The following is a 57,671-nucleotide window of genomic DNA, read 5'->3' on the forward strand; positions in this document are numbered from 1 at the left end:
TCCGCTGCTGGAGCACTGCATCAAGACCCCGGGTGTGCACGTGATCGACTGCCCGGTCGATTACAGCGAGAACGACCGCATCCTCAACAGCGAGCTGCGTGAGCGCGCCCTGGCGGTGTAAGCCCTGACGACCTTATCGCTGTAAGCCGGCACCCACAGGTATCTCACGATCCTGTAGGTGCCGTCGGGTGGTGCATAGCAACCACTTTACGCCTCTCGCAATTGATCATTCTCAGGTTCTCTACTCATGGAGAACACGAGAACATGACTATTGGTTCAACACACAACCATCCTGCCGATCTGGCCATCGACCCATTACTGCCCACGCAGCCGTGGGCCGCGCGTTTCCCTAACCCCCCGGATCTCTGCTTCGACTACCGCCGGCTTCTCGAACAAGAGGGCGGCGTCGCACGTGCCACACAACCCGATCACCGCATTTGCATCGTCGGTGCCGGAGTTACCGGGCTGACTGCTGCCCGCGAGTTATTGCGCTGTGGTTTCAAACGTATCACCTTGATTGAGCAGTCCCGGCGTGTAGGCGGGCGACACCTGACGGTCGTGAACAGCTCAGCAAGCCACAAGCAACCTGCAACCCCTTTTGAAATGGGGGCGATGCGCATGCCGTTCTTCAATAGGACTGGAGAGGCGCCTAAAGAGGGTCGCTCGCTTATGGCCTATTACGCAAAGCTGTTCGAGCTGCGGATTTCTGACTTCCCTAACCCAGGTACACCTTGGGTGAATGCCACGGGGATTTATCTTCGCGAAGGTCAATTAGAAGGGGAAGGTGACCCGGGTCTTTTGATTTGGCGTAATCCGTCAGGCGAAACCCTACCTCCTTCGGCAATCTTGCAACAGGTCTACGAGAAATGGCGCAATTTTGCTCAGCAATTTGCTGAACATGTTGCCGCGGTTTACGGAACGTCAAGCTGGGAGTCGATATGGCGGGAAATCGTCGAACGCTATCATCGACTGTCGTTCAGGGATCTGGTGCATTTGCCCGCCCTTACTGCCTGGGACCCTGAAAACCCCGGGGACTTTGGCGGTTTGGGCATGAGCAGTGACGAGTCAGCCATTTTCTATGCAATCGGTATTGGCGATGGCAGCTGGGGAGCATTTTATGATGTTTGCTGCCTGTACCCGCTACGTACGGCAATCTTTGGTTTCAGCAGTCATTTGCAGTTGGTGCATGGCCGTGTGGATTCAAGAGGGGTGCCTTACACTGCGCCGCATCTTGAAGCAAACAATGTCCCTGATAGCAGGGGATTGCCGTTTCAAGGGCCAGCCTACCTCGGACTTGCGGCCCTCGACGAAAGCCTTTTGCACCTGGACGTCGGCATGGGTGGGATCTCGCTATATGAACATCTTCTGAAAACAAGTGATGGTCTACTGACAGATACGTCCGTGTGTGCGGTGCAGAAGCTGGAAGATGGCCGTATTCGGGTCGGGTACCGTTGGCGATGCAGTGATCCGTTACACGAGAGCACCGAATATGAAGACTTCGATAGCGTGATCATGACCACTCCGTCATGGCTGATCGAAACCAACATCAACCTCAGCGGCTTCACCCGCCAGATGTTGCCGCAGCCGATTATCGATGCCTGGAAGCATGCCCATTGGGAGACCAGTTGCAAGGTCTATGCACCGTTGAAGAAAAGTTTCCTCGACCACAAGCCGATGCCGCAAATTCTGATTACCGATAGCTTTGTGCACGATGTCTATGCCTATCGGTACAACGATAGCTATCCAGATGACTGCATTCTCCTCAGTTATACCTGGGAGGATGACGCGACCAAATTGGCAGCCTTCTCTGATGTGGAGTTGGCGAGCAAATGCCTGAAGGAGCTCGATCGGATCCTTCTACGCTGCACCAATGTGGGGGAGGCTATTTCGCCTTACGTCGATACTCGAAATATTTGCATACAGCGTTGGATCACAGACCGAAATGCGCTCGGGTGCGCGAAGTTGTATAGGGCAGGTACCTACTTTGATGCTGTAAACCTGATGAAATACAACCGAGACCTGAGTGCGCGCTCAGGGCTGTATCTGGCTGGCGAGTCCTTCTCCGTTGACGCTGGATGGACCGAGCCGTGTTTGCGCACGGCAATCGATACGGTCATCAACCTCTGCAACAACACGTCAGCCCAGTTCAATGGCGGTTTTACCCTCGAGTACTACCCCCACTATCAGGTTGGGAAATAACGGCGTACGGGCCATTTTGTAGGGGGAGTCCTACTGCCATTATGTGACTTTCCTCTGGTCCCATAGGACTCTCCTGACTGTCGCTCCCTGACCCAACATCGCTTTACTGGCGTCCTTCCAAAACAACCACAAAAAGGAAGCCGCCATGTCTGAATCCTGTTCCCCCGTCAGCCCCGTACGTATCGCTGTCATCCAGTACGACCCTCAGGTCGGTCTTGAGCACTGTGAGAGTAACGTGAGCAGAGGCCTGGCATTGGCCCGGCGCGCAGCACGCGAAGGTGCGAACCTGATCGTACTGCCTGAACTGGCCAACACGGGCTACACCTTCAACTCCCGTGCCGAAGCCTATTCCCATGCGCAGGTGCTGCAGGACGGCCCTTGCCTGAAAACCTGGGCGGACTTCGCCAGGCAATACCAGGTATACCTGGCTGCGGGGTTTGCTGAACGCGACGGGCTGAAGCTCTACGACAGTGCTGTCCTGTTTGGCCCCGAAGGCCTGCTTGGGCATTACCGCAAAGCGCACCTGTGGAACCAGGAAAAGCTCTGGTTCACCCCCGGTGACCTGGGGTTCCCGGTATTCGAGACGCCTATCGGCCGTATCGGCCTGCTGATCTGCTGGGACATCTGGTTCCCGGAAGTACCACGGGTGATGGCCGCGCAAGGTGCCGACATCATCTGCAGCCTCAACAACTGGGTATGGACCCCGCCGCCGTTGTTCGATGATGCAGGGCGCTGCATGGCCTCGTACCTGACCATGACGGCAGCGCATGTCAACAACGTTTATATCGCCGCCGCGAACCGTGTCGGCAGCGAGCGGGGCGGGCGCTTCCTGGGCTGCTCGCTGATCGCCGGTACCAATGGCTGGCCGATCGGCGAGGTGGGCAGTGCAGAAGCCGAGGAGATCATCTATGCCGATGTCGATTTGAGCAGTGCACGCTCGGCACCGATCTGGAACAGCCTCAACGACCTGCCAAGAGACCGGCGCACCGACCTCTACGATGCCACCCTTGGCTATCGCTTGCATGCACCTATGCCACGTTGAGGAGTTGCGAATGAACACGCTCTTCTTCTCACGACAGCAGTATTGGCTTGCGTTGATTTTCGGCTGCCTGCTGGTGTTTCTCGCTGCAAGCCTTGGCCATGGCCAATGGCTGGATTATGCACAGAGGGTGGCGACGCTCGATGAGCCGCTCAGCCGCTTGCGCTGGATTGTTGGTGATATCAGTGAAGTGGCTTTCTACAAGCACGAACTGCCCGCGCTGGGCTTGCTGCTGGGGGCTTGCCTGGCGCACTGGGCGCAGCTGCGAGGGTACCGCTGGCAGGGCTTTGCCATCTGTTATGGCAGCGGATTATGGCCATGGGTGTTTACCAGCTCGCTTTTGGGCTTGCTGCTCAGCCATGCGTTGTGGGGATGGACCTTGGCCAGTGGCATCTGGCAACCAACGTTCGTTGCCTTCGTGTCATTGCCGGCAGCCATGGTCTTGCTTTTTGGTGCGGGCTGGCGGGTGACGATCACAGGGGCGCTACTGGGGGCACTACTGGTAACACCGGCCAGCCTGCTGATGGTCAATTACCTGTGTTATCCCCTGCAGTTACCAGTGGTAGTGGGCAATGTGAGTGGCATGGCAGTGGCAAGCGTGGTGGCCTTCATCCTGTGCAAGCGCTTTCCTTCATGGGTACGCCAATGCGGTGAACCCACCGTCGTGGCGCCGGTTGTCAATCAGCCTGACTACGGTGTGGTCTGGACTTTGCGGCGCGTTCTGGCCGACTTCAGCGAAGCCCCATTCTTTGGTAATGAGCTCGCCAGCCTCGGGCTATTGCTGGGTGTGTTGCTGGCATACCTGTTGAGCCCGGCTGCACTGTCCTACGGTTCTATGCTGGTGATGCAGATAGTGGCCGGGCAGGCCCTGGCATCCCTGGTCGGGGTTCTACTCTGGCGTGGACAGTGGAAAGCCCGTGGGTGGTACCCTACCTACATTCCGATTGTGTCGATCGTCCCGGCCGCGGTGTTGACACATGGCGGCAGCTGGCAAGTGGTGGTGGCCAGTGCAGTGCTGGGTGCACTGGTGGCTCCGCCGCTGGCAGTGGCGATCACTCAGCGGTTGCCGGCCTATGTGCATGGCTACATCGGCAATGTGGTGTCGATGGCCATCTGCACGCTTGGCATCGTGCCGGTAGTCGGGTTGCTTGTGGGGGGAGAAGCATGAGCGAACATTCGAGCCTGCCCAGGCTGTCGATCGCTACTCTGGGCGGCACGGTCAGTATGCAGGCCTGTGCTGTCGGGGATGGTGTAACGCCAAGCCTGGATTGTGAGCGGCAATTGCTTCAGGTTCCACAGTTGCGCGAGATGGCGCAGTTGAACGTTGCTTCATTGTGCCTGCTCCCCAGTGCATCGCTGGGCTTCGCGACGTTGCTGCAGGTGCTGGCATGGGCCCGGGGCGAGGTGGAGCGCGGGGCTCAGGCCTTGGTATTGAGCCAAGGGACCGACAGCCTTGAGGAAACGGCCTATTTCCTGGATCTGCTCTGGCCATTCGATGTGCCATTGGTGATGACCGGTGCCATGCGCTCGGCGAGTCAGCCGGGCAATGATGGGCCGGCCAACTTGTTGGCTGCGGCTCAGGTTGCATTGGCACAAGACAGCCGTGGGCGAGGTGTGCTTGTGGTCATGAATGATCAGGTCCACTGCGCGGCAAGGGTTCGCAAGACGGCCAGCCTGGCGATGGCGGCATTCGAGTCGCCCGGATGTGGCCCGTTGGGCGACGTTGTGGAGGGTGTTGTGTTGTATCGCTATCCGCCCGGGCGACGGGAAGTGTTGCCGTTACCGTATCGCACCGACCAGCGCGTTGCCCTGCTGGAAGCCTGCCTGGACGCAGACACGGCGCTGCTGCGGGCTGTGGCCACCTTGGGTTATGAGGGGTTGGTCATCGCCGGTTTCGGTGCTGGGCATGTTTCCGCCAGTTGGTCCGAAGTGCTGGAACACCTGGCGCCCACCTTGCCGGTAATGGTTGCTACGCGCACAGGTAGGGGGCCTACAGCCCGGGCAACCTACGGGTTTGCTGGTGCAGAGATCGACCTGCAGAAAAAAGGCGTCTACATGGCTGGGCAACTCTGCCCGCGCAAATGCCGCATCTTGCTGTGGCTGCTGATAGGCACCGACCGGCAACATGAGCTGCAGGACTGGTTGCAGCCCTGAACCATCTGCCCGCGCAGTCGTTCGCGCGGGCAGCCCTTCCGGCGTTGCTGTGCTAGGGTGCACACACTTTTGCTCCCCAGGATTTTTACCCATGCTCCCCGTACTCAGCAAAAAAGAACTCGACCGCCTCGAAGACCTGCTGATCACCTATGGCAATGACTACTCGGTGCTGAACCTGGCCGAGCTCAATGGCTTTTTCGTCGCGCTGGCCAGTTCGCCGATCACTGTCATCCCGGAGCAATGGCTGCCCGCGGTGGCGGGTGGCAAGGTACCGAAGTTCAAGAAGCCCGCGCATGAGGAGGCCTACACGGCATTGATGCTGCGTTATGCCAGCCAGGTGGCAGAAGAACTCAGCAATGGTGTCGACCAGTTCGAGCCGCTGTTCGAGGAAAGCGAGGGCGAACAGGGCACTGTGATCGTGATGGAGGAGTGGTGTTTCGGCTACATGCGCGGTACCCAGATTGCCGGTTGGGGCGAGTTGCCACCGGAGCAGGACCTGCTGCTCAAGGCCATTTCGCTACATGGGCTGGAAGATAATTTCGAGCTGCTGGACCAGATGAGCGAAGAGGATATCCAGGCCTGTGTACCGCAGGTGGTCGAGGCTGCGCGTGGGCTGTACCGACATTTCAAAAAGCTGCACTGATCGGATCGTTGGCTAGCGCTCACCTGCAGGCGCCAGCGCAAGTGTTTGGAAACCATTATTCCGCCCTGCGAAATTATGGTTTCCCCTGCGCACTGATTCTGCTGCCAGCCGATCCAGTGCAGCATGTGCTCCATCAGCCCCATCCCGGCGCTGACCAGGAGCCAAGCCCATGTCGAACCCGATCAAGCTCTACAACTTCCCCAAGTCTGGCCATGCCCATCGCATCGAGTTGATGCTCTCGCTACTGAACCTGCCCACCGAGCTGGTGTTCGTCGACCTGGCCAAAGGCGCGCACAAGCAGCCGGACTTCCTCGCCCTCAACCCGTTCGGCCAGGTTCCAGTCATCGATGACAACGGCACCGTGATTGCCGACTCCAACGCCATCCTCGTCTACCTGGCCAAAAAGTATGACAACGGTGCCTGGCTGCCCGAAGAACCTGCCGCCGCCGCCCGGGTGCAACGCTGGCTATCAGTCGCTGCCGGCCCGCTGGCCTTTGGCCCGGCCGCCGCCCGCCTGGTCACGGTGTTCGGGGCTTCGTTCAATACCGACGAAGTGATTTCCCGCGCCCACACCTTGCTCAAGGTGATCGATGCCGAGTTGGCCAACACGCCATTCCTGACGGGTAGCACACCCACCATCGCGGACATTGCCAACTACTCGTACATCGCTCACGCCCCCGAAGGCAATGTGTCGCTGGAGCCCTATGCCAATGTGCGCAACTGGCTGGCGCGGATCGAGGCGCTGCCGCGTTTCGTCCCCATGCCGCGCACCGTGATCGGGCTGCAAACCCACGCCTGAAACCCCGCCATCGCGAGGAACGCCGCCATGCAACAATCTCCTGATCACCGCCCCTCGCCCTGGCATGCGGGTGAAAAGACCCTGCAGGAAAAGGTCGGTGTAGCAGAACGCATGGAGGCGTTCGGGCAAAAGGTCATTCGTGACCACATGCCCGACCAGCACCGGACGTTCTATCACCAGTTACCGTTCATGGTCGCCGCCAGTGTGGATGCCCAGGGTCGGCCTTGGGCCACGCTGCTGGAAGGGCCGGAAGGGTTCGTAAGCTCGCCTGACCCTCGTATGCTGACGATCCATACCACGTTGCCAGCAGATGACCCCGCCACCCCCGGGTTGGCAGCCGGGCAGGCGGTCGGCCTGCTGGGGATCGAACTGCACACCCGTCGGCGCAATCGCATCAACGGGCAGATCCGCCACGCTGCCCAAGGGCAACTGCAAGTGGCCGTAGAGCAGGCGTTTGGCAACTGCCCGCAGTACATCCAGTTGCGTGACTACACCCGCGTCACCGAACCCGCCCTCGGGCGCATCGATGCGACAACACTGGATACCTCAACCGTCAGCATGATCCAGGCGGCCGATACCTTCTTCGTCGCCAGCTATGTCGAGCATGCTGACGGCCAGCGCTCGGTGGATGTCTCCCACCGTGGTGGCCGGCCAGGGTTCATCAAGGTCGAAGGCAATCGGCTCACGATTCCCGACTATGCAGGCAATCTGCATTTCAACACCTTGGGCAACCTGGTGGTCAACCCGCGGGCCGGCTTGCTGTTCATCGACTTCAAAAATGGCAATGTGTTGCAACTGTACGGGCGTGCCGAGGTGCTGCTGGACAGCCCGGCCATCCAGGCCTTTGAAGGCGCTGAGCGGTTATGGACACTGCAGGTCGAGCAGGTGGTGTGGCGTCCGGCAGCCGTTGCCCTGCGCTGGGCTTTCAAGGAGTACGCGCCGACCAGTCTGATGACCAGTACCTGGGCCGAGGCCGATGCGCGCCTGGAGCAGCGGCAACAACAGCGCCAATGGCTGGCCTGGCGGGTGCTGCGGGTGGAGCAGGAAAGCCGCGACATCCGCTCGTTCTATCTCGAACCACCGGCAGGCTGCCGTGTGGCCTTTGCCCCTGGCCAGCATCTGCCTGTGCAGGTGACGCGTGATGGCGAGCCGGCGCTGATCCGCACCTACAGCCTTTCAAGTGCCCCCGACGATGGATTCTTGCGCATCAGCGTCAAAGCCCAGGGCCCGGCTTCGCGGTATTTGCATGAGCACGTTGTGGCCGGCGAGGTGTTGAATGTGCGGCCGCCGATGGGCAGCTTCACGCTTGACCAGCAAAGCACGCGCCCGTTGGTGCTGATCGGCGCGGGCGTGGGCATCACGCCGTTGCTGGCCATGCTGCGCCAGCAGTTGAGGACAGGGCAGGCCCGGCGCATTCATCTGTTCCATGGCGCACGCAGCCTGGCCGACTTGCCGTTCCAGCAGGAACTGGCGGCCTTGCGGCAACAGGCTGGCGATCTACTGCAGGTTCACCGCGCCCTGAGCCAGCCTGAAGGGCACGCGCAGGTCGGTCGTGATTACGAGTTTGCCGGCCGGTTGGGTATCGAACAGGTCAAGGCCACGCTGGCGTTGGACGACTACGATTTCTACCTGTGTGGGCCGGGCAGCTTCACCCAGCAGCTTTACGAAGGGCTGCGTGGGGTGCATGTGCCGGATGCGCGGATTCACGCCGAAGCGTTTTGCCCGTCGACGCTGCGGCGGCACACCGACGCAGATCAGCCAATCTTGCAACAGCCGCCTGCCGCCGACGAACCGGTGCCGGTGTATTTTGCTGCGTCGGCCAAGGAGGCTCGCTGGGTGCCCGGTAGCGGCACCTTGCTGGAACTGGCCGAGGCGCGTGGGCTGGCACCGGAGTTCAGTTGCCGGGGTGGTTCGTGTGGTACCTGCAAGACCCGGCTGGTGAGCGGCCAGGTGCATTATCCGAATCCGCCGGCAGAGTTGCCGGAGGCAGGGTCGGTGCTGATCTGTTGTGCTGTGCCAGCGAAGGGGGAGGAGGGTATGCAGGCGTTGGTGCTGGATGTCTGATTCAAGCCAGTCGCAGGTGCGGGCTTGCCCGCGAAGAGGCCGGCACAGCTAACACCACGCATCCAGATGAACGATAATCCGCACGCCCCATTACCCTCAGGAGCCTGCATGGACCAGATCCACCTGATGAAGGTATTCGTCGCCGTCGGCGAGCTGGAAAGCTTCGCCGCGGCTGCCCGCCGTCTGGACATTTCTGCGGCCGCCGTCACCCGCGCCGTCAGCGCCCTGGAAGAGCAGCTCGGGGTCAAACTGTTGCTGCGTACAACCCGCAGCGTGCGTCTGACCGAGGCCGGCGGCCGCTATCTGGAAGACACCCGGCACATCCTCGCCAGTATCCACGAGGCCAATGAAGCCGCTGCCGGCATCAACGCGACGCCCAGGGGCGACCTGGCGGTGACCGCGCCGATTTTGTTCGGCAAGAAGTTCGTCATGCCGTGCATCGTCCGTTACCTGCAGCAGTACCCGGAAGTCGACGTTTCCGCGTTTTTTCTCGACCGCGTGGTGAACATGGTCGAGGAGGGCATGGACGTGGCCGTGCGCATCGGGCCGTTGCCCGACTCCGGGTTGAAGGCGTTGCGGGTGGGCAGGGTGCGGCGCATGTTGTGTGCCTCGCCCGACTACCTGGCGCGCCATGGTGTGCCGAAGCACCCGTCGGACCTGGCCGGGCATGCGATAATCGGCACCACCAACCTGTCGCCGCGGGCGGGTTGGCGCTTCGGAGTGACCGACGAGCCGACCTTGGTGCGCATGAAGCCACGGCTGACGGTAACCAGCAATGACGGGGCAATCGCAGCTGCCAGCGGCGGGCTGGGGATTGCCCGGCTGCTGTCGTACCAGGTGGCAGACGAACTGGCCAGCGGGCAGTTGCAGGTGCTGCTGGCCGAGTACGAAGAGGCGCCCTGGCCCATTCATGTGCTGCACCGCGAAAGCAAGTACGGGTCGGCCAAGGTCAGGGCCTTTATCGACATGCTGGCGCAAGGATTGCGCGATCAGCAGCTGGATTAACGTCGTACAGCGGGTCGAAAAGGATGCCAGACAATGTTCGCTATCGTGGCGGCCCTTTTTCAGGCAACCTGCTCACAACGCCCGATACTGCATCCTGAACCCCAGGTTCATTGCCTCCCCCTGGTGCAGCAACCGCAATCCTGGTCGCCCTGGCAGGTGGTGCGCATTGATGGGGTGGCTAACCGGCTCAAAGCAGAAAAAGCCTTGCCCTTGCGGGCAAAACAGCAAGAAGTGCTCAGCCCCGCTGGCACTGCACGCCAGTCGATAACCCGCGCTGGGCTGTTCGATCACACACTCCCCTGGCCAGCCACTGAAGGCGTGATCAACCACCGTCTCGGGTAAACGCCCCATGGCATTGAAGCGCCATTGTTCGGGCACCTCGGCCTGGTACGATGGCAACCGCCCATCCTCTGCCAGCCATACTTTGCGTGCGGCTGCGTACAACTTGGTATCGGGATACCGCGGAAAGTAGGGGTGCAGCCCCAGCCCGCACCAGGTAGCTGGCTCATCCAGGTGCATCAGATGCAGGTCCAGGTTGAGGCAACCTTCATGCAGGTGCACATCCAGCGTGGCCTGGTAGGCGAACGGCACGGTACTGTCCAGCGTCAACCGAGCATGCTGTTCACTGTGGTGTTCTACCTGCCAGGCCTGCTGCCAGGCGCTGCCATGAATCGGGTAAGGGTCATGCCCGGTATTCGGTAGCAGCGCCTGCCACCCTTCGGGGCGCGCAAACCCACCCTCGGCAATACGGTTGGACCACGGCGCCAGCGGGTAGCAGGCCAGGCGTCGTGGCGTACCACTGGCCAGCGCGGCCGCGTCGGTATGGCGCAGCAGCGCCTGCCCGGTCGCCTTTACCTGCCAGTTGACCAGGCTGGCGCCGATTTCCGGGGCCAGGCTCAGGCGTGTCAGGCGGTCTTGCAGGTGCAGTTCGGTCACAGCCATGCAAGGCTCCTTTATGGAAGATCAATCAATTGGCCCGGCGGTAGGTGAGCAGCACGATGCCACACACCACCACCGCAGCGCCGACCAGTTGCACAGGGCTCAGGTGCTGGTCGAGCAAGGCCCAACCCAGCAACAACGTGGCGATGGGTTCAACGTTCATTACGGGTGCGTTCTGCGCCATGTTCAGGCGAGGGACACAGACGAACAGCAAGCTGAAGGCCAGGCCATACAGCATCACCAGGCTGGCCAGGGCCGCCCAGCCACTGCTGCTGCCCGGCAGTGACAAACCGGATGGCATCACGCCGCTTGCGCCTGCAACCAGCATGCTGGAGAAAACGATCAGCAAGGTCAGCAGGCTGCGTACAGGGCCGCGCACGGCAGCCAGTTTGTGGTCGGTGATCCACAAGGCACAGGCAAAGGCACAGGCCGCGCCGAAAGCCAGGCTCACCCCTATTGCCCAGTGCGGGTTGGCCGCAGCGCTGTCGGCCAGGCGTGCCGGCACATCCAGCGCCAGCACCAGGCCGCACAGGATCAGGCCCATGAACAGCACGGTGCGGCCCGTGGGGCGTGCACCGCCCAGTGCCCAGGTGAGCAGCGCCAGCAGCATCGGGAACGTGTTGCCCACCAGCAGCGCCAGGGCTACCGGAATGCGTGCTACCGCCGAGTACAGGCACAGGCTCTGGGTGGCGATCAGCAGGCCAAGCAACAGTTGCCAGTGCCGGGTACCGGCGGGCAGGCCTAGGGCCTGGCGTTGCCACAGCAGCAGGCAGGCAAGCACCAGCAAGGTGATACCTGAGCGGCAGAGAATGGCCAGCAGCACGCCGGTGCCGTCGTCGAATGCGATGCGAGCGGCGATGTGATTGCCGGCGAACGAACAGGCCAGCAGGGCCAGCAAGGCGATTGCCAGTTTGCGTGGGAATAGAGGTGCAGCCGAGGAGGGGACAGCCATGTGCAGGATCCGTTTGCAGGTAGGGTCAAGGGGGCTGCCTGGCAGCCCCTCGCAGCCCCGATTTTATTTACAACACCACACTGGGCAGCCACAGCGAGATGGCCGGAATGTAGGTTACCGCCATCAGGACCATGAACAGCGCCAGGTAGAACGGCAGCATCGCCTTCACCGTCGACTCGATGCTCACCTTGCCGATGGCCGAGCCGACGAACAGCACGGCGCCCACCGGTGGTGTGATCAGCCCGATCCCCAGGTTCACCAGCATGATCATGCCAAAGTGCACCGGGTCCACGCCGATACCGGTGATGACCGGCAACAGGATCGGCGTAAGGATCAGGATCAGCGGCGCCATGTCCATCACCGTGCCCAGCAGCAACAGCATGAAGTTGATGCACATCAGCACCACATAGCGGTTGTCCGAGAGGGTCAGGAACGCCGTGGTGATCTTCGACGGAATCTGCATCAGCGTCATCACGTAACCAAAACTGGCAGCAAAGCCGATGAGGATCATCACGATCGAGATGGTCCGTACCGTGCGGTGCATCAGCTTTGGCAGGTCGCGCCATTTGTAGTCGCGGTAGATGAACATGGTCACGAAGAACGACCACACCACCGCCACTGCTGCCGATTCGGTCGCGGTGAACATGCCCGACAGAATACCGCCCAGAATGATTACCATGGCCATCAGGCCCCACAGCGCTTCACCGGCAATCTTCAGCGCCTGGCGCATCGGAATCAGCTCACCCTTGGGGTAGTTGCGCTTCCTGGCAAAGATCAGGCACAGGCCCATCATCACGGCGCTCAGCAGCAACCCGGGCATCACACCTGCGATGAACAGCGAGCCAATGGAAACCGTACCGCCCGCCGCCAACGAGTACAGCACCGAGTTGTGGCTGGGCGGCGTCAGCAGCGCCTGTACCGAGCCGCTGACGGTGACGGCGGTGGAGAACTCGCGCGGGTAGCCCTTGCGCTCCATTTCCGGGATAAGCACCGAGCCCACCGATGCGGTGTCCGCCACCGACGAGCCGGAAATCGCGCCGAAGAAGGTCGAGGCCATGATGTTGACCAGCGACAGCCCGCCACGCACGAAGCCCACCAGTACCCCGGCAAACGCCACCAGCCGCCGCGACATACCGCCTTCGGCCATGATCGCGCCGGCCAGCACGAAGAACGGAATCGCCAGCAGCGAGAATTTGTTAACCCCACTGGCCACCTGGATCATCATCGCCTGCAGCGGGATGTCGATCCACCAGGCGCCAATCAACGCCGACAGCCCCAGGGCGTAGGCCACTGGCATGCCCAGCAGAATAAGCGCAATGAAGCTGCCCAACAGAATGAACGCATCCATTTATGCCGCTCCTTCGTTTTCTTCCAGGTGGTCGAAGCGCATGACATTGCGGTGGCTCTGATCGCCCAGCAGGAGCCTTTCCAGCACAAAGACCAGGGTCAGCACGCCACCGATCGGGATCGGCGCATAGGTCATGCCCACCCGCACACCCGGCAGTGACGCCAGAAACTGGTTCCAGGTGGTGATGCACAGCTTCGTGCCGTAGTAGGTCATGAACACGCACACCAGAATCATCAGTACTTGCACCAGTAGCGCGGCCAGGCTGCGCTGCAGCGGTGGCAGGCGGTCGGTGATCATCGTCACCGCCATGTGTGCCCCGGCCCGGTAGCTTGCGGCGGCACCGACGAAGGTGAACACCACCATCAGCAGGATCGCCACCGGCTCCGGCCAGCTGGCGCCGGTGCCGAGCACGTAGCGGGCGAAAATGCCCCACGGAATGATCAGCGACATGGTCAGGATCGACAGGCCGGCAACCCAGGTGCAGGTGCAGTACAGCGTGTCATTCACACGCAGGAACAGGTTTTTCATGGGCATCACCAAAGCGGCAGTGCGACGGGCGCCGCGCTGCCGAGGTCGTTCAGAAAGGGGCGCGGTTACTGGACAGCGTCGATACGCTTCATCAAGTCGGCGTACTGCGCGCCGTATTTTTCGCGTACCGAAGCGGTGGCGTCGTAGAACGGCTTCTTGTCGACGGTAATGAACTCGACACCGGCGGCCTTGAGCTTCTCTTCGCTGGCGGCGGACTTGGCGTCCCACAGCGCGCGCTCTTCCATCTGTGCTTCACGCGCAACCTTCTTCACCAACGCCTGCTGCTCGGGACTGAGCTTGTTCCAGGTGGTCTTGGACATCACTACCGGCTCCGGGAGGATCAGGTGACCCGTGAGTGTGTAGTACTTGGCGCTCTGGAAGTGGTTGTGCTCAAGCAGCGTGGGCGGGTTGTTCTCGGCGCCATCGATCACGCCAGTCTGCAGGGCGCTGAAGATTTCTCCGGTGTCCATGGCGATGCCGTTGCCGCCCATGGCGTTCATCATGTCGATGAACAGCGGGTTGCCCTGTACGCGAATCTTCATGCCTTTGAGGTCTTCCAGGCTGCGCACCGGCTTTTTCGTGTAGATGCTGCGCGAGCCGCCATCCATCCAGGCCAGGGCCACCAGGTTGAAATCGGAATTGGTGATCTTGTCGAGGATTTCCTGGCCGATCTCGCCGTCGATAATCTTGCGCATGTGATCATGGTCGCGGAACACGAACGGCATGTTGAATACGTTCACATCCGGCACCACCGGGCCGACGATCCCCAAGCTGACACGGGTCATCTGCACGGCACCGATCTGTGCCTGTTCGATCACTTCCTTCTCAGAACCCAGAACGCCGCCGGCGAACATCTTGAAGGTGATTTCGCCATTGCTGGCGTCTTCCAGCTTTTTACCCATGTTCTGTTCGGCGACTACGGTCGGGTACCCGGCCGGGTGAATCTCGGCGAACTTGATGTCCAGTGCCGAGGCGGGCATGGCCACGCTGAAGGCGAACGGGAGTACGGCAAGAAGCAGCTTGCGTTTGAACGTCATGGTGAAACTCCGTGGTTTTTATTATCCGGTTTCGGGCGTGCAAGTGTGGGTGTGGCAGTGGGGCTCAGCCCCGGTAGGCAGGTTCCTCCAGGCCCTTGGTGCCAGGGTTGAGGGCAAATACCCCGCCAGCCAGTGGCTGGTCGCCGAGGTCGATGCCCGCGGGGCGAATCGAGGTGACGTACAGGGTGTCGAGGTTGGCGCCACCAAAGGCGCACATGGCCGGCTTTTTCACCGGCACGCTGAGCGAGCGGTCGAGGCGCCCGTCAGGAGTGAAGCGGTGAACCTGCCCGGCGTCGTTGCCGCAGATCCAGTAGCAGCCATCCTGGTCGATCGCGGCGCCGTCGGGGCGCCCTGGGTAGCCGCGCATGTCGACGAACAGCCGCTTGTTGTGCGGCGTGCCGCTGTCGGTGTCGTAGTCGAAGGCCCACACCTTCTGCACGTTGGGGTGCGAGTCGGACAGGTACATGCGCTTGCCGTCGGGGCTGAACGCCAGGCCATTGGGCACGATCATGCCGTCCTGCTGCAGGTGCAGGTGGCCTTCGCCGTCATGCCGGTACAGCGCGCCCACGTGGGCACCTTGCTGCATGTCCAGCAGCATGGTCCCGGCCCAGAAGCGGCCCTGACGGTCGCAGCGGCCATCGTTGAAACGCATGCCGGTCTGGGCGTGCTGCACGTTGCTGAGCAGCCGGCTGTCCAGGCTGCCGTCCGCCTTCGCCTGGAGCTGGAAGATGCCGCTTTCCATACCCGCAACCCAGCCCTGACCGCTGCGGGCGATGCAGGCCAGCATCTCGTCGCCTTGCCAGAACTGGTGTTTGCCATCGGCCGCTTGCCAGCGATGCAATTGGCGAGCGGGAATGTCTACCCAGTACAGGGCCTGTTCACCGGGGTGCCACACAGGGCTTTCGCCGGTACCGTTACGGACGTCGACGATCAGTTCGCAGTTCATGGCCGTGCCTCCTGGCGTGGGGTCAGTTGAACGGGCCGGCCACGGCGAAAGCGCCGCCCTGGTAGACCATGCTCGGGTCATCGGCGGCGGGTGCCGGTTGGGCCTCCACGGCTGCGCGGAAGGCTTCCGAGCTGTCCTTGGGCACATAGCCCAGGTGCGCGGCATGGCGGTTGTCCCACCACACGGTGCGATTGTCGGAGGCGCCGTAGACGATGGTATGGCCAACGTCGGGCGTCGATAGCCCACGTTCGATCAGTTGCACCAAGTCGTCATAGCTCAGCCAGGTGCAGAGCATGCGCGGGTTTTGTGGCTGCGGGAACGAAGAGCCGATGCGAATGCTGACGGTCTCGATGCCGTAGCGGTCAAAGTAGAAGCTGGCCACATCTTCGCCGTAGCACTTGGACAGCCCGTAATAGCTGTCGGGACGGCGCGGCGCGTGAGCGTCGATGCGCTCATCCTGGCGATAGAAACCGATGGTGTGGTTGGAGCTGGCGAAGATGATGCGCTTGACCCCGTGCTTGCGCGCCGCCTCGTACACGTGGAACACGCCGCAGATATTGGGGCCGAGAATCTCTTCGAAGGCGTGTTCGGTAGAAACCCCGCCAAAGTGGATGATGGCGTCTACGCCCTCGACCAGGGCATGCACCGCAGCCTTGTCGGCCAGGTCACAGGTAATGACTTCTTCATGCGGGCCCGCGGCCGGGGCCATGGGGCTGATGTCAGACAGGCGCAGGACCTCGGCGTAGCCTTGCAGGCGTTCGCGAAGGACCTTGCCCAGGCCGCCTGCGGCTCCGGTGAGCAGCAGGCGATTGAAGGGGGTAGTGGTCATGGCCGGCTCTTGTTGTTAGTTGTTGTAGGTTGTCGTATGACTTGGGTGATTATTGGCGGTGGTTCTGTGTGTTGTCAATGAGGCTTGGGCGGCTTTTGCCGGCCTTTTTGCGGGTAAAAAATGCGAAAGGCCTGCGCGGTCGCCCGTAGGAGCGGGTTTACCCGCGAAGAGGCCGGCCCCTGCTGGCCAATCTCCACCCGCCGTTCACCGTCTCCGCCGCCACCGCATTCGCGGGTAAACCCGCTCCTACACACATCGGTGGTTGGGCACGGGCCGCCGTAGGAGCGGGTTTACCCGCGAAAGGGCCGGCCCTGCTGGCCAATCCCCACCCGCCATTCACCGTCGCAGCCACCACCGTATTCGCGGGTAAACCCGCTCCTACACCTGATCAATGGTGGACACACATCGGAGGTTGGACTGAGGCCGCTGTAGGAGCGGGTTTACCCGCGAAAGGGCCGGCCCTGCTGGCCAATCCCCACCCGCCATTCACCGTCGCCGCCGCCACCGTATTCCCGGGTAAACCCGCATTTCTTGATCAGAGCAACGACAGCGGATAGTTGAAGATCAACCGGTTCTCATCAAACTCGTTATTGCTGTAATCCCGGCGAATCGACGAGTTACGCCATTTCACGCTCAAATCCTTGAACGCCCCGCTCTGGATCACATACGCAAGCTCCGTTTCACGCACCCACTCCTTGCCATCGGTCACGCCCCCGCTGTGCACATCGTGCCCGCTGATGTAGCGGTTCATCAGGGTCAGCCCCGGTACCCCGACGGTGACGAAGTTGAAGTCATGGCGCACCTGCCACGAACGCTCGTTGGCATTGTCGAAGCTGGAGTTGTAACTGTCGTTGGCCAAGGTCCCGCCACTGGTGCCGTTCACCCGCATCCAGGTATCACCATCGACTTTCTGCAGCCCCACCCAGAAGGTGCTGCCGCCGTACTTGGCCGAGAACATCCCCGAGTAGGTCTTGTTATCCAGTTCACCAGCGCGCCTGGAGCCGTCGTCATCGCCATGGAAGTAGCCGAGGTTCGCACCCAGGGTCCAGTCACCCACCGGCTGGCTGTGGCTCAGTTGCAGGTATTGCTGCTGGTACACGTCCTTCAGCACCGCATTCCACAGCCCCACCAGCGTGCGGTCCTGGTTGAACTTGTACTCGCCGCCGACGAAGTTGAAACGGTCCGACACGCCGCCGCCGTAGCTCATGTCTTCCATGCTCGCGTCGTTACGCGGGCTGTTGCCGCGGAACTGGCCGCCGTACAGGGTCAGCCCTGCGATTTCGTTGGAGGTCACCTGCCCGCCACGAAATGTTTGCGGCAACGAACGCCCGTCGTCCGAACGCAGAATCGGCAGCACCGGCATCCATTCACCGATCTTCAGTTCGGTCTTGGAAATACGCGCCTTGCCCGCCACTGCCAGGCGCCCGTAATCGTCGGCTGGCCGGCCATCGTCATGGCGAGGCAGCAACGCCGTACCATAAGTGCCGCCACCACCGTCGAGCTTGACCGACCACATCCCCAGCACATCCACGCCGAAGCCGATTGGCCCTTCTGTGAACCCCGAGCGGGCGTCGAGGATGAAGCTTTGCGTCCACTCCTCGGCCTTGCTTTGCGGGTTGCTGGGGTTGGTGAAGTTGCGGTTGATGTAGAAGTTGCGCAACCCGAGGGTGGCCTTGCTGTCTTCGACAAATCCCGCAGCCAGGCTGGTGCCCGGCAGGCCGGCGATAACCCCGGCGCCAAGCAGGGCGAAGGGCAGGGTGTGGCAGATTTTCATTATTGTTGTGCTCCCTAAGGGTGTGGCAGCCCGTCCACCGGGCACGCGCAAGCGGCCTGCGGCAGGGGCGGGTAGATAACGGGCCGGTCAGGGCCAGGGGTGAATGCGCGGTAACCGGGCGCTACGTACTGGCTGGTGTACGCGAGCTGGCCGGGGGAAGAGGGGTGTGCAACAGGTGCGGGTGCAGCGGGATGGGTGTCGACATGGGTTCGTCCACGGATTGTTGTTTTTGTTATGTGTTGTCGTACAACTATGGGCGATTATTAGCAAGGGGAAGGTGGGCTGTCAACGGCTGATAGCTGAGTAATAAGGATCCAAGGACGCGAAATCCGGGCTGCAGAAGCTCTACCGTGGACTCTGTACAGACATACTACGACTGGGGCTCTCGCGCCGTACGCGATCCTCTGTGCGGGCATGCCCCCATTGCCTGCCTCGCACCTCAAACCGGGGACATGGTTTACAAATCAAATCGAATCAGCAGTGGTCCCATCCGCGAGCATGCGCTATCTTCAGATCTGGCCTCGCCCTCGACCACTCAGACTGGCATGTCCAGTCCCGGCATCCTCGTTGGTGCCGTACCCCTCCTGTCGGCGTGGGCGAGGCCTCTTCCTTTTCCGCAACGCTTCCCGGCTAAGATCGAGCGCTCCCTGGCGCCACGGCCGCCAGTTATCTTGGCAAATCTCCCGTGCTACGCGATTCCCTGGGTGGCCTTGTGCCGCGAAAGGGCCGCACAGCGGCCCCGGCAAACAATCCATCATTGCAGAATCACCAAGATCAGTGCGCTGTAATGACAGTCGTCTTTACATGAGGGCCAAGCCATGGCTTCCATCAACATCCGCGTCGACGATGATCTCAAAGCCCGCGCCTACAAAGAGCTCGAGCGCCTCGGTGTAACCCCCTCCGAGCTCATGCGGCAGGCTCTGCAATATGTCGCTGAGCGGGGCAAGCTACCCTTCAGGCCAGTCCTTATGACCGAGGAAGATGAAGACCTCATTGCGACCGTACAAGAGCGTCTTGGTTCTCCGCAGCGCGTGAGGGTCCAGCTGGATGACCTATAGCCTCGACTTCGATGCCCGCGCATTGAAGGAGTGGAAGAAGCTGGGCGATACCGTGCGTCAGCAGTTCAAGAAGAAACTGGCAGAGGTCCTGCTGAAATCTCGAATCGAGGCAAACCGCCTTCACTCGCTGCCAGATTGCTACAAAATAAAGCTTCGCAGCAGTGGGTACAGGCTGGTCTATCAGGTCATTGACCAAGAGATCGTGGTTCTTGTCGTCGCTGTCGATCGTCGTGAGCGGGACCAAGCTCACAAAAAGGCTGCTGAGCGACTTGAGTGGGCCTATAGGGTTTGGCAGCCCCAGGCCAAAATCTCAAGGTAAAACACCGCCTCAAAGCTAGAGCTGTGCTTCGGTGGGAGCGGGCGTGCCCGCGAAGAATCCGACTCGGTGAATGGCACCGGCTTCGCCGGTGTTCGCGACGGTTCAACGCCTCGATGAACCCACACAGGTCCCCCATCAGCCCAGAGGGCTCATTGCCAAGTCAGGCAGACCAGCTTGCTAGGTAACGCCGGCAAACTGCGATCTCTGTAGGAGCGGGTTTGAACCCGCGAAGAGGCCAGCACAGGCAACACAATGCCCGCTAAACCCCATGCATCCGCAGCGCCCGCTGCGCACACTCCCGCCAACTCAACTTGCGCTTCTCCACCGGCCCCTGCAGCTCCACTTCCCCAGCCAGCACCACCGGCATATCCCGCATCTTCACCCAAGGCTCACTCTGCCAATACAACAACGTAGCGCTGCGTCCACCAGGCCAGCACATCCGCCCCAGCCTCGGCGCATCGTCCGCCCCATCTGCCTGAATATCACGCAGTACCGCTACCACTTCATGTGTCAGCCACCGGCGCAAATGGCGGTTCTCCGGCACATGATGATGAGCTAACAAGGTATAGGCCCCGGACTCGCTGACCATGGTGGTCTCCTGGTACTTGCCATAGCGCAGCAGTTACACCGTGCGGTACTGATCCGGGTCGAGCTTGCGCATGCAGTGTTCGTCGAAGAAATGACCGCTCAGCCGGCCGAGTTCGTGGGCGCAGAACCAGGCTTGGGATTCGAGCCAGAGGGTGTGGAGAGGACATGGTTTACAAATTCAATCCAATCGCCTGTGGACCGGCCGCAACCCTGCGCTATTTTCAGATCTGGCCTCGCCCTCGACCACGTAGACTGGCATGTCCAGTCCCGGCACCTCGTTGTGCCGTACCCCTCTTGTCGGCGTGGGCGGGGCCTCTTTTTTGCGGAGCGACTGACCGGATGAGATCGAGCGCTCCCTAGCTCCAGCAGTTCATGCAAGAAAGCAGAAGCTGTGCCGTCGCACTCCTCTTGCCTTCAGCCAGTTCATCAAGATTCCCAAACCCGGCTCAGGTAGGCGTTGATGAACCAATCTGGCATGTCGTCCTGATGAAACTCCAGCGTGGCGCCATCAGTAATCTCTGCAAGAAAGACAGACTCATCTCCGGAGTTATCGAAAATATAAGCCCGATTTGCTGCGGAAATGGCCTCTGGAAGCAGTGAGAGTGTTCGAGCATAGCGCTGGGTAATTTTGTCTCTCGGGACGTCATGCCCGCCATCATCGACCCGGTTTGCTACCCGAAGAATATTGATCTGCGGTGAATCGGTGGCTACGAAATACAGGTAGGTCCGGTAGCCCATCTGCTGAGCCGTTTCCATGAATCGAACCTTCTCCGAAGAGGACATCACTGTCTCGAACGTGAAGCTGATTCTGCGTTCGAGCAATTGATGGCGGATGAGGTCTGCAATGACTGCAGCGTGGTAGGAATTTACATCCACGCCTCGGAATTCGATTTTTGGCCTACGAGTGTTAGCCGGCCTGCGCTCTCCTGCAGTCCTGCCCTTATGATCAATGGATGCTGGGTGAGATAGGTCCGTAATGCCTGCTCGGTGAGCTCAAGACCATAATCACTCAGGTCGATGAACCCTGTCGTTTTGGCAGACTTTTCAAGTTCATCAGCATTGACGTAAAGGTTGACCAGCCGAGCTGGAATCTGGTCCTTGATGGTGCTTTTGCCAGACCCATTAGGGCCGGCAAAAACGCGAAGCTTAGGCGCGCCCACTGAGCTTGCGCACGGTGAAGCGCTGTCCGGTCTTCACCTTCAGGCTCGGTTTGGTTTCTGCAAGCACTTCAACATGGCCATCAGCGTGGGTTGCGATGATGTGGTTGTTGTCGACAGTGACAACCGTATGCCCCGCTGCAACAGCCCGGAAATACGCAAGGCGTGTAGCAGCTGCAGCCATCTCTGGGATCTGGTTCTCCAGATTCTCGATAGCCTCGTCGCTAAGCTGGTTTTCGCGCAAGGTTGCCATAGCTTTTCCTGGTTCGATCACACGCGTAGATTGATTGCTCATCAGTGTAATAGCCCTGGCAGATAACCAGAAGGCCGCGAGTGTGGTTTTTGCGGGCAGTGTTGAATCAAAATCCTACAAAAGCAGCATAGCTTGCCCAAAAAGGGCCGCAAAACGGCCCCGATTGGCTCACTGACTGGCAGTAGACTGATCCCGCTCCCACTGGTTCTGCAATAGCCGGAACCGCGTATTAGCAGAGCACGCAAACGCTGTTTAGGCTAACGGAATCAGTCCAGGCATCCGAGTTCGGTGTGGGAGCGGGTTCACCCGCGAAAGGGTCAGAACAGACAAAAATCGCCCGCTAAACCCCATGCATCCGCAGCGCCCGCTGCGCACACTCGCGCCAACTCAATTTGCGCTTCTCCACCGGCCCCGGCAGCTCAACTTCCCCAGCCAGCACCACCGGCATATCCCGCATCCTCACCCAAGGCTCACTCTGCCAATAAAGCAACGTCGCACTCCGCCCACCAGGCCAGCACATCTGCCCCAGCCGGGGCGCATCGCCTGCCCCGTCAGCCTGAGCATCACGCAGCACCGCCACCACCTCATGCGTCAGCCACCAGCGCAAATGGCGGTTCTCTGGCACATGGTGATGCGCCAACAAGGTATAGGCCCCGGACTCACTGACCATGGTGGTCTCCTGGTATTTGCCATAGCGCACTAGCGGCACAGTGCGGTACTGGTCCGGGTCGAGCTTGCGCATGCAGTGTTCGTCGAAGAAGTGACCGCTCAGCCTGCCGAGTTCGTGGGCGCAGAACCAGGCTTGGGATTCGAGCCAGAGGGTGTGGAGAGGGCGGTTGTGGCGGATGAAGAGAGAGGGTTTTTGAAGGTCAGTCATGGCTGGCCTCCGTGGTCCTTTGAGCATGGCACAGGCGAGACGCATGTGCGAAAAGCCTGTAACTATCGGATTTGACGGGCATTTCCATTACCTCTACGTGATTACAGCTTTCTTAGGGCTGGGTGTCGGGAGCTAAGAAATCCCACGTAGCGGACCGGACGTATTCCCCTTGCGGGTCTTGTATTAGTCCGCTCCCGACATAACACGTTTTCTGCGCGCAGGATTAAACCACAGGCAAAAAAAAGGTTCTTCACGGATTGCCGGGAAAGTCATTCTTGATCTTCATGAAAAAGAATTCGCTGTCCCGGTAACCGTAAGCCATCCGCTTGATCACCTTGATCCGGTTGTTGATGCCTTCCAGCTGGCCCGTATGCATCGGCCATCGCACCCTGCTCAAGATGCCGCGCCAGTATCCCTTCAGGCGTTTAGCAAACTGCTTCAGTGCCGGTATCGCGCTTTCATCAGCCAGACGCAGCCACTGCTTCCAGGCTGATCGCCAACCCCAGGCGGTGGTGGGCGACCACAGCGCTTTTAACTCTGCTTTCATCAGATAAACCGTCATCAGCGATTGGTTAGCCGACAGCAGATCCCTCAGGTGCACCTGTTGATCTTTTCGCTTGAGATTTTCCGGATTACGCAGCAGTAGCCAGCGTGCTTGCTTGATCACCCTGCGCGCGGGTTTGTCATGGCGCAGACGGTTGGCTTCGTCGACCCGTACCCGGTCAATCACCTCGCGCCCATACTTGGCGACTACATGAAACAGGTCGTAGACCACGCGTGCCTGAGGGCAGTGTTGGCGTACCTCCAGGTCAAATGCGGTGTTCATGTCCATCGCCACTGCTTCGATCCGCGCACAGCCTTCTGGCCCCAACTCCTCAAAGAAGGGCCTGACAGCCGCTCTGCTACGTCCTTCGCCAATCCACAGAACCCGGCGGGTATCGGCGTCCAGCACCACGCTGGCGTAGCGATGGCCTTTGAACAGGGCGAACTCGTCCATCACCAGGCGCCTGGGCTGGGCCTTTGGTAGCTTCTCTAGAGCGGCTTGTAGAGCTCGTCGCTCCAGCAAGCGCACACTGTCCCAATGCAAGTCAAACAGCTCAGCGACGTGCAGGGTAGGCAGCCGCTGGCAAGCCTGGATCACGGCCTCGGCCAAGCGCTGGGTCATACGCGAATAGCGATCAAGCCAGCTGACTGACTCCATCCGCTTGCCGCATGCGCGACACCCAACGCGCCGCAGTTCCACATTCAACCGTACCGCATGGCCAAGAATGGGGAGATCACGGATCGAACGCTGGCAGTATTCGTGGATGGCGGTGCTGGGCTGATGGCAGCCGCTGCAGGTGGGGAACCTAGTGGGCTGCGGAATCAGGTCGATCAGCAGATCGTCGCCGTCAGGCCTGATGGCAATGACAGAAAAGCCCTCCCAAAAGGGCAGAAACGTATTAATATCGTGCACAAGAACGCCGGTTTGTTGATGTGTTTGCTCGCACGAACATCATCCATCAAACCGGCGTTCTTGTTTCTGTCTTTCCCGGGATTCCGTGAAGAACCAAAAAAAAGCCGCATCTGTCGGGGCGGATTGACCGCTACGTGAGGCGTTTCTTAGGCGCCGATAAAAAAGGTAATTCCATCAGGCGAAGCCGTCAAACAAAAAAGCTGTAGTCCATGTCTGAAATTGTCTCATCGATACCTATTTTTCGGTTTGGTTTTGATCGCTTCGATAGCAGTGGATAAGCTTAGGACTCAGTTTCTAAATTTGAACTGGATGAGCGCTCAATCAACGTGCCTGATTTTCCATAGGTGACAAATTCAAAGTTTGCGGTTCCAATCGCCTTGATTTCTGTTTTTGCTCGCTTGTCAAGATCTTGCTTGACTAGGGAGTTTACTTTTTCAATCTCGGCTTCAGTCTCGTCTATCGTTTTTCTTAAGGCTTCAAAAGCACTGCCTAAAACAGGAATTTTCCCCAGTTCTACCCATAGATAGTTGTTCAAGAAACTGGTTAAGAACGCCCAGGCACCGTTGACTGAAAAGTAGGAGCCGCTGCTGCATTTCTTAATTGTAGATATGACCTTTGCGAGAGCCTCAATCATACTGAGGCTGTCAACATCCCCGCTATCCTTTATGCTTTCCAGTATTTTTACTATTTCTGAGAATAGCTCGGGCAGTCTGCTTTCTTTTCTGTAAAGTTCGAAGACACCGTCGAAGTCTATAGCTGAGCTTTTGTTGTCGTTAATGTTCCAAGTGTGTTCATTGAGAGAAGGAAGTGTCGGGATTAAGCTTTGTAGTAGTACAGAGCTTCTCCAATTCGGTCTAACTGGCCACTGATATAGTGTATTATGCTATGTAACCAGTTTGGTACATCAGTAGAGGGAATTACGAGCTTCAGGTTTTCGGCCGCGGAAAGTGCTTCTTGAGCGGCTTTCTTTTTGGTGCCTAAATCCTCGCTTGCCAATGCTTTAAGGAGGTGGGCTACCTTGCTTTTAAGTTCATTGTGCCTTTCATTGAGTAGCTTTAAAAATAGATCGATCATGCTGTTCGACAATTTTGGCCTCGATTTATTTTCTCAACAAAAAAGGCTGCCTTTCGGCAGCCCTTTGCCTCATTTTTCACTGAGCGTCGAATAAAACCCTTTAATGAATAGAGGTTTTATCAGCAAGAAACGAACGAAAGAATCAAGAAAACTGAACCGGATGATAACTTTTCACTAACGATCGAATGACGTTGGCAAAAAATATGGTGATTACAGGTAGGGCATCCGCTCAGTGACCGGGAAGGCAGCTAGAATTGCTAGCTTGCATCGTACGTTTAAATAGGAAGCAAGTATTTGATCACTCTTCTATTGGTAGAATGGCCGAATAATGCTAGATGAGCGTAATAGTATAAATTGGCTGCATGAGCGAACATTTACTTTTGTGTTGAAATTTTTTGCGGGCTGAGCTGATATGTTGCTGTTAGAAATCATCGGAGCGGTGAGGGTTGATTTTTTTCATGTGGTGAGAAACATCACTTTGCTTGATGAGCTGCTTTCCTGATAACTCTGGAGGGAGACCGCTTGCAATGCGTATTTCACCTTTTGCTAACAATTCCCTGAAGTAATATTTTAAACCTATGCGCGCATCAGCCATGCCAACAGTACAAACCACTTTCAAAAGTCCTCTTAGTTTCTTGTAGTCCTCTGGGCTTACCCAGCGTCTTTTTTGTGCATGAATTATTTTTATGTAACCAGTTTTGATGAAGTTTCTGGTTAAAGCACATGATGATATATTTAGCTTTATACATACTTCACGAGTCGATATTAGGGTTTTTAGGTAAGTTTTTTTTGTTTTCGCTTTTGATAAAACGAACCCTATGCAGGTTAAGTCGCGAACTCTGTAAATAGTTTCAGAAGCGACCCCTTGTTTTTCATGAACCGGGAAAATATTTTTCTGTGCCAAGAAGCTTCCTATTTTCGTAGTAGGTATGCCACACCATCTCGAAATCGTTATGCCGTTAACGTGGGTCGTTGCAAAATTTGTAGCTTTTGATTTGCTGATGAAAAGAGAGCTTTGTCCCCCATCGCAGTCAGAAGAGAGGTCATGAGTTTTTAAAAGAGATATTATGGTCTTTGCTGTAAGTTTTAGATATTTACTTGCCTCGAGGATTGTCATGCTTTCCTCTGTGGAGCTAGTGTTGTGAGATATTAAACTATCTATATCTTTTCTTAGGAATATGTGTGTGCTGCTACCATCCCGAAGCGGTCCTGTGATCGGTTTTATTCCTAAGCTGATTACCAAGTTGGTTGCGATAGGGACGCTTGTGCCAATCATCTTGGAGTAATCAGTAGCTTTCAAAAAATTATGTTTGGCAAATATTACTTCTGTAATTAAAAGGTAGATCGCCGTCGACCCTCCGCTACGCTTTCGGTGGGGAGTAAACCAACCATTTTTAATGAGAGCCGCTATGGAACTGTCTGTGAAGCCTAATAATTTGGATGCTTCATTAAAGGTGCAGTAAGCATCAAGGTTTTGCTCATCAACAAGCTTTAAATGATCCCCGGTTGCGGAGTTGCGTCTATGATATGGTTTATGTCCTTCTAGGTAATGAATAATGCTTTCGGTATCATGGCGATGTATTAATGTCAGGTATTTAAATGTAATAGGGGTATAGGGCGAAATATTCAAAGTATGCATGGCTAATCTTATAGCTCTTTTTGTCCGGTTTGTTCTCTCGGAGAGGTGGTCTAAGGTTTCGTACTTCTCTGTGAAGCTGTGAAGTTGAGCTTCTGACATTCCAATATTGTGATGGTTCGATAGGGTGGTTGTATCAAGCAAGTTCTCCCTAATTAATCGTTTAATTGTGTTTAAGGGTACTCTCAGTCTCTGTGCGACGACGTCTAGAGTCATGTTTTTTTCTGGTTCAATATTAGGGGTGAGATTTCGCCCCTTCAATTCTTCAGCTGCCTCAAGAAGCTGCAAAATAAGGTTCTCAGAGAATAGGTGTCCAGAGCCAACACTTCTCCATAAAGATTGTTGTTCTCTGAGAAAAATTAGCCATAATTTTTCTGGCAGTCCTATTAACTTTTTCAGCTGGAAACGTGATAACGAAAGTGGTTGCTTTTGCAGGGGTGTGAGCGCGGAGATTGAGATGGGCGAGAGTGAAAGGGGGGGCGCGTCGGATTCTAAAAAGGTAAGTACGGCACTTCTTGCTGCTTCCGTTTTCACTCGACTGAGTGCTGCTGATATCACCCTTCGCTCCAAGTGCGGGTGATGATAATGTAGCGTAAAGAGGTAGTTTTCCAGCGCTTTTTTGTCGCCTTCAACTATAGCTATGGCAGCAATCAATGTGTATCTGTTCTCGTCATGGCCTAAAACCGGAAATTTGTAGTTAAGTAAGAGCAGAGCACGTTCGAAATAATCGATATTTTCTTGTTTCGACTCTCGAAACCAGTTCAGCAGGGTCTGTTCTGGTTCAGCTTCTTTGGGATTGCAGGGAGGGGAGGTGATTTCGTTTTGGCATACTCTGCATTGAAGTGTCAGTGTGTTAAGCCAGTGTAAGCGTAGTTTACATGTTGGGCAGGTGAATAAGTAAGTTCTGTCATGTAAAGGGCAGTGCATGCATACTCTGAAATCTTTAATGAAATGCTCTTTTCCCGTCCTCCAGCATTCTGAACAAAAGCCTGTGCCTGACCAACGTAGCATTCTGTCCTTGACGGTGACTCCATTTACAATGTGATATTTCGAGCCTGCTATAACTGTTGGCGTGTAAAAGCCAGATAAAAAGCGATCTCCATGAACACCGGCTATTTTGGCGATCCAAGCTGGTACATTCCCTAGACTACTAAGTTGCTGGGCATTCGCATTTGAGGGTGGAGCCCCTAGGCTATGAAACTGCGTGGGCGAAACGCACCCGTGTTTAATAACCAATCGTTTAATTAGACTAGTTGGGCTTTCTTCTGGAAAGGGGAAAGGCACAAAAAAGAATTCGTTCATGGCGTTATCCTAAACTCCTGGATTTTTGATTGAACATCTTTGCTATATAAAAATTTAAAGCTGTTCATCGGATCTAATGAGAACGGATTGCCAGGAGTTAGCCTCGTGTCTAGGCTGAGCAGTTCACAAGCATAGTGAAAGTCGGCCAGTTTTAAGCCTTTACCGTCATCGCGCAGTAGGCATCGCTTCAGCGCAACGAAAAGTACCTTCCTCAGCCAACCCAGATTCCCGGCTGTTGCCAAGTAAAGATTTAATGCAATCGCTGGGTCATGTATATTTATTTCACCATTAAGCTTGGTGATTGTGGATATGGCCTCATCAAGTTTTTGTAGTGTGCGAATGTACTCCGAACTCGGATCTTCACTGTAGCTAAAAAACTCCATGTTGACTTGGTAGGGGAATCTTGTAGCAAAAGAGTCAAGATGCCGTCGAATGTCAACGCATTCTTCAGTGCCGCTAATTATTACTGGTTTGCCCAATGCATTAATGAAAGAAGCTATCCAACCAAGAGTCTGAGGGCGGATTTTCTTAGCAGTACCAACACACAAACGGTTAATTTCGTCTAAGAAAACTAGCTCAACACGCCTTTGCTTAAGTAAGTGAATAAGTTGTTGCGTCATTTCCTCGGTACTACCTTTGGGATTTTCGATGCCCAGTGCAATCAGCATTTTTCGCGGCATGCCTTTGATAGTAACTTCGCTAGGTACTTCAAAGTAGATTACGGAAGCGCATAAGTCGACGCCGCCTTCGACTTCTGCCGAATATTTTTCTTTGAATTGGCCCATTACTTGGAAGCAAAGTGTTGTTTTCCCGACTCCAGATTTGGCACATAATATAGCGCCGTAAGGTTCGCCAGACGTGTTGGTGTCCTCAATCGCATTGAGTAGTATAGAATGGGCAGCATTGAAGCGTGGGAAGTGAACAATGCAGTTTCTAAATTTGTTTAGCAGAGAGCTAATTTCATCGACTTTCAAATTAGTCATCTCCAAGTGTTATGGTGAAATCTCCAGGGGTATCACTGTTGTACTCATCGCAAGCCAGTGCGAGAGATAGCGCACGTGTTTGTGGCTCTGAGGACTCCGTGGGCTGTTGCAGATTTTGGTCTCCATTTTCCAAGGCTGCCATAAGTGGTTGGTAGCCTTTTTTATTGGCTTTAGCGATTTTCCAGAGAAGTTGCGTTCGTGCTTCTTCAGCCCTGCAATAACAATGGGTTTGCCTTACTGCTTTTTGCTGTGCTCGTATCATGTGATGGAAGTTTAATGTCAAGCCGTTTTGATATGCAGGATGTAGAGCGTTCAATGGCTGGATATCATCAGGGTGGCTAGGGTGGCAGATCCACGCTTTACCAACATCGCCAGCATCAAAATAAAGAACCAGCTTCTTGGCCTTGGGCTGTTTTGTCCTGAAATAGCTAACGGCGGGGCCCCACCAATGTAAGTTGTCGTGACGCACTCGTCCGCTTGCCGTACCGGTGACTTCCGCAGACCGCCAAAAGCAGCGCCGCAAATCGTCTCCAGAGAACCGATGTGGCTGAAACTGCGTGCTCAAGCCTATTGTCCAGGCTTCGTTAGGAGACATTTCCAGTGAGCTGTGCTTGGCTGCATGATAGGTGTCGAGCCACGCGGCGAAGATGCTCCTGGCTTGTTCGAGCGTGTACATTGCCTGCTCTTCCGAATTGTAATCACCCCTTGCTTCAATACTCCCTTTGGTTGTTCCTCGCAGTTGATGCTCAATCTCACAGGCCCACGTCTCGAAGAATCTCTCTACATGTGGCTTTTGGTTCGGTTCGCCTGGCTCGCAAAAGGTAACTTCAGCACCCATCAGCCACAGAACCTTTCTCAACGATTTGGCGATGAACTCTGAGCCGTTATCGAAAATGTACAGCTCTGACAAACCACTATGCGGGTTATCGGCGTTCAATGAATCTCGCAATACGAGAATGGTAGTGTCTAAAGAGGCAGGATTAAATGAAAGGTGCCATGCAATTATGAACCGAGTTTTAATCTCAATAAATACGGTAAGTACTGGTTTGCCTAGTGGCTTTCCGTGTTTATCCACTAATATTAAGTCCAAGGGGCGCGAGTCGGCTTCTACACGCTCGAACAGACGCTCAGGCTCAGGAATTGTTGCACCCCAGTAATGAGCTCTCTTCGCGGCCTTTCGACCGCGTTGATGGAGGGTGGTTTCGTGAGCGTCGATCTCATTAATTATCCTATAAAGTGTGGATATTGATGGGATACGAAATTGCTCAGTGGTGCGGCGCCGACTATTAAGCGCATCCAGCTTTAACCTGATGCTGCTGATTAATGCTGTCTTGGTAAATGGCGTCGTTGTCCAATAGAAACTGGCGATGTCGGATTTTATTAAGTTTTGGACCTCGAATGGTTGGTGCGAAATGTGTTTGTTTATGGGTCTGAAGGTATTTGGTATGAGAGAGGTAAAGTTTCTTCCTGCATCAAGGAATGTCCTTTTCCACTCCCATAAAGTGGTGAAGCTAGGCGCTTTATGTGGGCCTATTCTGTTAGTCATGATCTCAATGAACTCGGCATAAGTTCGTCTTGTTACCCAGGTGTATTCTTCCAATAATGCTCTGACGTAAGCGACCCGCGTTTCCAGAGTGCGAGCTGCCTTTTTAGGCAGCCGGGCAATGATTAAATTAGGGTCGGTCTGTATAGGGGCTTCTTGTATCTTCAGCATTTTACCTTGGTCAACAGCTCGCCGAAGAGCGGAGAGATACTGATATAAAACTTGGGGAGGCCCGTAGACCGAGCGTAATTGCACGCGCTCGCCGTCCATCTCCATGACTTGGTAATCTCTACCGCAATAGTGATAGCGTTCTCCAGCTCGAAATTCAGTCAACGCACGCATGTTAAGAATTCCGCACGCGGGAATCGAGATTGAAGGGTTGGCTAAGATTGACGGAGGTCATCTTGTAAAAAATTGAATAGGCAATGTCTTCAGGCAGATAGCCGCTGCTCAGTAGATGCCGGACTGATAATTCATCAGAACCTGAATCAGTGATTGTACCAACTACCCGATGTGCGCCTTCTGACGTGCCATGCAGGGCGTGATGGTAAAGAAGCTTAAGATTATCAGTTTTTGGGGATTGGCTAATGCTGGCGAGAGTGATTATTTCCAGAGTTAGCCCCGCTTCACCAAAGAGTTCGCGGAGCCCGCTCTGCCTATCTTTCTCTACTTGAAGGATGACAGATGCAGGCTTCAACAGTTCGTAGAAGACCATATGGCCTTCTTCGAACAAGGCGCAGAAGTCAGGGCTGTAGCACTGATTACTGCTTTCGAAGCGAATTTTTCCGGGCCGGCTGCAGTAGCCTGTGACCCTGGGGTCATATTCTAAATGAATACAAAAATCCGAATGCTGAAGCACCGCGCAGCCCACAGCGGACTTGTTTTTATTCGATGGGAAGTGGGTGACTCGCCTATGGTGTTGACCAGTCGTTAATTCAGCACGCGCTGTGATCGTAACTGTGCTTGGCAGATGGCGTTTCAGATCAAGTTCCATAAAGTCTCCGTATAGACGGGCTATGGGCTCTCTAATCAAAATTTTGATCTTCCCCTGCCTCAGGCTCTGACTGTGGGCTTGACGCGGGTCAGCGGGGAAGACATCCGCGTTGACTCCATTCTCACCCAGCTCGGCACACCTTGACAGACCATCATATAAATCAAATCTATCGTTCTGACGTAGGCAATTTTTCGAAAAATCAATAGGTTAACAAATGCGAAAACTTCTGCATTTGTGAATAGGGACGGCAATGACCGCTCCTTGTAGTGCCGCAAGTCCGTCATGTAGTGGTAAGGCTTGATGTGTAGTGCTGCTACATTTTTTGTTGCGACACTACATTCAGATGCAATCCGTTTCCTCCTTATGGGTTAAGGCGACACTGCAAAGGAGTAGTTATATGAGGGACAGCCGGTTGGATTTGCCCGAGCTCAGACGTGCTCGTGGGATTGCTTTTTCCGTTTCGGTGGCTGAATGCTACAGGTGTCAAGACAGTGCTGCAGCGGTAGCAGCCTGTGAGGCAGCCCACGACATAACCGTCCTTCCACGAACGGGAACACCTCTAGAACTGCTCAAGCTTTGGCGACGCCGATTCAAAGGCGCCGTTGCTTCTGAGCCAGCTCGAGTGATTTTGTATGAGCGCTTTCCCGACCTCCGTGGCGTTTTCGATTCCTCCTTGTGGAGCTTGCTTAAGCCAGATTTGTTGTCCACACGCGTTGAAGAATTAGCGCGATCGTTGCGCTTGAATGGCAAGCAGTTGGTGGGCTTCAGCCCGAAGTCATTGGAAATACTTTCCGACTGCCCTCATTGGCAGCGGCTCGCTCCGCTTCTCGCGATCCTTCGTTCGAAATCGAGCGCGTTCCTCATGCAGCGCCGCTGGTTGAGTAAGTCCTTTGCAGCTTTTTGCTGCTTGATGTGTGTGCGACCAGGTCATAGAAAACTGGCTGTACCGCTTTGGAAGGCAATTGATTCATTAGAGGACCAGGGTAAGCTGGGTGACATAGCGTTTTGGCCGGCGGACGGGGCGTCGTTCGAGCGCCTCGTGATGAAGCAGATCAAACTGGGTGATCGGCTGATTAGTCGCGGATGGGTCGATGGTTGGGACGATGAATGTCTGCATTGGCTTTGGTCATTGGCTGAACCACAACACACTGGGTTAGTGGAAACGCTACTATCCACGGATGTAGTCCCGCACGTCATGAAACCGCCCGCGGTAGCCATTGAAGTGCAACGGGCATTAGTCAAAAGGGCACGATTTGTTGTCACGCTGTCGATGTGAAGAGGGATCAGACCCTCCAGATCACTCAATGTCCTCCGAGCGATAGGCCCAGGTCGGTAAAGGTTTGCTTGCTATGGTACCGGTCGAGTAGCAATACCCTGCCGATGTTCACGCTTGCTCCGGCGTTGATCACATCAAACGGGTGAGTCAGATTGTCATCTACCCCAGACGACAAAGCTCAACGTCACGGTGTTGAGTACATTTGTACTCTAGACGGAATGTCAGGATGATAATCTCATGCCGACACCTACAGAGAATTCCTTGACTGGACGGTGTGGGAGAACCGCTTGTAGCCCCTGGTGAGGCATCGTCACTAGTATCAAAATCCGCAGTTGGCTCAACAGGTTTGCACATTTTTCTGCATAAGTTCCTGTCCACCCTGAATCAGGTGACGCGGGCCTTTCATCGCTTTTCCACTGGTTGAACATGGCTGTTATCTACACATTCTTTTGCAGGTATTTTTGGACTGATCTACGCGTACTACCGCGGCAGCCGATCCGGACCAACGGGCCGGCCAGCCTATAGCGGCAGCGAGGCACCTAACCGGTCCCGCCTGACAGGTCAATGGCCGGCCTCCCTAGTGATGACGGGCTGGCCTTGGGGTGAATCTTATCGCTCATTGAAAGGCTGGCCGAGGGGCAACTTCACTGAGTCCAGGATGCCCCGGGGCTGGACGGATTTTCTCCAGTCTGGATACTTCCGTCACTGTCATCAATGCCGACATGCTTCGAGTCAATCGCTCACCACTTTGTGTCTTCATTGCCGTAGCTGCTTAACGATCTCATAGGGAATGCAAGATTAGCGATCAAATACTTTCTCAGAGCTCCCCTAGCGCAAAGCTCGTTTTTCACTCTTGTTATGCAACGGTGCTCAGAGCAGCTGATGCCCGTTACGATGTCCGTGGCTACGTGTTATTCAGATGGGCTGGGCTTGGCCTGGATCATACCCATTGACAGCTGCGGACTCCTGAATGACAACTGTCCACATTCCATGAAATGTGGACAGTTGATTTATCAAGATTTCACGATAGTCAAGGTATCCGTCCGGCCAACACACCTTCCTGACGCCTCCGCCGAAGGTGGGTTGGCCGGACGGATACCGAGAGCCAACCGCTAGCCCAGCAGGCCGTGGATACCTTGAGACGTTACCTTGCAGCCTTGGTCGCTGGTATCCCAGAATAGGACGTTGTGTCGTCACTGCGTTAGCTGTTCAATGGAATTATAGGTGTTTAGAGATTAGCGATCGAAATTTGCCCCAGAGCTCCCGTGATGCAACGCTCGTTTACCACTTTTGTTATGCAACTGTGCTCAAAGCGGCGGATGTGCGATACGACGTCCGTGGCTATCTATTATCGGAGTTAGTCAGCCTTTGCTTAGGCAATCGCGCAACCGTGCCTCTGGCCTATCGCGCCCGTTACGAACGCTACGTGCAAAGCGAGGCTATTGCGTTTGTGGAATCGTTCACCGGTCAGTTGCTATTTGGCTCGGGGCGATTCTCTCCTCATGAATACAGATACAGGGTAGAAGGACCGGTAGCTCCTAGAAGGCATCACCATCACCAATCAGACCTTCCCGACGCAGTTCGGGCTCACCAACGGGGCGTTGTGCAACATGACGGTATTTAGAATCCTCGTACTCAGCTCCCAATTTCCTGACAGGTGTTGGAGCCTAAAGCATCGCTGCTTCATGAGACGCCGTGAACAAATTTTGATGACAGCTGAGCAAGTGTTGGGCAAATCTGAGCTGGCTGAAGCATGGCTCACCAAGCAGGCGATTGGACTTAGCCGGCGTCTGCCGTGCATGCTCTTGGAAACTGATCAGGGGTACATGGAGATTGTGGATTTCCTGACACGGCTCGATTACGGTGTCTATTGATCGCGACGTATACTCTAGGTACCAGTTGCTGCCTGCCCCGATGCTGCCCCATTCGAGTACGAGACGACTAAGCGCTTGGGCAGTGTCGCTGAGCGTAATACTATCCACCTAAATTTCATGACACGCGGGGTGCCCATGAAGCAGATCAAACACGAACCCAAGCCTCTGATGATCGCCCGTTTTCAAGCAGAAGCACGCCAAGCACTGCCCAAGCGCAGTAACCAAAGTCGCTTTCTCGACATTGCTGCCTCCAAAGACCGTAGTTGGGAGCCTGTAGGGCGTCTGGCAGGTTAAGTCTACCTGCGAAAAAGCACTTTTCCGGGTCCAGCGCTAAGCCTGTTGTGTCAGCTTTCTACTCGCTTACGGTGGTAACGTATCGTGATTTGGTATGTCTACGACTTTGGCCAAGCCTAGGCAAATGTTGAGGCAACCCATCAACCCTGTAGCGCCCCGTACGCCTCACTTCGGGCGGCATCCAGTACCCGCGCCGGGTCTTCCACCATCGCATCCTTCGGCATCTGCCCCCCCAAGTAGCTATTGGATGAGCCGAACCAGAGCGCCACAGCCCAGTCTGGCTTGCTGGAACCGAGCGCCGCGATGATGGCCGCCAATGACGAAAATGGTCGGAAGTTGGAAGCGGGGTCAAAGGCATAGAGGGGAAAGTATTCCTTGTCCTCATGAGCCAGCGAGAAGATGTTGCCCGCGCGTTTCCACTTCTTGAGTTCAGCTCTGGATTGCTCTGTGCTCAGCTGAGCCAGCACTGCAAACGCATCGACAGTCAAGAAGTCACCGCTTCTCAGGAGGCGTGCTTTGCCCTTTTCCAGCATGGCCGTTTCACGGGAAAGGGTAGGGCGCATAGACATGGATATCCGTCTGGTGATCAGTGGCCGCCTACCACCCAATTTAATGATATGTGGTCAGTAAGCTCACAATCTAGCCTGTACGGGCGACCCAGGGTCGTGAGTAGGAACCTCCAGGTCGCTGTGGCGGGCTAGCCTAGTGCTGAAGGGTTATGAGGCTATCCGGGAATTTTCTGTTCATAAAGACTGGAACGTCAGCTTTTTCTTAAGCGGCCCATGAAAATCTTAATTTCTGGAGTTTTTCTGCATTTTTTCTTAACTTTCCTGCCCGCATGCGCTGACGCACACAGCGACGCTCGTGTGTGGAGCGACGACTCCGCGCCAGGCTCAATTCGTCATTGAATTGGGCTGTCGGATGATCCCGGCTCGACCAAGCCTTGCAGGCGTGCCAGTTGTTGCGCCTGCGCACGTAGGAGGCGCTGGTCATGTCGGTGGGCTAAGAGGTAAGACCTGGACTTCTCGCGTAGCAAGGTGATCTCGCCCGCCATTATTTCTTCCTGCTGATGCGCCTGGTTCATGAGCCGCTTCTCGGCCGCCAAGTGCTGCTGCGCGGCGTTCAACTCACGCTCGAGCTGACGGAGCTGTTGCTGCTGGAAGCCCTGTGCGCCGGTCGAACGCTCAAGATCACGGTAGAGTTGAGTCAGTTCTTCCTGGCGGACAGCGAGTTGTTCACGTAATCCCCGCACCTCGGCTTGTAACTGACTCAACTGCTGATCATGCCGTTGCAGTTCTTCCTGGCGTTGTAACTGATGCTGTTGGCGAAAGTGCTCCAGCGATTCACGCGCCTGTTGGTGTTTGGTCTCGAGCGAGTGGATCGTCGCCGCACGCTCCTCGAGGAGCTGGAGCTGCTGTCGGCACGCCTCCTCAAGACGCCGTCGCTCACCTTCGGCCAGCTGCAGTTGGCCCGTGAGCTGCACTTCACGCAGACGCAACTGCCGATGGGCCTCCATCTCTGCGGTGTGTGCCACTTGCAACTGCTCGAACCGCGCGACCTCCACCGCACGCTGCTGCTGATAGGCCGCTTGTTGCCGTTCCAGGCGGGCACGATCGACGGCGACCGTGGCCTGCGCTTCGTTGGCCAAACGCTCAGCTAGACTCTGCAGCAGCGCCTGCAATTCTTCCGACAGATTCACCTGTGGCGGGTGGGGTTCTGCCACGTCCAGTTCACGCAGGTAGCGAAGGATGGTGGTCTTCGAGCCCGTGTGGCCGAGTTCTGCACGCACGGCCTCGATACTGGGTGACAGACCACGGGCGAGGAGGGCATCCCGGGCGCGCTGCACGAGCGCTTTGTTGATTCCGGCGCGGGCCATGCTGTTGCTCCCACTTTTTCGTACTGTTCAAACAGTATGGAAGTACACGTGTACAGGCGCCTGATCCGATCCGAATAATCGGACAGACTGACGTTTGAGAAGCCAAGTTTCTCGAACGTGATGAGCCTTCTAGCGGTGTTTTTCTGCGTGCGGGGGTACAGATGGAGGCGGTGGTGGACACTTCGCCCGAGCGTTATCTCCAGGCCGCGCGTCGAGCCAGTACCGAGCGACGCTACGCCCAGGCCCTCGCGCACTTCGAAGCGGAATGGGGCGGCTTGCTGCCTGCCTCCAGCGAAAGTGTCGTGCGCTACCTCACGTATTACGGCGACCAACTGACAGCCCGTACGCTGCGCGTGCACCTGGCCGCTTTGGCGCGCTGGCATCAGCAGTTGGGCTTTACCGATCCCACCAAATCCTCTCGGGTGCGCGATACGCTGAAGGGGATTCAGGCGTTGCATCCGCAGCCGGTGAAGCAGGCCGAAGCCCTGGCGCTTAAAGAGTTGGAAGCCTGCATCGCCCAATTAGCTAAGGAGCTTGCGGATACGCTGCCCGCGGTGAGGCTGCGCGCTGCGCGTGATCAGGCGCTCATCCTGCTTGGCTTTTGGCGGGCATTTCGCAGCGATGAGTTGAGCCGGTTGCGCATTGAGCACATTCAGTTGCGCCAAGCGCAGGGGTTGGAGGTGTTCTTGCCGAGTAGTAAAACCGATCGGAGCAATCGCGGCCGCGTGATGAAGGTCCCAGCACTCAAGCGTTTGTGCCCGGTCGCGGCTTATGAGATTTGGTTGAATGAAAGTGGGATCACCGAAGGCGCACTGTTTCGCTCAATCGATCGCTGGGGACACATAGAGGAGCATGCACTCCACCCCAACAGCCTCTCCCGTTTGTTACGTCAGATTTTTCTGCGCAGCGGGGTCGATCCGGAAGGATACTCGGCACACTCGCTGCGCAGAGGATTTGCCACCTGGGCGAGTGCAAACCAATGGAGCAGTAAAGCGCTGATGGACTATGTCGGGTGGCGCGATGTCCAGACGGCCACGCGTTATATCGATGGTGACGCGCCGTTTGGTGAATGGGCGCGCTGATCGCTCACGTAGCCTTTTAATTACCCGTTGCCGATCATTAGCGGCCATGGTCAGGATCTATGCAGGGCGTCGGCTATCGACAATCTTCAAAAGATGCGACGCCATAATGATCATTTCCCTCGCCTCTGAGGCATCCAGGCCTACATGACGATGACTTTGCGGGTTTTTGTAGCTACCGATTGCACCACACATGAGGCTCATCAACGCTTGCCGCTCACCAGCTTCAGCGGCTGAGTCAGTCAGTGGACCGCTCTCTGGATTGAAAGCACGGGCTGCGAGCTTGGTTCCCAGCCACTCGTCACCGAGACCGGCCGCTTGGCGAATGGACACTTCAAGTAATTTAAACGCTTCGAAGACTGCTGTATCAAACAGCTCCTGTTTGTACAGCCGAAGTGCCATCGGCTGTAGCGCGGGATGAATCATTTCCTCGGGAAGTAGTCGATCTGCCATCCAGTTTTTGAGCGGAATCGCCTTCTCATAATGGCGTTTTCCCAAGCGCGTCAGGGAAATCCACTGAGCCTCATGATTCGGGTGTTGGCAGATGAAACCGTTGGAGTACAGCCAGCTCCAAGCTTCCGAGCACGCTAACAAGGCCTGCTCACAGCCATCATAATCGGCCTGTACGCTGAGGAAAAAATTGTGGGCGCATTCGCTGTCGTGTGGGCGCTGTAGCTTGCTTCCCAGCACTTGAAGCACATGCTGACTCAATTCCAATAGGGGAGCTTCATATAACTGGGCAGCCGTCGTATAGAAATCCTTTAGATTTGCCATGTTCGTGCTCCAATAAGTAACCACCCAGATCGTTAGCTTAGATTGATTTGGGAAGAAGTGATCCCATTGTAGGGCGATCTTTCAAAGAATAGCGCAGGGTCCAGCGGTGCCTTTCATGAAGAGATGGTTTCCATCCAAGGCCCCGGCAAAGCTGGAACACTAGGATAGATAGCTCAATCGAACCGGACGGGCTTTACTCTTAAAACACGGAGGTCTGCGGGAAGACCTCACATCGTAAATGTAGTCACGTCCTCGGTGCGCTCAGTACTTTGCTAGCTGGAATGGAGTGATGGGTCATAATAATGATGGGTCATATTATGACCGCAGATGTTCAAAAACTTTGAAGTCTTCGTCATTGGCGTTATTACGTTTTTGGTTGTCGGATCGGCCGACCCAAAACTCAGGATTATCTGCTATGGCAGACCGTGCCTTCATGAGACTGAGTATTCCCTTCCTCAAATGTTCGATCCACGTTTAAGCTTTGGGTGTGTATATCGGCGCGGGCTGTAGGCAGCAAAAACGTCGCGCTTGTGAAGTCTATATCGTGGTAACACCCTCACTAAACTTCCATTCTGTAGCGCGGATGCGGCTACAAAGTCTGGGATTAGGCAAATGCCAAAACCTTTCGTGGAGAGTGCCATGACTGCCTCGGACATATTCGCCCGCGACGACCAGCATACGTTATGCGTGCTGGGCTGCGGACTAAATCACACCTTGGCTTGCCAGCAGCCTTCCTAGGCGCGTCACGCGTTATGGCGAACAACCCTACGCCAGCGGATTTCAGCGTTGACTGCGCGTCTACGGGAGAGGTATTGACTGGTGTTACCGAGCACTAAGATATCTCCCGCAAGTTTCACCGTTCGCGGCTGCACCTGGCCAACCCAATTCGGGAACAACGACACTGCGATGGTGTGCGTGAGCTCGCCCGAGTGCTCGTCTATATGAAAGGGGCCGCTGTATGAGATGTACGTCATCCCTTGATCGCGGTACTCCGCATCGGTGCCCTCAAACCAGTCACCCGAGGAAAACAATGCCCGACGGGGCATGCTCAGCTGAGCCGACATATAGCCATCTGCCGTGTAGATAATGAACCCTTCAGGTTTGTCACCGAAGGGTTGCACTGGCGCAGAGCCGTCCACTGGGAATTCCGTGTAGGTGACGAGCGCCCAGGTTCCAACTAGCTTTTCACGCGTACTCATGGTCAAACCTCACATTGTCTGCTGCATGTCATTGTCGATCGGCAAAAGTTGTCCAGAAATGGACTTGCCTGCGTCCGATGCCAGGAAGACTGCCAGTTCTGCAATGTCTTTCGGGTCCACCAGGCGCTGTAGCGATTGAACAGAAAACGCCTTGGTACGTTCTTCCTCCACGGAGTTGCCGCTCAGGTTGGCTCTGCCTTTAAGCACGCTGTCGAAACGTTCCCCTTCGACAGCCCCGGGCAAAATGGCGTTGACACGAATTCCAAACACGCCGAGTTCACGAGAGAGGCTTTTGGTGAAACCAATCAATCCCCATTTGCTGGTTGAATAGGGGGATCGATCGGGATATCCCAGTCGCCCCGCAACTGAAGACATGTGGATGATTGAGGGATGGGAAGAGCGCTTGAGGGCAGGAATGGCCAGGCGCGTCACGTTGAAGGTCCCATTCAAGTTAATCCGCATGACGTTGTCCCACTCATCCGGGTCAAGCTGATCTACGGGAGCAGTGGGGCCGGATACCCCAGCATTGTTGACGAGCACATCTAGACCCCCCATGGCTTCGATGAGGCCTGGAATGGCGTGTTCAAGGCTGTTGCGCTCGGCTACATCGCACACCGCGGTGCGAATACTGGGCTGCTCCAATTGAAGACGGTTCAAGCCTTCGGAGTCGATGTCTACGACTGTGACATCCGCGCCGCGGCTGTTGAACGCCAGCGCGATCGCGTACCCGATACCAGATGCTCCGGCTGTAATCAGTACTCTTTGCTTGCTCATGGTCAATTTCCAATTGCGTAGGTCTGGCTGAACAATAAATTCACGCGAAGGTATCCATGAAATTGTTTATCGTTATGCGACCTATCATTTGGGTGGATTGGTTATGGACCTGTCGCGTATTGATCTCAACCTTTTGGTTTCACTGGACACGCTCCTGGCTGAGTTGAACGTGACCAAGGCGGCTTCACGCCTTCACATCAGCCAGCCGGCAATGTCTGCACAGCTTTCACGCTTGCGCGAGCTAATGGGCGACCCGTTGTTGGTCCCGATACAAAAAGGCCGGAGCATGACCCCCACCGCCCGGGCGTTGGCGCTGCGGCGCCCGCTGCGCTCGGCGTTGAAGACGCTTGGCTCGGTCATACAGAGTGAGTTGGGATTTAATCCCTGGAGCGACAAGAGGGTCTTTCGGATCGCCGCCTGTGACACAGCTTTGAGTACTATCTGTGAGCCGTTGATCGCCTCAATCACGAAGCACGCAGGCTCCCAGATCCAGGTGTCCATCAACGCCGTTGACCCCGAACTCATAGGTCGGCAAATGGAGGAGGGTGGGTTTGACCTATTGATCGACTCGAGCCGCGGTATTCCGCCGGGGATGAAATACACGGCACTGGGGACTGATCAGTTCGTCATGGCACAGCGCAAAGGGCACCCTCGTGGACACAAGCCTCTTACTTTGGATGGGTACTGTGAACTCAATCATCTTGTCGTTTCGCCAGAACGGGAAAGCTTCAAAGGCTACATGGATGACTATTTGCGCTCCGCGGGTATGAGTCGAAGGATTTACCTTACGGTGCCCACCGCGGTGATGGTTCCAGGCGTACTGATGTTGACAGACTTGGTTTGTACGATGCCTCGCATGCTCATTCAGTCCCGCCACGAAGCCATCGAAACGGTTGAGTTGCCGTTTGAAAGCGAGCCTTTCCAGCTCATGTTGGCTTGGCATCCTAGGGATGATGCTGACGCGGCTATTCTCTGGCTGCGTCAGTTGGCTCAAAATCTGCCCGCACCATTTCAAACCTGACCGAGCGGTGCCAAATAATTTCGTTATCTGGATAGCGGCTACTGGGCCTGGATAGTCATGTTCGAGGTCCGGAGGATAATTGGAGCTGTGGTCGATTTGTTGGCCATACCTCAACGGCTTTCAAAAGCCTCACAGCCCTGACAACGAAAAAAAGAGGGTTTGCTTCATGCCAGGTACGATGTTGGCTGCTCGCCTCCACGAAGTTGGTGGCAAATTTACCGTCGACGAAATTCCGCTTCCTGATGTTGGCGAGCATGACGTCCTGATCAAAACTGCCGCCTGCGGTGTTATCCCAAATCTGCGTAACGTAGTCACAAATTTCCCTGAGTGGTACCCGTTCCTACCTCTGCCGGAGCTGCCTGCTGTGTTCGGGTTGGATGCCGCAGGTACTGTGGTATCGGTTGGCCGCTCTGTGAAAGATTTCAAAGAAGGTGACCGGGTCTATGTCAATCCAGGACTGAGTTGCGGCAACTGTAAGCAGTGTCTGGCTGGCCTTCCGACGCGGTGCGCTAGCTACACCTTCATGGGCTATTTCGGATTCAGCCCGTCTTCGAGTGACGTATTTCGCGAGTATCGCCATGCCGGGTACGCCCAGTATCTTCGAGCGCCTGCGCGTAACCTGATCACCTTGGCTGACGAACTGCCATTCGAGGTTGCCACACGCCTTGGATACTTGGGCACAGCTTACTCTGCGTTGAAAAAGCTTGAACTCACGCCCGGTCAGAGCTTGCTAGTACTGGGGGCTTCAGGAACCTTGGGTATCGGAGCCACGCTTGCTGCATTAGCGATGGGCGCGACGGATATCATCGTGGCAGCGCGAGATAGGAGTGCACTCGAACGACTTCGCCAATTGGCCCCAAAACGCATTCGCTCCCTACAGATCACGAGTACCGACTTGCACGCAAGCATTCGTGACATGGCTCCGGGAGGAGTCCACGCGATAGTTGATACGCTTGGCGCGAAAGCTCCAGCAGAGCTTTCTGTTTCGGCTATGAACGCCGTCACGTCGGGAGGAAAGATCGTACAGATCGGCGGCGTAAGCGGACCTATTCCGATCGATCCTCACCCTTTCATGTGTACCCAGCTTCATTACATCGGCTCACTGTGGTTTACCACAGCAGAAGCGCAGGAGCTGATGGCGTTGATCAGAGCGGGATTACTCGACACCAATCAGTGGGCACCCCGTCCTTACACACTGGACCAGCTCAACCAAGCCCTCGAAGATATCCAAACCGATGCCAGCGGCTTCTTGAACTATCACATCGTGCACGCATAACGGCGAAGCAAGGCGACGACACAGATCGTCGCCTTGACGTTGTTCTCAGCTCTCTTATGTTGGTAGGTTGCTGGTATAAGTCATCGCCGTTTTGGAGGGCTTTCCATGGCCTGGCCCAACGTCTCCCCATTTATACCCTCTGATCAGGTACTCGCGGATTTCAGCGTATGCGAGTCGTCCGACCTAGAGGAGGCGGTGCTATGCGGTGAGCGGATGTTCTGCAAGAACCGGCTTGAAAAAAAGGGAATCGACTTCAAGGCTCGATTTTTTCATCGATCGGCCGGCGAGGCTGGGGTTGCCAGAATGTCCTTTGGGGGAGAGGTAGCGATCAACCCTGGGAAGCTGGATGACATCGTGCTGGTCCAGTCGGTCCTTACTGGACATGAGCACGCGATCAGTGATCAGTTGCGCCTCAACTGCAACCCCGGACATGCTACGGTTTTCAACTACCATCGACACTCCTTCTTCAATCATTTCCCTGGCACTGACAAGCTGCTCGTCTGCATTGATCAAACGCTCTTGGAAACCATGCTTCAACGTCAGCTGGGAAGAAGTATTAAGCAAGACATCTACTTTCAGCCTCATCTGCCCACGGATACGTCAGCAGGCCTGAATTGGCTACAGACAATGGGGTGGGCATACAGTCAGTTATCGTCCAAGTCATTAGTTTCATCGCATCTACAAAGTCAAATTGGGGAGGTGCTGGCCTCTTCTTTGCTCGACTTTCATGTAAGTAATTACAGCCAGGCGCTGCGAGAGTCGGCCGAAAAAAGGGTGGTCCCTGCGGTTGTTCGGATGATTGAGGAATTCATGGAAGAGCATGCTCAGGAGCCTCTCACGATCTCGCAAATTGCAAGGCACGCCGGCGTGACTGCTCGTACGGTTCAACTCAGTTTTCAACGATTCCGTGGGCTATCACCGATGCAGTTCTTGAAGGAGATTCGCCTGCGGCGCGTTCGTGCAGAGCTCGAAACCCAGCAGCATCCAGACGTTCAGGTCTCGTCCACGGCACTAAAATGGGGTTTTACCCATCTTGGTCGGTTTTCGTCTGACTACAAGCAGCGATTCGGAGAATCACCTTCCATGACCATCAAACGGCGAGGAGCTTAGATGGGCGTCACCTAATGTTGATGGCGAGAGCTAGGAATGATTGGATTAGAGCAGTGTTGAACGTAAAGGGTGAGAAGTCTATTAATAGTGACTATCAGCGTGTTTGATTTTGTCAGCGCTAGTTTTTCCATTACTTTGTTTTTCAATGAAGCGAGGCGCGGTACCCCTCCTTGTACCAACCGAGTGTCCTTCATTGCCCTTGGTGTTGCCGCTTGCCTGCAGGCGGCTTTTTTACCAAAAATCTTTCAGTCATTGCGTATGAAATGAGCACGCAGTGATCTCTTCTTGGCTCCTTGGGATGGGATAATAACCTCCCTTTACCATGGCCGTCAGGCCATGGTTTTTTTATTTTCGGTTGAGGCAGAGAGTAAAACCGCCTGGGGAAAGGCGGTAGAAATGTTTCCTTGAGACTTACTGAGCGCCTTCTTTATCCACGCTAGCAAGCGCCTCCTGCAAAGTGCTGAGGGCAGGTCCTAGAGCGGTTGCAAGCTGGTTGGCGCGTTCTGTGGGTGTCCAAGCCCGCTTACCCAAAAAGAGCTCATCACCAAATCGTTTGCGAAGCTTAGCTATGGTATTGCTGATAGCTGGCTGTTTTACACCCAAGCGCTCAGAAGCCCGAGTCACTCCCCCTTCTTGATATACCACCAAGAAAGTAATCAGACTGTGTAAATCTGCAGCCAGTAGCGCTTTTTCAGGATTCTGCATGTTGCCCCCGCATTTCATTGTCCATAAACAATGCTCTAAAGGAGATGCTTCGGCAATGGGAGGTCAAGCAATCAGTTAATGCTGCGAAACTTGAGCTTGAAAAATGATCTATCATATCTTTCTCGTTGTCCCAGAAGCCGCTAATGATCATCGAGCTGAAGTAATTGTTCAGCGCGATTATCGTATAGCTCATACACCCCGGCGCAGTGCGAAGCACGTTAACCAGGTCGTCTACGGCTAAAAGTACATCATCGTCAGGGCGGTCTTCGAAGCGAACCTCTAACGCGCTTGCTGATATCAACCCCATTGCTAATACTCCCGATTTAAAATCGACGATAATTCGCCACTTCAGTTCGAAAAATATTTAAATTTGGAATCTAGGGCAGCGCTACTGCTAGTCGCTGCCCAGGATCTTAGTTTTGACTCACGCTCCAGCCGCCCCCGAGGGCTTTGTAAAGCTGGACTTCACTATTGATTTGATCGAGCTGATCATTCAATAGCTTCTGTTGTGAGGAGAACAGTTCGCGTTGAGCATCCAGCACTGTCAAATAGCTATCGACGCCCTGGTCATAGCGCTGCTGAGCTAAGCTAAAATAGGCTTTATAATTATCAACCAACTCGCTTTGAGCACTGAGCTGCTTGCCATAAGTTCCCCTCGCAGCGAGTCCATCGGCTACCTCTCGGAAAGCGGTTTGGATACTCTTCTCGTAGGTCGCTACGCCCACATCCTTTTGAAGCTCAGCGTAATCGAGATTAGCTCGCAGCTTTCCTGCGTTAAAAATCGGCACGCTGATTTGAGGAGCGAAACTCCAGCTGTCAGATCCGCTGTTGAACAGTCCATCAAGATCGCTGCTGGCTGAGCCCGCTGAAGCTGTCAGGCTAATGCGTGGAAAAAATGCCGCACGAGCTGCGCCGATATTTGCGTTCGCGGCCATAAGTTGATGTTCAGCAGAACGGATGTCCGGTCTGTTCAGCAGCAGATCAGCAGGTAGCCCAGCTGGAACCTTCCCTAGGGAGCTCATGGCCAGTGGCGAGTTTTTTGGCAAATCCGTTGGAATTTTGCTGCCCAGCAACAATTCCAGTGCGTTCACATCCTGCGCTATTCGCCGGGTGTACAAGGCCTGCTGGGCCTGGGCTTGGTTCACCAAAGTCCTGGCCTGTCGAACATCTAGCTCCGACGAGGTTCCTGCCGAAGCACTCGACTCGATCATTGCCAAGCTTTCAAGGTAGCTGGTCAGCGTCGCTTCGGTAAGCTCCAAAAGCGCTTGGTCGGTTCGCCACAGAAAATAGGTGGTTGCCACATCGCCTATCAGTGCGATCTGAACGCTGCGCTGTGCCTCCTCAGTAGCCAGATACTTTTCAAGTGCTTGGCTCGACAAGCTTCGGATTCGGCCAAATAAGTCCAACTCGTAGGCAGTGACCAGGCCGACTTGGTACTGGCTATCGACCCGAGAATCGCCGGTAGGGGACAAATCGTCAGGCAAGCGGGTTCGATTTCCAGATGCTTCGCCATCAAGTGTGGGAAACCGCTCCGCTCGCTGGATGCGGTAAAGCGCTCTGTAGGATTCAACATTTTTGGCAGCTATTCGAAGATCTCTGTTGTTCTCTAGCGCCGCATCGAGGAGGCGGCCCAGCGCTGGATCTTTGAAGAACTCTTTTGCCTCGGGGAGAGCCGCCCCGATGCGTTGATCTCCCTGCCCGCCGTAAGCTTCGCCCGTTGGCCACTGCGCCTGCACGGGGGCGGCTGGCTGCTCATAGTCGGGAATCAAGCTGCATCCGCTGAGCATCAGCAATGCAAACACGGGGAGCGACTTAAACATCATGAGTCACCTCCTTGACCGCTTTTGGCTTTCGTTTCATGAGCCCCTCGAACAGCTTGACAACTACCACGTAGAACAACGGAACAAAGAAAACAGCCAGCACGGTTGCTGTGATCATGCCGCCGACGACGCCCGTAGCAATGGAGTGCTGGCTGCCAGCACCTGCGCCGGATGCAATGGCCATCGGCAGCACACCGAAGGTGAATGCCAGCGAGGTCATCAATATCGGACGCAAACGCAGCTTGGCGGCCTCTATCGCAGCTTTGACGATCGGATAACCCTCCTTCTCATACAGCTCTTTGGCGAACTCTACGATCAGGATGGCGTTCTTGGCGGACAGGCCTACCGTGGTCATCAAGCCCACCTGGAAGTACACATCCGCCGTCAGGTCGCGCCAAAGCGTTGCCAGCACCGCGCCCAAAATACCCAGAGGTACAACCATGATCACTGAGACCGGTACCGACCAGCTCTCATACAGCGCGGCCAGGCACAGGAAAACGATCAGCACAGTCAACGCATAGAGCAACGGTGCCTGGTCGCCAGTTTGGATTTCTTCATAAGAGAGACCGGTGTAGCTCAGGCCAATGCCTGGAGGCAGTTGTTGCATGATTTCAGCGATGGCTATCATCGCGTCACCAGTGCTGTATCCAGGGGCTGGCTCGCCGAGGATGTTCAGGGAAGAAATACCACCGTAGCGCTCCAGCTTCGGTGAGCCGTTTACCCACTCACCGGTTGCAAACGCCGAGAACGGAACCATCTGGCCAAGGCTATTGCGCACGTACCATTTATCGAAGTCCTCAGGTGAGATTCGCGAGATATCTTCGCCCTGGACATATACTCGCTTGACCCGGCCGCGATCGATGAAGTCGTTGACATACATCGAGCCCCAGGCTGCCGACATCGTTTCGTTGATAGACGCGATGCTTACCTGCAGCGCACGGGCCTTTTCGTCATCAATGTTCACCTGGAATTGCGGCTCGTCGTCCTTGCCGTTTGGACGCACTGCTTGGAGCTTCGGATTCTCGCTAGCCAATTGCAGGAACTGGTTTCGAGCTGCCATCAATGCTTCATGGCCAAGACCAAGGTTGTCCTGCAGGTACAAGTTGAAGCCCATCGCGTTGCCCATTTCCAAAATGGCAGGGGGCACGAATGCCATCACGCTTGCATCTTTGATCTTGGCAAAATGCTGATTAGCCCGCTGCGCGATGCTGAATACGTCTTGCCCGGCCCCGTGACGCTCCTTCCAATCCTTGAAGGTGATCAGCACCAGCCCCGAGTTCTGACCACGACCAGCAAAGTTGAAGCCATTCACCGTCATGAAGTGCTCAACCAACGCGCCCTCATCATTTGCCAAGTAGTCTCGCACCTCTTGAAGTACACCCTCGGTACGCTCTGCGGAAGCGTTTGCCGGCGTACGCACTTCGATCATCATCAAGCCCTGATCCTCGTTGGGCAGGAATGCCTTCGGGATCTGAGTGAACAAATAGCCAGTTCCCCCCGTGATGAGCAAGAATGCGAGCAGGTACCTAACGCGGCCCTTCAGCATTGCGCCGACGCCTCGCTCGAATCGCACCGTGCCGCGGTCGAAAACGCGGTTAAACCAGCCGAAGAAGCCCTTTTTCTCGTGGTGGGAATTACCCTCCGGGGCTTTGAGGATGGTCACGCAAAGTGCTGGGGTGAACACAAGAGCGACGAAGATCGACAGCCCCATGCAGACCACGATCGTGATCGCGAACTGTTGATAGATGATGCCAGCGGATCCACCAAAGAACGCCATTGGTACGAATACAGCCGACAGCACCATTCCGATGCCCACCAAGGCCCCGGAAATCTGATCCATCGACTTGCGGGTAGCCTCAAGAGGCGACAAGCCCTCGTCATGCATAAGCCGCTCAACGTTCTCGACTACGACGATTGCATCGTCAACCAGCAAGCCGATAGCAAGCACCATGGCGTACATGGTGAGCACGTTGATATTCAGGCCGAAGTACGGCAGAAGGGCGAATGTGGCGAGCAGCACCACAGGAACTGCCAGAGTGGGGATAAGTGTGGCCCTGAAGCTCTGTAGGAACAGATACATGACCAGGAAGACCAGTACCACTGCCTCAAAGATGGTGTGTACTACCGATTCAATCGAGGCATCAACGACAGGTGTTGTATCGTAGGGATAAATCACTTCCACGCCGTCAGGCAGGTAGGCCTTTTGCTCCTCCATCAGCTTTTTGACCGCCTCTACGGTCTCCAGCAAGTTGCCACCGGTGGACAACCGCAGCGCCAGACTTGCAGTTGGCGAGTCCTTGTACTGTGCAGAAATGGCGAAGCTGTCAGCCCCCAGCTCGGCGCGACCGACATCCTTCACTCGTACCTGGGAGCCGTCCGCGTTTACCTTGACCAAAATCTCATCGAACTGGCTAGGCGTCGTCATACGCGTCTTGCCAAGAACGGTTGCATTCAGCTGGACGCCTGAACGAGTTGGTAATCCACCCAACTGGCCCGAGGACACCTGGACGTTCTGCTCCCGGATAGCATTGGCGACGTCAGTAGGCGTCAGCTGATAGCTGTTGAGCTTGCCAGGATCCAACCAGATACGCATTGCGTATGGCGAGCCAAACAGCTGGAAATCGCCGACACCAGGGATGCGCGAGATCGGATCCTGAAGCTGGGAAGCGATCAGGTTACCGAGGTCGAAGTTATTGAGCTTGCCCGAACGGTCCACCAAGCTCATGACCAGGAAGAAGTTCATCTGGTACTTCACTACTCGAAGACCCTGACGCTGAACTTCCTCCGGCAAACGTGGTGTCGCCAACTGCAGCTTGTTCTGCACCTGAACCTGAGCGATATCAGGATCGGTTCCCTGTTCAAAAGTCACGATGATGGTCATGCTGCCGTCAGAGGCGCTCTCAGCCGACATATATCTGAACCCATCCAGACCACTGAGCTGTTGCTCAATCACCTGGACCACCGTGTCCTGTACGGTTTGTGCAGAAGCGCCTGGGTAGCTGACCTGGATCGAAACGGCTGGGGCCGCGATGTTCGGATATTGGCTGATCGGCATCTTCGCCAGCGACAGCGCGCCGGCAAGCATAGCCACGATAGCGAGAACCCAGGCGAAAATCGGCCTGTCGATGAAAAAACGAGACATCAGTCGTGCCCCCTCAGTTAGCCGAGGCTTCTGTGATAGCGGCGAAGCCGTCTACCAAATTCACATTCTTGGCCTCAACCGCGTTGACAGCGATGCCGCTACGAACACGTTGAACACCTTCGGTGACGATTCGCTCTCCCTCGGTCACGCCGTTGCTGATCAACCAGGCATTGCCCACGGTTCGGAGGGTCTGAATCTCGCGGGACTCGACGGTGTTGTCAGCCTTCACGACCCAGACGCTTGGCACACCTCGCGTATCGCGGCTGATGGCTTGTTGCGGTACCAAGATTGCGGCGTTTTGCACGCCCTCTTTCAGTAGAGCATGTACAAACATGCCTGGTAGCAGCTTGCGATTAGGATTGGGAAATTCGGCGCGAAGGGTCACAGAACCTGTTGTGGGATCAACGCTCACCTCAGAAAACTTCAGAGTCCCTGGCAGTGGATAAGCACTTCCGTCATCCAGCGTCAGGCTGACTTCAGCCTGGTTCTCGCCTGTCTTTTGAAGGCGGCCTGACTCCAGCGCCTTTTGCAGACCAAGAAGCTTTGTGATTGGCTGAGTGACGTCGACATAAATGGGGTCCAGCTGCGTGACGGTGGCGAGCGACTGAGCTTGGCCATTGGTAACGAGCGCCCCCTCGGTGACCGTCGAGCGACCAATGCGCCCGGAGATTGGGGAAAGCACCCTTGTGTATTGAACGTCGATGCGAGCAATCTGGTAATCGGCTTCTGCTTGTTTCCATGCGGCAAGCGCATCGTCGTACTGCTGCTTGCTGACTGCCTTGGTCTTCAACAGCGTTTCATAGCGACGAGCCAGGTTTTGTGCGCTCGTTCGATTCGCTTCTGCACGACGCAACTGCGCTTCGTACGTCCGTGGGTCAATCTGATAAAGCTGCTGACCCAGCTTGACTTCAGCGCCTTCAACAAACGACCGCTTCTGAAGGATCCCCGAAACCTGCGGGCGGACTTCCGCTACACGGAATGCCGAAGTCCGGCCAGGCAAGTCAGTTGTCAGGGTCAGAGCTTGTGCACGCACGGTGTACACGCCCACGTCCGGTGGTTGAGTTGCTGAGCTCACCTGTTCTTTCTCACCACATCCCGTAATCAGCATCAGCGCAGTTAAGGGGATTACGCGTAATGCACGCGGGGATCGTATCTGTCTCACGGTTTGGCTCCATCTCTCTGCCCGCATGACGGGGGCTATTGCTGAATCGTAATGCGGTAGAGTGTACCATTATGCGATACTCTTGATGCAAGCAAGCCTGAGCCGCCGTTGGTCGAGGTTTACCGATTGAGGCGTTCGCGATGTGTAGCTGGCTAGCGGAGGCAGAGAGCTCTACAGTGGCGGCCAATGTGATAGGTCGCAGCCGTACGCGCAGAGGAAAGATATGAACCAATCAGATGAAAATGTTGGCAAGGCCGGGGGCATCCAGGTCATCGCCAGAGCAGCCTCGATCATGCGAGCGCTTGGCAGTCATCCGCATGGCTTGAGCTTGGCGGCCATTGCGCAGCTGGTCGGGTTGCCTCGCTCCACCGTTCAGCGAATCATCAACGCTTTGGAAGAAGAGTTTCTAGTCGAGGCTTTAGGGCCTGCCGGAGGCTTTCGACTTGGCCCTGCGCTTGGTCAGCTAATCAACCAGGCGCAATCAGACATTCTGTCTTTGGTGAAGCCGTATTTGCGCTCACTGGCTGAGGAGCTAGATGAGTCCGTGTGTCTGGCCTCTCTGGCCGGAGACAAAATTTACGTGCTTGACCGCATCGTGTCAGAGCGAGAGCTGCGGGTAGTGTTTCCGATCGGTATTAACGTGCCCGCCGCTGCGACTGCAGCTGGCAAGGTCCTCTTGGCAGCTTTACCTGACGAAACCCTAAAAGCAGCGCTCGGCGAGCAGCTGCCAGCATTCACCTCTAACACCCTAGGGCGGAAGGCGCTTGTCAAACAACTGAGCGAAGTGAGGCAGAGTGGTTTCGCTAGCGATCTTGACGAGCATATTGATGGCGTGTGCTCATTCGCAACGCTTTTGGATACCTACCTTGGTTATTACTCCCTTGCGGTCGTAATGCCGAGTTCCAGAGCGAGCAAGCAGTCAGACTTGATCAAAAAAGCTCTGCTGCAGAGCAAGCAGAACATAGAGCGTGCTATCGGCCGCGCGTCGAAGAAAGCTCCCTAGATAAGATGGCCAGAAAGACGGCAGCCGAGGCGGAGGAGACAAGACAGCGCATTATTGATGCGGCGCTTGAGGTGTTTGTTGCCCAGGGTGTTCCCGACGCGACCCTAGATCAGATAGCTCGGAAGGCAGGCGTCACTCGTGGTGCTGTCTACTGGCATTTTAACGGGAAGCTGGAAGTGCTCCAGGCGGTGCTGGCATCTCGGCAGCATCCCCTCGAATTGGACTTTACTCCTGACTTAGGGATTGAGCGCTCTTGGGAGGCGGTGGTTGTCGCCATGCTGGACGCAGTGCATAGCCCCCAGTCAAAGCAGTTCTCGGAGATCTTGATTTACCAAGGGCTTGATGAGTCGGGCCTGATCCATAATCGAATGGTGCAAGCGAGCGATCGGTTCCTGCAGTACATTCACCAGGTTCTTCGGCACGCGGTTACCCAAGGGGAATTGCCCATAAATCTGGATCTTCACACCTCAATCGGCGTCTTCAAAGGACTGATCACCGGACTGCTCTATGAGGGATTACGAAGCGAGGACCAGCAGGCTCAGATAATCAAAGTTGCGCTGGGATCGTTTTTGGCTTTGCTCAGGGAACCTCCTCGCTTCTTGTTGTGCGAGGAGGCTCAGATTAAGCAAGCCAAATCCTTCGAGTGAGGGGATGACGCGCCGGTTATATCGCCAGTGCTCGTTCCCGAAGCTCGCTGTTGAGGATGCGGTCGTTCTCGCTATAGTCGACAGGGCAGTCAATCACGTGCACGCCAGGGTTGGCGATACAGTGGTCAAGCAGCGGCAGCAAGGCGTCAGCGCTTTCTACTCGATAGCCGTGGGCACCGTAGGCTTCAGCATATTTGACGAAGTCCGGGTTGCCGTAGTCCAGGCCGAAATCGGTGAAGCCCATGTTGGCCTGTTTCCAGCGAATCATGCCGTAGCCATCGTCACGCAGGATTACCACGGTAATGTGCATGTTCAAGCGCACTGCGGTTTCCAATTCCTGGCTGTTCATCATGAAGCCGCCGTCACCACATACCGAGATCACCGGGCGATCCGGGTACACCAAGTGCGAGGCCATGGCCGATGGCAAGCCAGCGCCCATGGTCGCCAACGCGTTGTCGAGCAGCACGGTGTTGGGCTTGTGTGCCTTGTAGTTGCGGGCGAACCAGATTTTATAGATGCCGTTATCCAGGGCGACGATGCCTTCGGATGGCAGCACGCGACGGATATCGGCGACCAGACGCTGAGGGTAGACCGGGAAGCGATCGTCGTCGGCACCTTCGGCGATTTGCGCTTCGTTGGCCTCACGGATGGCCATCAGGCGCGTGAAGTCCCAGTGCGCGGTGTCGGTCAGCGCTTCGCTGATCTGCCATACGGAGTTGGCGATGTCACCGATCACTTCCACTTGTGGGAAGTAAACGGCGTCGACTTCGGCGGAACGGAAGCTGATGTGGATGACCTCGGTGCCGCCGCGGACCATGAAGAACGGCGGCTTCTCGATCACGTCGTGGCCGATGTTGATGATCAGGTCGGCCGCTTCGATGGCGCGGTGGACGAAGTCACCGGCGGACAGCGCGGCATTGCCGAGGAAGCGCGGGTGGCGTTCGTCGACCACACCTTTACCCATCTGGGTGGTGATGAATGGGATACCGGTCTTGTCGATCAGTTGCTTGAGGACCTTGGCAGTCATCTTGCGGTTGGCGCCGGCGCCGATCACTAGCATCGGGCTGCGTGCGCTCTGCAGCTTTTCAATGGCGGCTTCAATTGACCTGTGCTCGGCGAGCGGACGGCGGTGCAGGCTGCGTGGAATTGGAAGCGCATCGGTCTGCTCGGCAGCGATGTCCTCCGGCAGCTCCAGGTGTACCGCGCCCGGCTTCTCTTCTTCCGCCAGGCGGAACGCTTCGCGCATACGGGCCGGGATGTTGTCGGCCGAGGCGAACTGGTGGGTGTACTTGGTGATGGGGTCCATCATGCCGCACACATCGATGATCTGGAAGCGGCCCTGCTTGGACTTCTTGATCGGCTTCTGGCCGGTGATCATCATCATTGGCATGCCGCCTAGGTAGGCGTAGGCACTGGCGGTTACCAAGTTGGTCGCGCCAGGGCCCAGGGTCGACAGGCTGACGCCGGTCTTGCCAGTTAGGCGGCCATAGGTGGCGGCCATGAAGCCCGCGGACTGTTCGTGGCGGGTCAGCACCAGCTTGATCTTCGATTTGCGCAGGGATTCCAGCAGGTCGAGGTTTTCCTCACCAGGAATGCCGAACACATACTCGACACCTTCGTTTTCCAGGCATTGCACAACGACATCAGCGGCCTTAGCCATAGTCACCCTCATCGCACTCAAGGCAGTTGAGCCCCTAAGTAAGGCGTAGCAGCAGGTTCGCCGCTGTGCCCACGGGCCCTTATCGGTTGATTTTTCTTTCAAGCGTTCCAGCGCAGTGGGCCGGTTGGCCTCCTGCGAGGATGTGAGCAAATAAAAAGAAGGCCCGGCATTTCGGGCCGGGCCTTTTGAGGTAACACTTAACCGAGGACGCTTTTGAGCGCCTGCTGCAATTCTGAAGCAGCTTCATCGGAAGACCAGACAGCATTGCTGTGCCGCCAGGCGATATATCCATCAGGCCGAACCAGAAGGGCACCGGCCTCGTGAATTTCACGAACCGATTGCCAATCGCAGTAAAGGTCCGCAGTACCTTTTGCGCCTGTGACAACGGTATTCAAGAATGGCAGGTTCAAGCTCTCTGCAGCAGCTACCCAGGCCTGACCGGCAAGGCCAGTGATAAGGGTCATTTGCCCTTTACCTACGACATCGAGCGTCGAAATCCGGTGTCCGTTCTCGTTCACCAGCCAGGCGTGAGGAAGTTTGGCACCTGCGCGAGTGGTGGCCTGCAGGTACAGTTCTTTGTCCCTAGCCCAGAGCTCAGCACCGTCTCTTGGGTCTGGCTTAACAGCAGAGGATACGTAGCGCTGATTCAGTTCGACACCTTGAGCGTTGAATTCTCGACTCTTGATTTCCAGCGCCTTCTGCAGGTTCATGCGAACTTCTACACCCTCCGGGCTCGGGTCGCGCATGCGATCAAGCAGCTTGGCGATAGTGTCCACGCCATTGCCGAAGTTGAAGCACTCTTTCAGCAGGGCATAGTCCTTGCGGGACTGGTTGGCACGCGCCACGATCTGCTTGCCCACTGGAGCGCGCTCTGCGGTGTAACTTTCCAGCAGATTCGGATCGGCGAATCCTTTAAGGACATAAGCGAGTTTCCAAGCGAGGTTGAAACCGTCCTGCATGCAGGTATTGGAGCCCAAACCGCTGGACGGCGGGTGACGATGAACCGCGTCGCCAGCGCAGAATACGCGGCCACGAGAGTACTCGGTGGCATGCGCCTGGTTTACATACCAGGTCGACATGCGCTCAACCTGGACTTCCAACTTTGGATCGCCGACCAAGAGACGGATTTTCTCCAAAACAGCTTCTGGGGACAGGTCTGGAGCGCCTTTGGCCATGTCGAAGCCCCAGCCTGCAATCCACTGATCCCACGGGCGAATGGCGCGCAGCAAGCCCATCCCGATTTCGCCAAAACCAGCTTCTGGAGTAGCGATCCACTGAAGGATGCTCGGGCGATGTTGTACGTACTTGCTTAGATCGGCGTTGAAGATGACGTAAGCGGTTCCGGCCCTGGCCATCTCGCCAACAATTGGCAGATCGATCTCTTTAGCTACCTTCGAGTTAGCTCCATCGGCGCCCACCAGGTACTTCGCTCGGACTTCGTACTCGACACCGGTCAGAACGTCCTTCATGCGAGCAGTCACACCTTCCGCATCTTGCACATGGCTCAGATACTCGGTGTTAAAGCTCAGTTGAGCACCGCGGATCGCGGCATGCTTCAGAAGGATCGATTCCATCTCGGGCTGGATGAGATCCAGCATGGTGCATGGGCTGCCTTGGACGTAGTCGCCCTTGCGTTTGTCGCCAGTACCCCAGGTGCGCATACGTGCGATTTCTTCACCGGCCAGGCTGGTGGTGAAAAGCGTATCGCCCATCTGATCCCAAGGTGTGGCTGCTCTGACAACCTCGTCTTCCAGTCCAAGATCACGCACGACCTCCATGGCGCGCTGGTTCGTGATATGGGCTCGCGGCGAGTTCGCAAGCCAATTGAACATGGTGACCATTTTGACCCGTACACCGTAGGTGGCGAGCGCCAAGGCAGTAGTTGCACCAGCTGGGCCGGTGCCAATCACCAGTACGTCGGTATCGAAGCTAGTGGAGGTAGTCATTTATTATTCTCCAGGCATTACTTGTTGATGCTCTGAACTTGCACGCAAGCCCGGAACATGTCCGACAGGTCCCAAAGCCAGCCAGCACGAAACAGCACCGACCTGGCGTTCGAGACATTAAAAAATTTGGGAAACGGCGGGCTCTACTGGGACCCGCAGCTCGGGCGAGCGATGCGAATGAGGGGGAAGAGATTCATGGTACCTCCTGATCTTGTATTTTTTTTCAGGCCATCAGAGTGTCTGGTTCAGCGGTATTAGCTGGCAGGCGAGATCACTCAATTCGTGCTTGCATGCTAGCATGCAAGAGTGGTGGTCGCAATCATCTGGAAATGCCTTTCGTCACGCAAAAAAAAGCCACGAGGTGAGTTCGTGGCTAAGGGTGCAGCGCGTAGTGAGTGGAGCTACGTCGGCTTCACCAAAGGGCAAAGGTGTAATCAATGTTCACACGAAGCTCATTGTCATCCCGATGCGTTGCTCCAGGGCCGAAATCATTGCGGTACCAAGCGTGTCTGACCCGGAATGCCACGTCCTTGAACGTGCCGCTTTGGATGACATAGGAAAGCTCAACGTCTTTTTCCGACTCTTTGAGCTTGTTGCCGCCGAGATTCGGAAGATCAATGTTGTCCCCGCTTACGTAACGCAACATCCCGTTCATGCCGGGAACACCAACGCCAACAAAGTCATAGTCGTATTTGACCTGCCAGCTTCTCTCCTTGGGGTTCAGGAACTCCGAGCTCAGTGTGCCTTCCGTGATCACCAGCGGTTCGGTACCAAACAGATAGGGCATTGCGGTGTCGCCGGTCAGCTGCATGTAGCCAGCGCCTAGACGATGGACGCCGAGCTGGTAGGTCAACATCAAGGCAGTATTGCGGTTATCAACCTTCCCAGCTTTTGCGGATCCATTGTCTTTGGAATCATAGAAGCGGAAGTCGGAAGTGAGCCGGCCTGGGCCCAGCTCACGGTTGTCCACGAAACCCAAGTAGTTCTTGTCGTAGATGTCTTCGAGCTCTGCGTAGTAATACTTGAGCGTGAGGTGCTTCGACCAGGCGTAATCGCCACCAAGGAAATAAAACGCATCAGACTCTGCGGCCCCGTTGAAGCGTCCGTTTGGAGCTGAAACTCGCATCTTCTGGTAGTCAGTCGAGTCCCGCAGGTTGATTCGGTCCAACCAACCCGCGTGCAGAGAAAGATCTGTGATGTCTTGCGAGCGTAGGTAAGTGCCGCGGAAGGTTTGGGGCAGTAGCCGTGTTGGACTTGCGAATGCGATCGGTAAAAACGTGCTTACGGTCCCGTACTGAAGCTCAGTTTTGGAAACCTTGACCTTCGCTGTCAGCCCTAGCTCGGAGTAGTCCTTAGCTGGCTCCCTAGTGGAGGCAGAGAACGGCAATAGGCCGGTGCCGACACGATCTGGTGAGGAGTCAAGGCGTAACCCCATCATGGCTTGGGCATCCAGTCCAAAGCCGACAACCCCCTCTGTAAAGCCCGAATTGAAGTTGACGATGAAACCCTGGGCCCACTCTCGCGCTGCAGCTTGCGG

Annotated in this window: 51 protein-coding genes (1 of these 51 running past the window's edge); 20 read left to right on the forward strand and 31 right to left on the reverse strand. The window is 56.0% G+C overall.

Annotation, left to right across the window (positions count from 1 at the left end; genetic code table 11):
* The 9 genes from N5D53_RS14615 to N5D53_RS14655 form a co-directional block, all read left to right on the forward strand.
* On the forward strand, positions 1-121 hold a 121-nt coding region (locus N5D53_RS14615; RefSeq protein WP_243434162.1), incomplete at its 5' end, for a hypothetical protein.
* A gap of 143 nt (positions 122-264) precedes the next feature.
* Positions 265-2,199: an FAD-dependent oxidoreductase gene (locus N5D53_RS14620; protein ID WP_279840503.1), complete on the forward strand. Its 1,935-nt coding sequence runs from the start codon at positions 265-267 to the stop codon at positions 2,197-2,199.
* Positions 2,200-2,344: 145 nt separating this feature from the next.
* Positions 2,345-3,241, forward strand: a complete 897-nt coding sequence (locus N5D53_RS14625; RefSeq protein WP_020193031.1) for a nitrilase family protein — start codon at positions 2,345-2,347, stop codon at positions 3,239-3,241.
* A gap of 10 nt (positions 3,242-3,251) precedes the next feature.
* A complete protein-coding gene (locus N5D53_RS14630; protein WP_279840504.1) occupies positions 3,252-4,406 on the forward strand; it encodes a hypothetical protein in 1,155 nt (384 codons plus the stop codon).
* Positions 4,403-5,392, forward strand: coding sequence for an asparaginase (locus tag N5D53_RS14635; RefSeq protein ID WP_279840505.1), 990 nt, complete (start codon positions 4,403-4,405; stop codon positions 5,390-5,392). The genes N5D53_RS14630 and N5D53_RS14635 overlap by 4 nt, the downstream gene beginning before the upstream one ends.
* 91 nt (positions 5,393-5,483) lie before the next feature.
* Positions 5,484-6,035: a UPF0149 family protein gene (locus tag N5D53_RS14640; RefSeq protein ID WP_064492311.1), complete on the forward strand. Its 552-nt coding sequence runs from the start codon at positions 5,484-5,486 to the stop codon at positions 6,033-6,035.
* Positions 6,036-6,204: 169 nt separating this feature from the next.
* Positions 6,205-6,834, forward strand: coding sequence for a glutathione S-transferase (locus N5D53_RS14645; RefSeq protein WP_064492310.1), 630 nt, complete (start codon positions 6,205-6,207; stop codon positions 6,832-6,834).
* Positions 6,835-6,861: 27 nt separating this feature from the next.
* Positions 6,862-8,898, forward strand: a complete 2,037-nt coding sequence (locus N5D53_RS14650) for a pyridoxamine 5'-phosphate oxidase family protein (protein WP_279840506.1) — start codon at positions 6,862-6,864, stop codon at positions 8,896-8,898.
* A gap of 108 nt (positions 8,899-9,006) precedes the next feature.
* Positions 9,007-9,903: a LysR family transcriptional regulator gene (locus N5D53_RS14655; protein ID WP_014589967.1), complete on the forward strand. Its 897-nt coding sequence runs from the start codon at positions 9,007-9,009 to the stop codon at positions 9,901-9,903.
* Positions 9,904-9,975: 72 nt separating this feature from the next.
* Here the strand turns inward: N5D53_RS14655 and N5D53_RS14660 are convergent, their stop codons facing one another.
* From N5D53_RS14660 to N5D53_RS14695, 8 genes are all read right to left on the reverse strand, one after another.
* Positions 9,976-10,845 (reverse strand): aldose 1-epimerase, encoded by an 870-nt coding sequence (locus N5D53_RS14660; protein ID WP_279840507.1) that lies wholly within the window; start codon positions 10,843-10,845, stop codon positions 9,976-9,978.
* Between the two features lie 25 nt (positions 10,846-10,870).
* A complete protein-coding gene (locus N5D53_RS14665) occupies positions 10,871-11,794 on the reverse strand; it encodes a DMT family transporter (RefSeq protein WP_104960948.1) in 924 nt (307 codons plus the stop codon).
* Between the two features lie 67 nt (positions 11,795-11,861).
* Positions 11,862-13,142, reverse strand: a complete 1,281-nt coding sequence (locus tag N5D53_RS14670; RefSeq protein WP_104960949.1) for a TRAP transporter large permease — start codon at positions 13,140-13,142, stop codon at positions 11,862-11,864.
* Positions 13,143-13,670, reverse strand: coding sequence for a TRAP transporter small permease (locus N5D53_RS14675; RefSeq protein ID WP_104960950.1), 528 nt, complete (start codon positions 13,668-13,670; stop codon positions 13,143-13,145).
* Positions 13,671-13,735: 65 nt separating this feature from the next.
* Positions 13,736-14,707, reverse strand: a complete 972-nt coding sequence (locus N5D53_RS14680; RefSeq protein ID WP_010952323.1) for a TRAP transporter substrate-binding protein — start codon at positions 14,705-14,707, stop codon at positions 13,736-13,738.
* 64 nt (positions 14,708-14,771) lie between these two features.
* Positions 14,772-15,653 (reverse strand): SMP-30/gluconolactonase/LRE family protein, encoded by an 882-nt coding sequence (locus N5D53_RS14685; RefSeq protein ID WP_190869640.1) that lies wholly within the window; start codon positions 15,651-15,653, stop codon positions 14,772-14,774.
* A gap of 22 nt (positions 15,654-15,675) precedes the next feature.
* The gene (locus tag N5D53_RS14690; RefSeq protein ID WP_190869639.1) at positions 15,676-16,482 is read right to left on the reverse strand and encodes an NAD(P)-dependent oxidoreductase; all 807 of its coding nucleotides are present in this window, start codon (positions 16,480-16,482) and stop codon (positions 15,676-15,678) included.
* A gap of 535 nt (positions 16,483-17,017) precedes the next feature.
* A complete protein-coding gene (locus tag N5D53_RS14695; protein ID WP_104960953.1) occupies positions 17,018-18,256 on the reverse strand; it encodes an OprD family porin in 1,239 nt (412 codons plus the stop codon).
* An 818-nt stretch (positions 18,257-19,074) separates the two neighbouring features.
* Here N5D53_RS14695 and N5D53_RS14700 point away from each other — a divergent pair.
* Positions 19,075-19,314 (forward strand): type II toxin-antitoxin system RelB/DinJ family antitoxin, encoded by a 240-nt coding sequence (locus tag N5D53_RS14700; protein ID WP_064492302.1) that lies wholly within the window; start codon positions 19,075-19,077, stop codon positions 19,312-19,314.
* Positions 19,304-19,633, forward strand: a complete 330-nt coding sequence (locus N5D53_RS14705; RefSeq protein ID WP_064492301.1) for a type II toxin-antitoxin system RelE/ParE family toxin — start codon at positions 19,304-19,306, stop codon at positions 19,631-19,633. Before N5D53_RS14700 ends, N5D53_RS14705 begins: the two co-directional genes overlap by 11 nt.
* Positions 19,634-19,892: 259 nt before the next feature.
* On the opposite strand, the gene N5D53_RS14710 is transcribed toward N5D53_RS14705, so the two are convergent.
* The 11 genes from N5D53_RS14710 to N5D53_RS14760 form a co-directional block, all read right to left on the reverse strand.
* On the reverse strand, positions 19,893-20,222 hold the full coding sequence (locus tag N5D53_RS14710; RefSeq protein ID WP_223843555.1) for a hypothetical protein: 330 nt from the start codon (positions 20,220-20,222) through the stop codon (positions 19,893-19,895).
* 425 nt (positions 20,223-20,647) lie between these two features.
* Complete coding sequence (locus N5D53_RS27675) at positions 20,648-21,097, reverse strand: zeta toxin family protein (RefSeq protein WP_322958667.1); 450 nt, start codon at positions 21,095-21,097, stop codon at positions 20,648-20,650.
* 270 nt (positions 21,098-21,367) lie between these two features.
* Complete coding sequence (locus tag N5D53_RS14720; protein WP_021784483.1) at positions 21,368-21,631, reverse strand: hypothetical protein; 264 nt, start codon at positions 21,629-21,631, stop codon at positions 21,368-21,370.
* A 340-nt stretch (positions 21,632-21,971) separates the two neighbouring features.
* The gene (locus tag N5D53_RS14725; protein WP_104886581.1) at positions 21,972-22,508 is read right to left on the reverse strand and encodes a Bro-N domain-containing protein; all 537 of its coding nucleotides are present in this window, start codon (positions 22,506-22,508) and stop codon (positions 21,972-21,974) included.
* Between the two features lie 250 nt (positions 22,509-22,758).
* Positions 22,759-23,964 (reverse strand): ISL3 family transposase, encoded by a 1,206-nt coding sequence (locus tag N5D53_RS14730; RefSeq protein ID WP_104960601.1) that lies wholly within the window; start codon positions 23,962-23,964, stop codon positions 22,759-22,761.
* A 280-nt stretch (positions 23,965-24,244) separates the two neighbouring features.
* The gene (locus N5D53_RS14735) at positions 24,245-24,598 is read right to left on the reverse strand and encodes a hypothetical protein (protein WP_064491737.1); all 354 of its coding nucleotides are present in this window, start codon (positions 24,596-24,598) and stop codon (positions 24,245-24,247) included.
* 182 nt (positions 24,599-24,780) lie between these two features.
* Positions 24,781-25,038, reverse strand: coding sequence for a hypothetical protein (locus N5D53_RS14740; RefSeq protein ID WP_190869638.1), 258 nt, complete (start codon positions 25,036-25,038; stop codon positions 24,781-24,783).
* 421 nt (positions 25,039-25,459) lie between these two features.
* Positions 25,460-27,976, reverse strand: a complete 2,517-nt coding sequence (locus tag N5D53_RS14745) for a hypothetical protein (protein ID WP_221100984.1) — start codon at positions 27,974-27,976, stop codon at positions 25,460-25,462.
* Positions 27,973-28,950 carry a TniB family NTP-binding protein gene (locus N5D53_RS14750; RefSeq protein WP_221100985.1) on the reverse strand — a complete coding sequence of 326 codons (978 nt, stop codon included), beginning with the start codon at positions 28,948-28,950 and terminating at the stop codon, positions 27,973-27,975. Before N5D53_RS14750 ends, N5D53_RS14745 begins: the two co-directional genes overlap by 4 nt.
* A 1-nt stretch (position 28,951) precedes the next feature.
* Complete coding sequence (locus tag N5D53_RS14755; protein WP_221100986.1) at positions 28,952-30,844, reverse strand: DDE-type integrase/transposase/recombinase; 1,893 nt, start codon at positions 30,842-30,844, stop codon at positions 28,952-28,954.
* Between the two features lies 1 nt (position 30,845).
* Positions 30,846-31,496 (reverse strand): hypothetical protein, encoded by a 651-nt coding sequence (locus tag N5D53_RS14760; protein WP_221100987.1) that lies wholly within the window; start codon positions 31,494-31,496, stop codon positions 30,846-30,848.
* Positions 31,497-31,893: 397 nt separating this feature from the next.
* On the opposite strand from N5D53_RS14760, the gene N5D53_RS14765 reads away from it, so the two are divergent.
* The 3 genes from N5D53_RS14765 to N5D53_RS14780 all read left to right on the forward strand — a co-directional run bounded on the left by N5D53_RS14765 (position 31,894) and on the right by N5D53_RS14780 (position 34,940).
* Positions 31,894-32,772: a hypothetical protein gene (locus tag N5D53_RS14765; protein ID WP_221100988.1), complete on the forward strand. Its 879-nt coding sequence runs from the start codon at positions 31,894-31,896 to the stop codon at positions 32,770-32,772.
* A gap of 1,685 nt (positions 32,773-34,457) precedes the next feature.
* Complete coding sequence (locus N5D53_RS14775) at positions 34,458-34,646, forward strand: antitoxin Xre/MbcA/ParS toxin-binding domain-containing protein (protein WP_221100989.1); 189 nt, start codon at positions 34,458-34,460, stop codon at positions 34,644-34,646.
* A gap of 135 nt (positions 34,647-34,781) precedes the next feature.
* Positions 34,782-34,940: a hypothetical protein gene (locus N5D53_RS14780; protein ID WP_221100990.1), complete on the forward strand. Its 159-nt coding sequence runs from the start codon at positions 34,782-34,784 to the stop codon at positions 34,938-34,940.
* A 140-nt stretch (positions 34,941-35,080) separates the two neighbouring features.
* Here N5D53_RS14780 and N5D53_RS14785 read toward each other — a convergent pair whose 3' ends face one another.
* Both N5D53_RS14785 and N5D53_RS14790 read right to left on the reverse strand, forming a co-directional pair.
* On the reverse strand, positions 35,081-35,503 hold the full coding sequence (locus tag N5D53_RS14785; RefSeq protein WP_279840508.1) for a hypothetical protein: 423 nt from the start codon (positions 35,501-35,503) through the stop codon (positions 35,081-35,083).
* A 338-nt stretch (positions 35,504-35,841) separates the two neighbouring features.
* Positions 35,842-36,816, reverse strand: a complete 975-nt coding sequence (locus N5D53_RS14790) for a DNA-binding protein (protein ID WP_221100992.1) — start codon at positions 36,814-36,816, stop codon at positions 35,842-35,844.
* A 173-nt stretch (positions 36,817-36,989) separates the two neighbouring features.
* Here N5D53_RS14790 and N5D53_RS14795 point away from each other — a divergent pair, with 173 nt between their 5' ends.
* Positions 36,990-37,898, forward strand: a complete 909-nt coding sequence (locus N5D53_RS14795; RefSeq protein WP_221100993.1) for a site-specific integrase — start codon at positions 36,990-36,992, stop codon at positions 37,896-37,898.
* 57 nt (positions 37,899-37,955) lie between these two features.
* Here N5D53_RS14795 and N5D53_RS14800 read toward each other — a convergent pair whose 3' ends face one another.
* The 3 genes from N5D53_RS14800 to N5D53_RS14810 form a co-directional block, all read right to left on the reverse strand.
* Entirely contained in the window at positions 37,956-38,669 is a 714-nt protein-coding gene (locus N5D53_RS14800; protein WP_221100994.1) for a TIGR02391 family protein, read from the reverse strand.
* 743 nt (positions 38,670-39,412) lie between these two features.
* Positions 39,413-39,868 (reverse strand): lipocalin-like domain-containing protein, encoded by a 456-nt coding sequence (locus N5D53_RS14805; protein ID WP_259674179.1) that lies wholly within the window; start codon positions 39,866-39,868, stop codon positions 39,413-39,415.
* A 9-nt stretch (positions 39,869-39,877) separates the two neighbouring features.
* The gene (locus N5D53_RS14810; protein WP_221100997.1) at positions 39,878-40,642 is read right to left on the reverse strand and encodes an SDR family oxidoreductase; all 765 of its coding nucleotides are present in this window, start codon (positions 40,640-40,642) and stop codon (positions 39,878-39,880) included.
* A gap of 103 nt (positions 40,643-40,745) precedes the next feature.
* Between N5D53_RS14810 and N5D53_RS14815 the strand changes: the two genes are divergently transcribed.
* From N5D53_RS14815 to N5D53_RS14825, 3 genes are all read left to right on the forward strand, one after another.
* Positions 40,746-41,663 (forward strand): LysR family transcriptional regulator, encoded by a 918-nt coding sequence (locus tag N5D53_RS14815; RefSeq protein WP_221100998.1) that lies wholly within the window; start codon positions 40,746-40,748, stop codon positions 41,661-41,663.
* 166 nt (positions 41,664-41,829) lie between these two features.
* Complete coding sequence (locus tag N5D53_RS14820) at positions 41,830-42,939, forward strand: alcohol dehydrogenase catalytic domain-containing protein (protein WP_221100999.1); 1,110 nt, start codon at positions 41,830-41,832, stop codon at positions 42,937-42,939.
* 105 nt (positions 42,940-43,044) lie between these two features.
* Complete coding sequence (locus N5D53_RS14825; RefSeq protein WP_221101000.1) at positions 43,045-44,049, forward strand: AraC family transcriptional regulator; 1,005 nt, start codon at positions 43,045-43,047, stop codon at positions 44,047-44,049.
* A 411-nt stretch (positions 44,050-44,460) separates the two neighbouring features.
* Here N5D53_RS14825 and N5D53_RS14830 read toward each other — a convergent pair whose 3' ends face one another.
* From N5D53_RS14830 to srpA, 4 genes are all read right to left on the reverse strand, one after another.
* Complete coding sequence (locus N5D53_RS14830; protein WP_221101001.1) at positions 44,461-44,754, reverse strand: LysR family transcriptional regulator; 294 nt, start codon at positions 44,752-44,754, stop codon at positions 44,461-44,463.
* Positions 44,755-45,167: 413 nt separating this feature from the next.
* Positions 45,168-46,577 carry a solvent efflux RND transporter outer membrane subunit SrpC gene (srpC, locus tag N5D53_RS14835; protein ID WP_221101002.1) on the reverse strand — a complete coding sequence of 470 codons (1,410 nt, stop codon included), beginning with the start codon at positions 46,575-46,577 and terminating at the stop codon, positions 45,168-45,170.
* Positions 46,567-49,716 carry a solvent efflux RND transporter permease subunit SrpB gene (gene srpB, locus N5D53_RS14840; protein WP_221101003.1) on the reverse strand — a complete coding sequence of 1,050 codons (3,150 nt, stop codon included), beginning with the start codon at positions 49,714-49,716 and terminating at the stop codon, positions 46,567-46,569. Before srpB ends, srpC begins: the two co-directional genes overlap by 11 nt.
* Positions 49,717-49,729: 13 nt before the next feature.
* Positions 49,730-50,878 carry a solvent efflux RND transporter periplasmic adaptor subunit SrpA gene (gene srpA, locus N5D53_RS14845; RefSeq protein ID WP_279840509.1) on the reverse strand — a complete coding sequence of 383 codons (1,149 nt, stop codon included), beginning with the start codon at positions 50,876-50,878 and terminating at the stop codon, positions 49,730-49,732.
* A 223-nt stretch (positions 50,879-51,101) separates the two neighbouring features.
* Between srpA and srpS the strand changes: the two genes are divergently transcribed.
* Together srpS and srpR are read left to right on the forward strand one after the other, a co-directional pair.
* A complete protein-coding gene (gene srpS / locus N5D53_RS14850) occupies positions 51,102-51,881 on the forward strand; it encodes a solvent efflux transporter transcriptional repressor SrpS (RefSeq protein ID WP_221101005.1) in 780 nt (259 codons plus the stop codon).
* A 5-nt stretch (positions 51,882-51,886) separates the two neighbouring features.
* Positions 51,887-52,528 carry a solvent efflux transporter antirepressor SrpR gene (srpR, locus tag N5D53_RS14855; protein ID WP_221101006.1) on the forward strand — a complete coding sequence of 214 codons (642 nt, stop codon included), beginning with the start codon at positions 51,887-51,889 and terminating at the stop codon, positions 52,526-52,528.
* A 16-nt stretch (positions 52,529-52,544) separates the two neighbouring features.
* Here the strand turns inward: srpR and N5D53_RS14860 are convergent, their stop codons facing one another.
* The 3 genes from N5D53_RS14860 to N5D53_RS14870 all read right to left on the reverse strand — a co-directional run.
* Complete coding sequence (locus N5D53_RS14860) at positions 52,545-54,188, reverse strand: acetolactate synthase large subunit (RefSeq protein WP_279840510.1); 1,644 nt, start codon at positions 54,186-54,188, stop codon at positions 52,545-52,547.
* A gap of 197 nt (positions 54,189-54,385) precedes the next feature.
* Positions 54,386-56,134, reverse strand: coding sequence for an FAD-dependent monooxygenase (locus N5D53_RS14865; RefSeq protein WP_221101008.1), 1,749 nt, complete (start codon positions 56,132-56,134; stop codon positions 54,386-54,388).
* Positions 56,135-56,546: 412 nt separating this feature from the next.
* Positions 56,547-57,671, reverse strand: the 3' portion of a protein-coding gene (locus tag N5D53_RS14870) for an OprD family porin (RefSeq protein WP_279840511.1). 144 nt of this gene lie beyond the right edge of the window; the window shows 1,125 of its 1,269 coding nt (coding positions 145-1,269); its start codon lies beyond the right edge, outside the window; it ends in the stop codon at positions 56,547-56,549.

The sequence above is a fragment of the Pseudomonas sp. GD03862 genome (assembly GCF_029840855.1).
In the GTDB taxonomy this organism is placed as follows: Bacteria; Pseudomonadota; Gammaproteobacteria; order Pseudomonadales; family Pseudomonadaceae; genus Aquipseudomonas; species Aquipseudomonas alloputida.

Coding starts and splice junctions, on each gene's coding strand:
- N5D53_RS14825 (WP_221101000.1), top strand. CDS start 43,045: ATGGCCTGGCCCAACGTCTCCCCATTTATACCCTCTGATCAGGTACTC.
- srpC (WP_221101002.1), bottom strand. CDS start 46,577: ATGATGTTTAAGTCGCTCCCCGTGTTTGCATTGCTGATGCTCAGCGGA.
- N5D53_RS14680 (WP_010952323.1), bottom strand. CDS start 14,707: ATGACGTTCAAACGCAAGCTGCTTCTTGCCGTACTCCCGTTCGCCTTC.
- N5D53_RS14650 (WP_279840506.1), top strand. CDS start 6,862: ATGCAACAATCTCCTGATCACCGCCCCTCGCCCTGGCATGCGGGTGAA.
- srpR (WP_221101006.1), top strand. CDS start 51,887: ATGGCCAGAAAGACGGCAGCCGAGGCGGAGGAGACAAGACAGCGCATT.
- N5D53_RS14725 (WP_104886581.1), bottom strand. CDS start 22,508: ATGACTGACCTTCAAAAACCCTCTCTCTTCATCCGCCACAACCGCCCT.
- N5D53_RS14735 (WP_064491737.1), bottom strand. CDS start 24,598: ATGATTGAGGCTCTCGCAAAGGTCATATCTACAATTAAGAAATGCAGC.
- N5D53_RS14705 (WP_064492301.1), top strand. CDS start 19,304: ATGACCTATAGCCTCGACTTCGATGCCCGCGCATTGAAGGAGTGGAAG.
- N5D53_RS14630 (WP_279840504.1), top strand. CDS start 3,252: ATGAACACGCTCTTCTTCTCACGACAGCAGTATTGGCTTGCGTTGATT.
- N5D53_RS14765 (WP_221100988.1), top strand. CDS start 31,894: ATGAGGGACAGCCGGTTGGATTTGCCCGAGCTCAGACGTGCTCGTGGG.
- N5D53_RS14670 (WP_104960949.1), bottom strand. CDS start 13,142: ATGGATGCGTTCATTCTGTTGGGCAGCTTCATTGCGCTTATTCTGCTG.
- N5D53_RS14745 (WP_221100984.1), bottom strand. CDS start 27,976: ATGAACGAATTCTTTTTTGTGCCTTTCCCCTTTCCAGAAGAAAGCCCA.
- N5D53_RS14785 (WP_279840508.1), bottom strand. CDS start 35,503: ATGCGCCCTACCCTTTCCCGTGAAACGGCCATGCTGGAAAAGGGCAAA.
- srpS (WP_221101005.1), top strand. CDS start 51,102: ATGAACCAATCAGATGAAAATGTTGGCAAGGCCGGGGGCATCCAGGTC.
- N5D53_RS14695 (WP_104960953.1), bottom strand. CDS start 18,256: ATGAAAATCTGCCACACCCTGCCCTTCGCCCTGCTTGGCGCCGGGGTT.
- N5D53_RS14685 (WP_190869640.1), bottom strand. CDS start 15,653: ATGAACTGCGAACTGATCGTCGACGTCCGTAACGGTACCGGCGAAAGC.
- N5D53_RS14700 (WP_064492302.1), top strand. CDS start 19,075: ATGGCTTCCATCAACATCCGCGTCGACGATGATCTCAAAGCCCGCGCC.
- N5D53_RS14860 (WP_279840510.1), bottom strand. CDS start 54,188: ATGGCTAAGGCCGCTGATGTCGTTGTGCAATGCCTGGAAAACGAAGGT.
- N5D53_RS14665 (WP_104960948.1), bottom strand. CDS start 11,794: ATGGCTGTCCCCTCCTCGGCTGCACCTCTATTCCCACGCAAACTGGCA.
- N5D53_RS14645 (WP_064492310.1), top strand. CDS start 6,205: ATGTCGAACCCGATCAAGCTCTACAACTTCCCCAAGTCTGGCCATGCC.
- N5D53_RS14755 (WP_221100986.1), bottom strand. CDS start 30,844: ATGCGTGCGTTGACTGAATTTCGAGCTGGAGAACGCTATCACTATTGC.
- N5D53_RS14820 (WP_221100999.1), top strand. CDS start 41,830: ATGCCAGGTACGATGTTGGCTGCTCGCCTCCACGAAGTTGGTGGCAAA.
- N5D53_RS14790 (WP_221100992.1), bottom strand. CDS start 36,816: ATGGCCCGCGCCGGAATCAACAAAGCGCTCGTGCAGCGCGCCCGGGAT.
- N5D53_RS14690 (WP_190869639.1), bottom strand. CDS start 16,482: ATGACCACTACCCCCTTCAATCGCCTGCTGCTCACCGGAGCCGCAGGC.
- N5D53_RS14710 (WP_223843555.1), bottom strand. CDS start 20,222: ATGGTCAGCGAGTCCGGGGCCTATACCTTGTTAGCTCATCATCATGTG.
- N5D53_RS14775 (WP_221100989.1), top strand. CDS start 34,458: ATGAGACGCCGTGAACAAATTTTGATGACAGCTGAGCAAGTGTTGGGC.
- N5D53_RS14810 (WP_221100997.1), bottom strand. CDS start 40,642: ATGAGCAAGCAAAGAGTACTGATTACAGCCGGAGCATCTGGTATCGGG.
- N5D53_RS14675 (WP_104960950.1), bottom strand. CDS start 13,670: ATGAAAAACCTGTTCCTGCGTGTGAATGACACGCTGTACTGCACCTGC.
- N5D53_RS14815 (WP_221100998.1), top strand. CDS start 40,746: ATGGACCTGTCGCGTATTGATCTCAACCTTTTGGTTTCACTGGACACG.
- N5D53_RS14760 (WP_221100987.1), bottom strand. CDS start 31,496: ATGGAACTTGATCTGAAACGCCATCTGCCAAGCACAGTTACGATCACA.
- N5D53_RS14800 (WP_221100994.1), bottom strand. CDS start 38,669: ATGGCAAATCTAAAGGATTTCTATACGACGGCTGCCCAGTTATATGAA.
- N5D53_RS14740 (WP_190869638.1), bottom strand. CDS start 25,038: ATGATCGATCTATTTTTAAAGCTACTCAATGAAAGGCACAATGAACTT.
- N5D53_RS14805 (WP_259674179.1), bottom strand. CDS start 39,868: ATGAGTACGCGTGAAAAGCTAGTTGGAACCTGGGCGCTCGTCACCTAC.
- N5D53_RS14625 (WP_020193031.1), top strand. CDS start 2,345: ATGTCTGAATCCTGTTCCCCCGTCAGCCCCGTACGTATCGCTGTCATC.
- N5D53_RS14655 (WP_014589967.1), top strand. CDS start 9,007: ATGGACCAGATCCACCTGATGAAGGTATTCGTCGCCGTCGGCGAGCTG.
- N5D53_RS14865 (WP_221101008.1), bottom strand. CDS start 56,134: ATGACTACCTCCACTAGCTTCGATACCGACGTACTGGTGATTGGCACC.
- N5D53_RS14620 (WP_279840503.1), top strand. CDS start 265: ATGACTATTGGTTCAACACACAACCATCCTGCCGATCTGGCCATCGAC.
- N5D53_RS14720 (WP_021784483.1), bottom strand. CDS start 21,631: ATGGCAACCTTGCGCGAAAACCAGCTTAGCGACGAGGCTATCGAGAAT.
- N5D53_RS14635 (WP_279840505.1), top strand. CDS start 4,403: ATGAGCGAACATTCGAGCCTGCCCAGGCTGTCGATCGCTACTCTGGGC.
- srpB (WP_221101003.1), bottom strand. CDS start 49,716: ATGTCTCGTTTTTTCATCGACAGGCCGATTTTCGCCTGGGTTCTCGCT.
- N5D53_RS14780 (WP_221100990.1), top strand. CDS start 34,782: ATGAAGCAGATCAAACACGAACCCAAGCCTCTGATGATCGCCCGTTTT.
- N5D53_RS14640 (WP_064492311.1), top strand. CDS start 5,484: ATGCTCCCCGTACTCAGCAAAAAAGAACTCGACCGCCTCGAAGACCTG.
- N5D53_RS14830 (WP_221101001.1), bottom strand. CDS start 44,754: ATGCAGAATCCTGAAAAAGCGCTACTGGCTGCAGATTTACACAGTCTG.
- N5D53_RS14660 (WP_279840507.1), bottom strand. CDS start 10,845: ATGGCTGTGACCGAACTGCACCTGCAAGACCGCCTGACACGCCTGAGC.